Below are 54,824 nucleotides of genomic sequence, written 5' to 3' on the forward strand. Positions count from 1 at the left end.
CTGTTCACACCCGGGCCGGGCCGCGACCGGGTGTCCGGGAACTCGGTGCCGAACGACGAGGTGTCGTACCGGCGCTCGACGCGTGGGGTCGTGGTCGATCTGGCGACGGGGGTCGCGACCGGGCAGGGCCGGGACCGCATCACGAACGTGGACTGGGTGACAGGCAGCCGCTATCCGGACGTGCTGCGCGGTGACGGCGCCTCCAACGGGCTCAGCGGCCTCCGGGGCGAGGACATCCTGACCGGTCGTGGTGCCCAGGACTTCCTCATCGGCGGTCCCGGCGCCGACACGATGAACGGGGGATCAGGACAGGACTACTGCGACGGTGGCGTGTCCGACCGCCGCATAAGCTGCGAGCACCACTCCTGAGTCCGGCGGCGCAGGACTCAGGCACTGTGCACTCAGACACTGTGCAGCTTGAGCACGATCTTGTCGGCGTGGCAGTTGTGGTTCTTCCCGGCCGTCGTCGGCGCGAAGAGCAGCACCAGCTTGCCGCCGAACGCGGTGGCGGCGTTGTTGGCGTCGGTCTTGGTCACGTTGATGGTCGTCTTCTCGGTGATCGTGTAGGCCTTCTCCACGATCCCGCCGCTGTAGAGGAAGCAGGCCGACTTGTAGACCTGCGTTCCCGCGTACTGCGAGCCGTCCGGGTGCAGCACCGTCGTGACCGTCTTGGGGTGGCCGGTGTTGCGGGGCCGGACCAGGGTCGTGGCGCACGCCTCGGGTGCGTCGCACTGCGCGGTGAACGACCAACGCTTCTTGGCCACGGACCCGACGTTGCTCGGGCTGTTCTTGTCGTAGGTGATCTTGGTCTTCACGACCCAGTGCCCGTTGAGCCGCGGCGAGCTCCCGGCACTGGCCGGGGCAGCGGGAGCGACGAGGGCGAGGACGGCGACCGCAGCGGCGGCACGAAGGAGAACGGTCATGGCCGAAACGTAGGCAGGATTCGTCACCGTCCGACCGGTGAGCGGACGATTTCCCCGATCTGGGGGCCGTCAGGCGAGCGGGTGCTCCTCGAGCAGGCGGAGCACCAGGGCGAGGGGTGGCCAGCCACCGCGGCCGGCCCGGGTCACGGCGTACGCGCGCAGCGTGACGTCGGGGTCGCGCAGGGCGAGCAGGCGTACGCCGGGGAGCACCGGCTGGCCCGCCGGGAGCAGCCCGACCCCGAGGCCGGCGACGATCATGTCCTGCACGAGCTCCAGGCTGTCGGCGCGATGGACGACGCGGGGTGAGAAGCCGGCCAGGGAGGCGAGCGTGCGCACCACCTCCTCGTCGGCGGTGTTGCGGGAGTTGACGATCCAGTCCCGCTCGCGGACCGACGCCAGGACGTCGAGGGAGATCCCCGACGCGCGGTGGGCGGCCGGGACGCCGAGGTCCCAGCCCGCCGATCCCAGCGGCTGCGCCACGAGCGAGCGGTCGAACGACGCGGGGGCGAGGTTGTAGTCGTAGGTCAGGGCCAGGTCGACGTCGTCCGCGGTGAGCAGGTCGAACGCCTCGGCCGGCTCGTGCTCGTGGATGCGCAGCGAGACGTCGGGGTGCTCGGCGGTGAGCGCCCGCACCACCGGCAGCAGGCACTGGCGGACGCTGGTCGCGAAGGCCGCGACCCGCAGGGTCCCGGCCGGGTGGGCGTCGGGGTCCAGGTCGGCCCGGGCCGCCTCCAGGGCGGCCAGCACGGTGACGGCGTGGTCGGCGAGCCGACGGCCTGCCGGCGTCAGCCGCACCCGGCGGCCCTCGTGCTCCAGCAGCGGGGTGCCGGCCTCCCGGGCGAGGGCGGCGATCTGCTGGGAGACCGTCGAGGTGGTCACCCCGAGGGTGTCGGCCACCTCGCGCATCGACCCGAGGCGGGACAGGTGGAGCAGGAGCTCGAGGCGGCGCGGGTCCATGGCGACATCGTTCACGATAGATGAACGATCTGTCCATCGATCTCACGTGGACGCGAACGATCAGTGACGGCTCTACTGGACCCATGACCACCGCCATCACCCACACCTCCGGACGTCCCGCCCCCACCGGCGCCCTGCTGGCGCTGGCGTCGATGACCTGCGTGCAGCTCGGGCTCGCGGCCTCGGTCGGCCTGCTCGACCGGGTCGGCGCCGAGGGCGCGGCCTGGCTGCGCCTGTCGTGGGCCGGCGTGATCGTGCTGCTCGTGCTGCGGCCCCGCCCGTGGACCATGTCGCGGCGTGCCCTCCGCGGCGCGGTGCTGCTCGGCGTCGTGACCGGCGGGCTGACGATCCTCTTCATGGCTGCGGTCGCCCGGATCCCGCTCGGCACGGCGAGCGCCCTCGAGTTCCTCGGCCCGTTGGGCGTCGCGGTCGCGCGCGGCCGCGGTGGCCGGGCCCTCGCGTGGCCGGCGCTGGCGGCGATCGGCGTACTGCTCCTGACCCAGCCGTGGCACGGCGGGACCGACCCGGTCGGCATCGCCTTCGCGCTGGCCGCGGCGGCCTGCTGGGCGGCGTACATCCTGCTGACCCAGGCGGTGGGCGACGAGCTCGAGGGCCTGCAGGGGCTCGCGATCTCGCTGCCAGTGGCCGGACTCGTCTCGACGGTGGTCGCCGGGCCGCGGGTCGTGGAGTCGATCGAGCCCAGCATCCTGCTCGTGGGCCTCGGCCTGGCGCTGCTCCTGCCGGTGGTGCCCTTCAGCCTGGAGATGCTGGCGCTGCGTCGGCTCGACACGGCGGCGTTCGGGACCCTGATGAGCCTCGAGCCCGCGATCGCCCTGGTGGTCGGGCTCGTGCTGCTCGGCCAGCGGCCGGACATGCTGGCGCTCGTCGGGATGGCCTTCGTCGTCACTGCCGGGGTCGGCGCCGAGCGGATCGGCGCGCGCGCCTCACGGCCCGTCGAGACCGGTGCCGTGCCAGCGCTCGCGGGTCTGGATCGCCCAGAACCACGCGAAGAGGCCGATGAGCAGGATCTCCAGCACCAGCAGCGCATGATCCACGCCGGCTAGGGCCAGCACCGCCCAGACCAGCAGGCTCGCGAGCATCAGCCCGGCGATGGCGCCGTACCAGGTCCGGGCGGCCTCCTGCATCGACGGCGACCCCGCGCTGCGGCGCGCGTTGCCCCAGACCACTCCGATGATGCAGGCGAACATCACGATCGCCGCCGCGTAGTGGCCGAAGCGGAGGATGCCGGACCGCCAGGCCCAGAAGGCGACGGCGCCGCCGGCGTACAGCACCGTCGCGACCGCGAGGCCGAGGACGTGCTGGCGGTTGTCGTCGCCCCGCGCCCGGTCCCGCCGGAGCACCAGCGCGGTCACGGCGAGGCCGACGGCCCCGACCAGGATCAGCGACCAGCCGTTGTTCTCCACCGAGGCCCGGCGCTGGGCGTCGTCGACCACGACCGAGGCGCAGCGGCCGGGGTGCGGGGTGGGCACCAGCGCCACGACCGGGGCCATCATCCCCGCGATGTTGAGCAGCACGTCCTCCAGGTCGCTGTCGCCCTTGAGCACGACCATCCCGACCCCGATCGCGACGAGCGAACCGACCAGGACGCCCTGCGCGGGCGTGTAGTAGTAGGCACTCACGGAGGTCTGGAGGCAGGCGAAGTCGACCTTCGCCCACGCGACCAGCACCGCCGCGGCGAGGAACAGGATCATCAGCACCATGCCCAGCCGCAGGTAGCGGTAGGTCTTCACGACGTCGTCCCGAGACTCCATGGACTCCAGATTCCTCCGATCCGGCCGCGACGAATAGAGTTCTCCCCGTTGGTTGTCGACCGCAACCAAATCACCTAGGAGCCCTCCCCCGTGACTTCCTCGCTTCGCGGGCGCCAGAGCATCACCTTCGCGGTGCTCGCGGTGTCCGTCTCGTCGTTCTCGCTGCTGCAGTCGCTGATCGTCCCCGTGCTGGCGCGCATCCAGATCGAGTTCCACACCGACCAGACCACGGTGACGTGGGTGCTGACCGCCTACCTGCTGTCGGCATCGATCTGCACCCCGCTCCTGGGCCGGGTCGGCGACGTGGTCGGCAAGAAGCGGATGCTCGTGGTCACCCTCACCGCGCTGGCCGTCGGGTCGCTGGCCGCGGCGCTCGCGCCGACGATCGGCTGGCTGATCGCCGCCCGCGTCATCCAGGGCGCCGGCGGCGGCGTCCTCCCGCTCGCGTTCGGCATCATCCGCGACGAGTTCGACCCGAAGCGGGTCACCACCGCGCTCAGCGTGATCGCCTCGCTCACCGCCGTCGGGTTCGGCGCAGGCATCGTCATCGCCGGCCCGATCGTCGACGGGCTCGGCTACCACTGGCTGTTCTGGCTGCCGATGATCGCCACCGCCGTGGCCGCCGCGGCCGCCCTCCTCTTCATCCCCGAGTCCCCCGTCCGTACGGCGAGCCGCCTGCCGGTCGTGCCGGCGGTGCTGCTGGCCGTCTGGCTGGTCGCACTGCTGCTCGGCCTGAGCGAGGGCAACTCGTGGGGCTGGTCCTCGGGCCGGATCCTCGGCCTGTTCGCCGTCGCCGTGGTCGTGATGGTCGCGTGGGTGCGCGTCGAGATGCGCGTGCCGGTGCCGATGATCGACATGCAGATGATGCGCCGCCGCGGCGTGTGGACGACCAACGTCGTGGCTGCCTTCGTCGGCTTCGGCATGTTCGCGGCGTTCGGCTTCCTGCCGCAGTTCCTGCAGACGCCCTCGGCCGCGGGCTACGGCTTCGACGCCACCATCTCCGAGTCCGGCCGGCTGCTGCTCCCCTCGGCCGTGGCCAGCTTCGCGGTCGGCTTCTTCACCGCCCGCCTCATCCACGTCTTCGGCGCCCGCCTGGTCATCGTCACCGGCGCCTTCCTCAGCGGCCTCGCCTTCCTGTCCATGGGGCTCTTCCACGACGCCACCTGGCAGCTCTACGCCGCCACGACCCTGCAGGGCATCGGCTCGGGCCTGGTGTTCTCCAGTCTCGCCGGCGTCGTGATCGCCTCCGTGCCGCGCGAGCAGACCGGTGTCGCCTCGGGCATGAACGCCAACATCCGCACCATCGGCGGCTCCATCGGGTCCGCGGTGATGGCCGGCATCGTGACCGCCCACCTCGAGCCGAGCGGCATCCCGGTCGAGCGCGGCTACACCGTCGGTTTCGCGATGCTCGGTGTCGCCATGGTCTTCGCGGCGGTCGCAGCGGCGATGATCCCCGACACCCACGAGCAGCCGACGAGCGGACCGCTCGAGGACGCGGAGAACGCGGAGCTGGGCTTCGTGGCCACCGGTCGCACCGGATCCCCCGTACCGGACTGAGCCGGAGAGGGCGCCGGTCGCCCCATTCGCGCAGGTCAGGGCCGCTTTCTATGGATTTCCTCAAGAGCGCTTGAAGGTTGCATCAGGTCCGGCCCGCAGCGCGGTCCCTCGTGACACAGTTCCGCCTGGTCCTCCCTGCACGCGCAAAGATTGGGGCACGCCCGTGCGCACACGTCTCTCCTCCCTGCTCGCCGTCCTCGCGGTCGTGCTGGTCGCCGTCCTCTCGCCGTCCACGGCGTGGGCGGGCACCGGCAACGGCAACAACGGCACCGTCAAGATCGACGGCGCCGACGTCGAGGCCAGCAAGGACAACGACCCGCACGTCGGCTGCGCCTTCAACGTCGAGTGGTACAACTTCGACAAGGGCTCCGACATCGTCTCGACGGTGACGTTCGAGATGCAGTCGCCCACGGGTGACGTCGCCCTGTCGGTCGACGGCGACAGCCGGAAGTTCGTCGGCGCCGACGCCGCGGGCGGCGGCCAGGACCTCGACGGCGTGGAGAAGTACACGCTCAGCTTCTACGGCGCCCCCCACCCGCAGCAGGGCTACCACGTCAAGATGACGACCAGCACGCCCGGCTCCAACGGCACCGACACCAAGTCGAAGGTCTTCTGGGTCACCGGCTGCGCCCAGGCCGCGCCGGCGATGACGCTGACGAAGACGGTCGCCGACTCCGACGACGCGGACAGCATCGGCTCGCTCGGCGAGACCCTCACCTACGCCTTCTCGGTCACCAACACCGGCAACGTGCCGCTCACCAACGTCAAGGTCCTCGACGCCCAGATCCCCTCGCTGCGCACCGCCACGACCTGCGCCACCACCCTCGCCGTCGGCGCCACGGCGAGCTGCAACTTCCCCGACGCCACCCACGTCGTGACCGACAACGACATCGCGCGCGGCTCCGTGGTCAACACGGCGACGGGGTCCGCCAACCCGCCGCTGGGCTCCCCGCTCTCGACGACGGCGAGCGCCACGATCTCCACGCCCGCGACGCCGGCCCTCAAGCTGACCAAGACGGTGCGTGACTCCGACGACGCCGACACCATCGGCTCCCTCGGCGAGACCCTCACCTACACCTTCTCGGTCACCAACACCGGCAACGTGCCGCTCACCAACGTCGTCGTCACGGACAAGAAGATCCCGGCACTGGCCAACGGGGCCACCTGCCTGGGCAGCCTCGCCGTGGGCGCGACCTCGACCTGTACGTCGCTCCCGGCCGCCACCCACGTCGTCACGGCTGACGACGTCGCCAACGGGTCCGTCCCCAACACGGCCTCGGCGACCGCGACGCCGGGCAACGGCGCCGCCCCGAGCACCACTGCCAGTGCGACGATCGCCAGCCCGGCCGCCCCGGCCATCACGATGACCAAGTCGGTCCGCGACTCCGACGACGCCGACACCGTCGCGTCCGAGGGCGAGACCCTCACCTACTCCTTCACGGTCAAGAACACCGGCAACGTGCCGCTGACCAACGTGACCGTCAAGGACGCGATGATCCCCGCCCTGGCGAGCGGCGCGCTGTGCGTGTCCAGCCTTGCGGTCGGCGAGACCACCACGTGCCCCTCGCTGCCCGCTGCCACCCACGTCACCACCGGACCCGAGGCGGCCAGCGGCATCCTCGTCAACACCGCGACGAGCTCAGCCACCCCGCCCAGCGGGTCACCGGTCACCGCCGCCGCGCAGGCCAGCATCGGCACCCGCCCCTCGGCCCCGTCGATCTCGCTGACCAAGTCGGTCCGTGACTCCGACGACGCCGACGCGATCGGCTCCCTGAACGAGGTGCTGACCTACTCCTTCACGGTGAGGAACACCGGCAACGTGCCGCTGACCAACGTGAAGATCACGGACCCGATGATCCCCGCACTCAAGAACGGCGGCCTCTGCGCCGCCAACCTGGCCGTGGGCGCCACCACGTCGTGCCCGCAGCTCGCCGTGGCGACCCACACGGTCACCGCCGACGACATCGCGGCGGGCTCCGTGGACAACACCGCCACCGGCAGCGCGGCTCCGCCGAGCGGCGCCGCGGTCACCTCGACCGCCACCGCCACCATCTCGACCCCGGCCCTGCCCGCCCTGCGGATGACCAAGACGGTCAAGGACTCCAACGACGTGGACTCCATCGGGTCGCTGGGCGAGGTGCTGACCTACACCTTCCGCATCACCAACACCGGCAACGCCCCCCTCAGCAACGTCACGCTCACCGACCCCATGATCCCCGCCCTCAAGGACGGCGTGGTGTGCGCGACGACGCTGGCCGTCAACGCCTCCACGACCTGCTCCGGAGTCGCGGCCCAGCACACCGTGAACGCCGACGACATCGCTCGAGGCTCGGTCGACAACACCGCGACCGGCAGCGGCACCGGCCCCCGCGGCCAGGCCGTCTCGACCACGGCGACCGCGACCATCGCCACGCCGGCCAACCCGGCGATCTCGATGACCAAGGTCGTGGCCGACTCCGACGACGCCGACTCCCTGGCATCCGAGGACGAGGTCCTGACCTACACGTTCACGGTCACCAACACCGGCAACGTCCCCCTCACCGACGTGGTCGTCACCGACCCGATGATCCCCGCACTGGCCGGCGGTGGCGCCTGTGTCGCGACCCTGGCCGTCGGGGCGACGACCAGCTGCCCGGCCCTCCCGACCGCGACCCACCGGGTCACCGCCGAGGAGGTCACCCACCGCACGCTGACCAACACCGCGACCACCACGGCGACCCCGCCCACCGGCGACAAGGTCACGTCGAGCGCCACCGCCACCATCGGCACCATGAAGACCCCGGTCACCCACCCGTCGATCAGGCTGGACAAGGACGTCGCGGACTCCCCCGACGCCGACAGCCTGGCCTCCGAGGGCGAGACGCTGACCTACTCCTTCACCGTCACCAACACCGGCGACGTCCCGCTCACCGACGTGCGGATCACCGACAACCTGATCCCGGCCCTGGCCGGCGGCGCCGCGTGCGTCGCCAGCCTGGCGGCGGGCGAGACGACCACGTGCCCGGCGCTGCCGGCGACGACGTACGTCACCTCCGCCTCCGACGTGGCCAACGGTGCCGTGGTCAACACCGCCACCGTGACGGGCAACCCGGCCAAGGGCTCCCCGGTCACCTCGACGGACTCGGTCACCATCCCGACGAAGTCGAGCACGCCGCCGCCCCCGGGCACCGCGGCGATGAAGATGACCAAGTCCGTGGCCGACTCCGACGACGCCGACAACCTGGCGGCGGCGGGCGAGCAGCTGACCTACTCGTTCACCGTCACCAACACCGGCGACGTCGCCCTGAGCAACGTCCGGGTCACCGACGCGATGATCCCCGCACTCAAGAACGGCGCCCTCTGCGTCGCCTCGCTGCCCGCCGGTGAGACGACCCGCTGCCCCGAGCTGCCGGTCGCGACGTACCTCACGACCGCCGGCGACGTGGGCTCCGGCTCGGTGGTCAACCACGCGACGAGCACGGCCACGCCGGCCACGGGCTCTCCGGTGACTGCTGCAGCGCAGGCCTCGATCGGCACGTTCTCGCCCGACTCCGGCGACCCGACCCACTTCAACTGGGACTGGCGCTACGACGACCCGAGCTGCACCGCGCTCACCGTGACCTACCCGTCCGACCTGCCGGACAACCAGGCCAACGACGTGAACGTCCGGATCGTCACCGACACCGGCGAGTTCACGCTGAACTTCCACGACAACGAAGGCTTCTTCAACGACAACGGCAACACCCACTCGTTCGACTACCTCTCCCACCCGGGGTGGCCGGCCGGCACGACGTCGTACCGCGTCGTGTGGACCCAGGTCGCGGGCACGAACTACCACTGGACGGGCTCGGTGCCCTGCCGCATCAACAGCGACGGCGACCCGACCACCGACGACCAGGTCCAGGCGGTCACCCAGATCACCGGGTGGCGCACCAGCACGGTGACGATCGGGCGGGGCAGCGCCCCGTCCGCGGACACCGTGGACCTCGCCCAGGCCGATGGCGCCCCCGTCGTGCTCCAGCGCCTCGTGAGCGGCCGCTGGACCAGCGTCACGACGGTCACCACCGACGCCACCGACGCGCGCGTGACGTTCCCGAAGCTGACCCGGGCGGGCACCTACAAGTTCCGCCTGGCGGTGCCCGAGACGCAGGACATCACCGGCGCCACGACCGGCGCGTTCACGGTGCGGGTGCGCTGAGCGGAGCGCGGCGCCGCCGCGACGACGACACGTGAGGAACCGGCCCCTCGGGGCCGGTTCCTTGCGTTTCGGACCCGGAACCGAAGGTTTCCTCAAGAGCTGTTGAAGGTTGGATCTGGAACCGTCTTGAGGCGGATCTCCGGTGTCAGAGTCCCCTCATGCGCACTCGACTCGCCTCCCTCGCCGCCCTGGCCGGCCTGGCCACCGCCGGCCTGCTGGCCCCGACCGCCGCCTTCGCGGGCAACCCCGCGGGCAACAACGGCACCGTCAAGATCGACGGCACCGACGCGGACGCCAACGAGAACAACCCGCACGTCGGCTGCACCTTCATCGTCGAGTGGTACGGCTTCGACAAGGGCTCGGACATCATCTCCGACGTCACGTTCGAGAGCTGGGCCCCGACCGCCGACGCCAAGCTGACCGTCGACGGCCAGACCAAGGTCTTCGTCGGCGCCGACGACGCCTCCGGTGGCGGCAGCCTGGCCGGCCTGGACGGCCGCGAGACCTACACGCTGCACTTCGTCGGCACCCCGCAGGCGCAGCAGGGCTTCCACGTGAAGATGACCGTGAACACCCCCGGCTCCAACGGCGCGGACAAGAAGTCGAAGGTCTTCTGGGTCCAGGGCTGCGACGACACCACGACCGACCCGACCGATCCTGGCGACACCACGGACCCGACGGACCCGGGCGACACCACCGACCCGACGGACCCGGGCGACACCACCGACCCGACGGACCCGGGCGACACCACCGACCCGACCGACCCGGGCGACACCACCGACCCGGGCCAGCCGACCAAGCCGTTCGACTGGGACTGGACCTACGCCGACCCCGGCTGCGCGGCGCTGGGCGTGGACTACCCGGCCGACATCCCCGACGGCCAGGCCAACGACGTCAACGTCCGCCTGGAGACCAACGTTGGCCAGGTCAACCTGAACTTCCACAACAACACCGGCTTCTGGGGCGGCACCACCGACTTCGGCTACCTGACCCACCCGAGCTGGCCCGCCGGCGTCACGTCGTACCGCGTGGTGTGGACCCAGGTCGGCGGCACCAACTACCACTGGCAGGGCTCGGTCGAGTGCACGATCGTCGACGGCAAGCCGGTCGGCCGCACGGTGATCTCGGACTTCCGCACCGCGACCGTCTCGGTCCCCCGCGGCTCCTCGGCCCCGACCGACAACGTGGTCCTCGAGCAGGCCGACGACGCCCCGGTGATCCTCCAGACGCTGGTCGCCGGCCGCTGGGTCGACGTCAAGACCGTCGTCACCGACGCGGTCGACGCCCGGGTCACCTTCCCGAAGCAGACCCGGAAGGGCACCTTCCAGTACCGCCTGGCGGTCCCGTCCAACTCCGGGATCACCGGCACCACGACGAAGGCGTTCACCGTCAAGGTGTTCTGACCTCCACGAACGAACGAAGGCCGGCCCGGGGGGAGCCGGCCTTCGTTCATTTCGCCGTCGGCGCGGGTCGCTCAGCCGCGGATGGTGACCCGGCTCAGCAGGTCGCGACGGATCTCGGCCGGCGTGAACGCGAAGTGCACCCACTGCTTGCGCGAGAACATCCGCGTCTGGTCGCTCGACCACGGGTTGGTCGGGTCCTCGGACTGGCCGTAGGTCAGGATCGTCCGGGCGTCGACCCGGCCGCCCGACAGGAACGCGACGGCCTGGATGTGCGAGGAGCCGTAGGTGATGGGCCGGTAGTGGTCCTTGTTCTGCAGCGCCCAACGGGAGGCCAGCGCGTTGGCGTTGCCCGCCGCGTCGCCGGTGCCGCCGCCGAGCGGGATGGCCGGGGCGCCCCGGTCCCCTGCCACCTGGAGCGAGCCCCACGTGGCGTCGAACGCGATGCCCTTGTCGCGCAGCGCCGCGATCGCGTCGCTCATCGCCTGGACGAGCTGCGGGTTGGCGACGTTGAGGTCGCGCGGGGTGTTCAACGGGTCGCTCGCGTCGAAGGGCGTCAGCCAGACCCCCTGGGCGGGGAGCCGCGCGATGAACTCCTCGAAGATCGCGTAGCCCCGGGAGTCGATGTTCGAGTGCCCGTCCCAGTCGTGCAGGGCCTGGCAGGCCTCGGTCTCCCCCGTCGCCGAGCAGAGCGTGTCGAGGTCGCCGTTGGCCCGCATCACCTCGCCAGCCATCACCCGGTTCTCGTGCTCGTGACCACGCAGGCTGCGCGGGGACTCCTTCTTGCCCGCCGCGAGACGGTCCAGGACGTAGTGGGAGACCATCCGGGTGCGCATCGTCCGCTCGCAGCGCTCACAGCCGATGATCCCGGCGTACCCCTCGATCGGCTGGGCCGGGTTGGGCAACCAGTAGGAGTCGTTGGCGTTCATGACCCAGTCGCGCCGGACCTCCATCGGGAGGTTCTTCGGCCCGAAGATCCCCGGGCGCTCGGCGTCGACGTCGGTGCCCCATGCGCAGTCGGAGTCGGCACGGGTGCCGTCGAGCCCGGGCAGGCCGGCCAGCTGGTCGAGGATGCGTCCGGTCGGCGTCATGCAGGCATCGGCGACGGCGTCCGGCACGTTCGGCACGACCGAGTGGTCGGCGTACAGGGCATCGCCGAAGCGGTCGGCGGCGGTCGTGTTGACCCACGGCATGCCGCCGCCGGCGTCCTGGCGCCTGATCAGGTCACGCACGTTGCGGGCCTTGCCCATGTCCAGGAACGTGTCGATCGTGCGCAGCTGCTCGCCGTTGGCGTCGCGGATCGCCCACACGCTCGTGGCCGACCACGGCATCAGCAACGCCGGAGCGTCGATGACGAAGCCCTCGGGGGTCCGGTAGACGTCCTCCTTGACCTTGCCGAGCGTGCCGTCGGACTTGCGGACGGTGACGGTGACGTCGTCGTGCATGAGGTCCTGCGGCCCGGCGTCCGTGACGTACGACGTGGGGCCGGCCGAGCGGTACTCGTAGGGGGTGAACCGGTAGGCCGTGGAGACCGTGTGGCTCCAGGCGACGTTCTTGTTCCACCCGATGTTGACGACCGGCGAGCCGATCAGCGAGGCGCCGGCCACGTCGTAGTGGCCGGGGATCGTCAGCTGCTGCTCGGTGAAGTGGTAACGGCCGCGCCACGGGAAGTGCGGGTTGCCCAGCAGCATCCCCTTGCCGGTCGTGGTCGCGTCGCCGCCGATGGCGGTCGCGTTGGAGCCGAACGGGCTCTCGGGATCCTTGCCGAGCCCCGCGAGCAGCCGGTCGCGGTCGACGGCGGCCGCGGTCGGGTTGGGGATGCCCGGGTCGTCCGGTGCCGGCGGGTCGGCGTCGACGATCTCCTTGACGAACACGCCGCTCGAGGCCAGCAGGTTGGCCAGGTAGACGCCGTACCAGAGGTCGATCGGGCGGGCCCGCTGCTCGAGGTACTTCTTGCCGTGACAGGCCGGGTCGGTCACGCCGCTCGGGCCGACCTTCGCGAGGTACTTGTTGACGCCCGCGGTGTAGCCCCGGACCATCGCCCGGGCCTGCTGCCCCGGCCCCCGGACCTTGTCCGCGAGCAGCTTCTCGACGACGTGGCGCTGGTGCAGGTCCGCGACGAACGCGTCGACCTGGAGGTTGGAGGCGTCGAGGGTGACCTGGTCGTTGTAGGTGCCGTCGGGGCCGAACCACTTCGACCGCTGGCCGCGTGCGGTGATCAGGGTGTCGGCGAGGGTGCACACCGAGGCGCTGGCCGCGGCGTACCCGCTGCCGAAGCCGAGCGAGCCGAAGTTGTCGGCGGTGATGTGCGGGATGCCGTGCCTGGTGGTCCGGATGGTCGCCTCGTACGGCGCGTGGCCGGCGCGGGCTCCGGAGGCGGCGGCGGGCTCGGCGGAGGCCATCGGGCTGGCGGTGGCCCCGAGCGGGGCCAGGGACGCGACCACTGCCAGCACGGGCAGGGCGGTCAGGCGGGAGAGGAACATGTTCTACCCAACGGGCACCGCCGGGTGAGGTTATGGCTCGTTAACCGAGCGTCAGAGGTAGAGGCCCGTCGACTCGTCGGCGAGCCGGTCGGCGGCGACGGCGTGCACGTCGCGCTCGCGCATGACGACGTACAGCTCACCGTTGACCTCGACCTCGGCCTTGTCCTCGGCGTCGAACAGCACCCGGTCACCGACCTCGACGGCCCGCGCGTGCGGGCCGACGGCGATGACCTTCGACCACGACAGGCGGCGAGCGCCCATGGCGGCGGTGGCCGGGATGACGATGCCGCCCGACGACCGGCGCTCCCCCGCATCCTTGTCGAGCTCGACCAGGACGCGGTCGTGGAGCATCTTGATGGGGGTCTTGTCGGTCATGAGGCGGGGCGCGCGGGGGTTCAGCGGGCGATCTTGCGGATGACCGCGAACAGCACGACGACGCCGACGACACCGCCGACGGTCTTGAGGATGTTGTCGGTGCGCGGCTGACCGGTCTGCTGGTCGACGTAGTGGGCCTTGATCGCACCCACCTCGCGGCTCACGATCGTCTTCGGGTGCGAGCGGTAGAGCAACTGGTCGATCGTGGTCGCCAGTCGCTCGCGGGTCTCTTCGATCTCGCGCTCGAGGTCCGACATCTCCTTGGTCACCCGCGCAGGCTATCAATGCGCGGTCGTGTCCTAGGGTGCCGGTCATGGATCGTCTCTCTGCCGGTGACATCGCCCCCGACTTCACCCTCCCCGACGACCAGGGCAACGAGGTCTCGCTGTCCGGTCTGCGCGGTCGCAAGGTGATCGTCTACTTCTACCCCGCCGCCATGACCCCGGGCTGCACCAAGCAGGCCTGCGACTTCACCGAGTCGCTGGAGTCGCTGCGTGGCGCCGGCTACGAGGTGCTCGGCATCTCCCCCGACAAGCCGGAGAAGCTCGCGAAGTTCCGCGACCGCGACGGCCTGTCCATCACCCTGCTCGCCGACACCGACAAGTCGGTGATGACGTCGTACGCCGCCTTCGGCGAGAAGAAGCTCTACGGCAAGGTCGTCGAGGGCGTCATCCGGTCCACCTTCGTCGTCGACGAGGAGGGCAAGGTCGAGCTCGCGCAGTACAACGTCAAGGCCACCGGCCACGTCGCCAAGCTGCGGCGCGACCTGGGGCTCGACGCCTGATCGGTGCGCCGGGGCTGGCGACGCCGCTTCACCATGTGAAGGTGTCGAACCGTCACTTCTCATGGTGAGTTCACCGTGTGAAGTGTCGCTCCACCCACTTCTCATGGTGAAGCGTCGTGGCCGCCCGGCCGACCCTCCTAGACTGACCCCTTCGCGCTCGTAGCCCAATTGGCAGAGGCACCAGGTTTAGGTCCTGGCCAGTGAGAGTTCGAGTCTCTCCGAGCGCACCCTGACAGAATCCCGCACATGCGCACCAGCCGCCTCGAGGCGTTCAGCGACGGCGTCCTCGCCATCATCATCACGATCATGGTCCTCGAGCTGCACCGCCCCGAGGGCGCGACGCTGGAGGACCTCGGCGGCTCGGCGACGAGCTTCCTGACCTACCTGCTGAGCTTCGTCTACATCGGCATCTACTGGAGCAACCACCACCACATGTTCCAGCTCGTACGCCGCGTCGACGGCGCCGTGCTGTGGGCCAACCTCCACCTGCTCTTCTGGCTGTCGCTCTACCCGTTCACCACCGCATGGATGGACGAGACCGACCTGGCCCGGACGCCGCTGGTCGTCTACGGGGTCAACCTGCTGGCGGCGGCGCTGGCCTACTACGTCCTCGTGCTGGCCATCAAGCGTGCCGAGGGACCGGACGGGCCGTTCGCCGAGGCGATCGGGCGCGACGTGAAGGGCAAGGTCTCCCCCTTGCTCTACCTCGCCGGGATCGGCTCGGCCTTCCTGGCCGGCTGGCTGGCGCTGGTCTTCTACGCGGCCGTCGCCGCGATGTGGCTGGTGCCGGACCGACGGATGGAGGCCTACGTCGCCGAGCACGGGCTGGCCGACTGAGTCGGCCGGGGGGTCAGGCCGGGCCCTCCTCGCGCAGCCGCGGCGGGGTGAACAGCTCGGGCCGGATGCCGCGCTTGTCGGCGTAGAAGGCCCGCACCCGGTCCATGTCGGCGACCACGTCGCCGGAGGGAGTGAACGTCGGGCCGAACCCGACGGTCCGAGAGGGCGCGTCGAGGAAGGCCATGGTCACCGGCAGGCCCGTCTGCTGGGAGATCCGCAGGAAGCCGCCCTTCCAGTAGTCGCCCTTGCTGCGCGTGCCCTCGGCGGCGATGCCGAGCAGGAAGGCCTCGTGCTCGTCGGCCTCGGCGAGCAGCTCCCGGATCGTGGCGCCCGGGCTCTGCCGGTCCAGCGGCACGCCACCGGTCGCCCGCAGCAGCGGCCCGAGCGGCCCGCGGAAGAACTCCTTCTTGACCAGCAGCCGGATCTGCACGTCGTTGACCCACGCCAGCAGCATGGTCAGGACCCAGTCCCAGTTGGAGGTGTGCGGCGCCCCGACCAGCACGCCCTTGACCGGAGGCCGGCCGACGGCCTGCCAGCGGGCGAGCCGCAGGAGCAGCCGGGCGAGGTTGCGGCGGACGAAGAAGTGGCGCCTCACGAGGCACCGCCCAGGACCGCGGCGACGCGCGGGGCGATCTCGCGCAGGGCCCGGCCGCGGTGCGAGATCCGGTCCTTCTCCTCCGGCGAGAGCTGCGCGGAGGTCAGTCCCGAGTCGGCGTGCTCGGTGGCCACGAACAGCACGTCGTAGCCGAAGCCACCGTCGCCGCGCAGCTCGCGGATCACGTGGCCGTCCATCCGGCCGTGCACCGCCTCCAGGCCGCCCGCGTGGCAGAGCACCACGGAGCAGGCGAAGTGCGCACCCCGGCGCTCGTCGGGTACGTCGTGGAGCTGGGCCAGCAGCAGCTCGTTGTTGCGGGCGTCCGACTTGGGCGGGCCGGCCCACCGCGCCGACAGCACCCCCGGCATCCCGTTGAGCGCGTCCACGCAGAGGCCCGAGTCGTCGGCGAGCGACGGCAGCCCGGTGACCTCGAAGCCGCGTCGCGCCTTGAGCAGCGCGTTGCCCTCGAAGGTCGGCTGGTCCTCGATCGGCTCGGCGTAGGCCGCGACGTCCTCGAGGCCCAGGACGACGACGCCCGGGACGAACTGCCGCAGCAGCCGCTCCATCTCCTCGATCTTCTTGCGGTTCCTCGAGGCGAGGAAGACCTCGGACATCAGTGCGAGAGCGCGTCGGACTGGATGCTGGTGAGGTCGGCGCAGCCCTTCTCCGCCAGCGCGAGCAGCGCGTCGAGCTCGGCCCGGTCGAAGGCCGCGCCCTCGGCGGTGCCCTGCACCTCGATGAACTTGCCGTCGCCGGTCATCACGACGTTCATGTCGGTCTCGGCGCGCACGTCCTCCTCGTAGGGCAGGTCGAGGCGCGGGACGCCGTCGATGATCCCGACGCTGACGGCGGCGACCGAACCGGTCAGCGGCTCACCCTTGAGCGCGCCCGTGGAGCGCAGGTGGGTCACGGCGTCCGCGAGGGCGACGTACGCGCCGGTGATCGCGGCCGTGCGGGTGCCGCCGTCGGCCTGGAGCACGTCGCAGTCGAGGACGATGGTGTTCTCGCCGAGCGCCTGGTAGTCGATGACGGCGCGCAGCGAGCGCCCGATCAGGCGGCTGATCTCGTGGGTGCGGCCGCCGATCCGGCCCTTGACCGACTCGCGGTCCGAGCGGGTGTTGGTGGAGGCGGGGAGCATGGCGTACTCCGCGGTCACCCAGCCCAGGCCCGAGCCCTTGCGCCAGCGCGGGACACCTTCGGAGGCCGACGCGGCGCACAGCACGCGGGTCTTGCCGAACTCGACCAGCACCGAGCCCGCCGCGTGGTCCAGCCAGTTGCGGGTGATGGTGATCGGGCGGAGCTCGTCGTCGGCGCGGCCGTCGGCGCGGGAGGCAGTCATGGGCCCGAGACTAGTGCTGCAGCGCGAGCCGCACGGCCCAGGGGCCGAGGTCCCGGGCCCGGCGCTGCATCCACGGCGCACCCTCGGTGACCAGCCACGCCAGGTCGCGCCGCCAGCTCGGGGCGATCCCGCCCTCGGCGAGCAGGCTGGGCAGCTCGAAGTCCAGGCCCTCGCGCCGGAGCAGGCCGCCGTAGAGGTGGGCCATCGCCCGGTGCCCGAGCTCGGAGGGGTGCAGGCGGTCCACCGACCAGAACGCCCGGGTGGTGACCTCCGGCCGGCTCGCCAGGTCGATCCGGATGCCGCCGTAGGTCGCGTGCACCTCGTCGTAGACCGCGTTGACCACCTCGATCCGCGCCCACAGGGGCCGGCGCAGCACGCCGGGCAGCCCGAAGACCGCGCCGTGGTCGTGGAAGCGCGCCGTCACCAGCAGCGCCCCCGCGTCGTGCAGCGCCTCCGCGCACTCCATCAGCTCGGCCCGCAGGCGGGCGGGGTCCCACGTCGAGCGCATCGTGTCGTTGACGCCGACGATCAGCGAGGCGATGTCGGGGGCGTGGTCGACGGCGTCGGCGAGCTGCTCGCGGTGCACGTCGAGGACCGTCGCCCCGGAGACGGCCAGGTTGCAGAAGGACACGTCGTACGACGTCCCGAGGGCCTCGGCCAGCAGCCGGGCCCAGCCCCGCCACCCGCCGGGGACCGGGTCCCCGATGCCGAACGTCGTGCTGTCCCCGAGGGCGGCCAGTCGCAGGTAGCCCGAGCCGTGCGTCTGCATGCCTCCAGCGTGTCCGGCGCGGGTACGCCGCCCCGCCGTGCGGGTGACGTGTCCCGCAACGGTCGGTGAAGGGCTACTTCACCTCGGCGCGCAGGATCCGCCAGATCCCGATCGCGAGGGGCAGCGCCAGCCAGATGAAGCCGCTGACGAACAGGTGGGCGTAGTCGTCGCCCTTGAGGGACATGTCGAACAGCGGCTGCTGGGCGGCCTGGAAGTCGATCCACGGCGCGACGTCGGAGAACCACGCCATCAGCGCACTGCCGAGGGCGAACAGCCCGGGCAGCACCCACTTGTAGACGAAGAACAGCACGATCGCGCCGGGGGTGTTGAGCAGCAGCGTGGCCAGGGCGAAGCCGCCGAGCATCGCGAGGGTCTGGGTGATGACGAAGCCGAAGAAGCCCGACCAGCCGAACGTCCAGTCCGACCCGTTGCCCTGGATCAGGCCGTAGAGGACGTTGCACACCAGCCCGACCACGAGCGCGAACACCACGACGAAGCCGGTCAGCATCAGCCCGGCGATCAGCTTGGCGGCGACCACGTGGGCGCGCCGCGGCTCGAGGGTGAAGGTGACCATGGCGGTGCGCTGGGACCACTCGCTGGTCACCAGCATGATGCCCAGCACCGGCAGCAGGATCGAGGAGACGAACGCCGCCCCGCCCACGAAGTCGCCGTAGGTGGACTCGATGTCCTGCACCGTCACGACGATCAGCGCGATCGTGTCGGCCACGAGCGCCAGGATCATCGTGATCCCGATCAGCCACCAGCCGGCGCGCGTGTCGTAGGTCTTGCGCAGCTCGACCGCGACGAGGCGGGTGAAGGGCACCGGGGCGGTGCCGCTGATGTCGAAGGTGGCCGGGGTCGCGTGGGCCGTGGGGGTCGTCATGCCGGCTGTCCTTCCGGGAGCTGGTCGCGCTGGGTGTCGGAGGTGAGCTCGAGGAAGAGGTCCTCCAGGCCGCCCTCCCCCGAGCGCAGGTCGGTGAGCACGATGCCGTGGTCGAGCGCGGCGCGGCCCACGTCGGCGGGCTGGGTCTCGACCTTGAGGCCGTCGCCGGCGTGGGCGACCGCGTGGCCGGCGGCGCGCAGGGCCTGGGCCAGCCTGTCGTTGTCGAGCGAGGTGACCAGCGTCGAGACGTTGCCGGCGCCGGCGAGCAGCGACTTCTTGTCGCCCTGCGCCACGATCCGGCCGTGGCCGATCAGGATCATCTCGTCGGCGATGATCTCGACCTCGTGCAGCAGGTGGCTGGAGAGCAGCACTGTGCCGCCGCGCTCGGCGTACCCCTTGAGCAGGCCGCGCATCCAGCGGATGCCGGCCGGGTCCAGCCCGTTGGCCGGCTCGTCGAGGATCAGCACCTGCGGGTCGCCGAGCAGCGCGTGCGCGATGCCGAGCCGCTGCCGCATGCCGAGGGAGTAGTTGCGGACCCGCCGCTTGGCCTCCTTCTCGTCGAGGGAGACCAGCGCCAGCATCTCGTCGACGCGCGCGTCGTCGAGGCCCATGGTGCGGGCGCCGAGGGTGAGCACCTCGCGGCCGGTGCGGCCCGCGTGCTGGGCCGAGGCGTCGAGCAGCACGCCGACGTGGCGGCCGGGGTTGGGGATGTCGTGGTAGTCGTGGCCACCGATCGTGACGCGGCCACGGGTGGCCGGGGTCAGGCCGACCATGACCCGCATGGTCGTGGTCTTGCCGGCGCCGTTGGGCCCGAGGAAGCCGGTGACGCGGCCGGGCTGGCACTCGAAGCTGATGTCGTCGACGGCGACGAAGTCGCCGTACTTCCGGGTGAGGCCCTCGACCGTGATCATGGGCCCCAGCCTGCCCCATCCGGGCAAGGCTGCGCACACGACTTGCGTGAACGTCCGGGACTGTCTCCTCAGACCTCGCGGACCATGCCCGGGTGGGCCAGCGTGGTCGGGCCGTCGTACAGCTCGGTGGCCTCGCGGAGCGCAACCTCCCGGTCGTGCCAGGGCGGCACGTGGGTGACGACCAGCGACCGCGCGCCGGCGCGGGTCGCCACGGCGCCGCAGTCGGCGCCGGTGAGGTGCAGGCCGTCGGGGTTGTCGCCGCCGACCACGAAGGACGCCTCGGCCAGGAGCAGGTCGGCGTCGCGGGCGACGCGGTCCAGGCCGAGGCAGGGCGCGGTGTCGCCGCTGTAGGCGAGGGTGCGCCCGGCGGCGGTGATCCGCAGGCCGTACGCCGGCACGGGGTGCTCCACCGGCACCGGCTCGACCGCGAAGGGGCCGAGCTGGAAGGTGCCGTCGTAGGCGCGGAAGTCGAACTCCTCGGTCATGCCGGGGTCGACGGGCAGGTCGTAGGCCCGCGCCAGCCGCTCGGCGGTGCCGTCGGGGCCCCACACCGGGATCCGCGGCTGCGGGCCGGAGGGGTGGTACTTGCGCAGGACGTAGTAGCCGCACAGGTCGAGGCAGTGGTCGGCGTGCAGGTGGCTGAGCAGCACCGCGTCGATGGCGAGCGGATCGGCGTGGCGCTGCAGCGCGCCGAGCGCGCCGTTGCCCAGCTCGACGAGCACCCGCCAGGTGCGGCCGTGGTGGTCGGCCTCGAGCAGGTAGCAGCTCGCGGGCGAGTCGGGTCCGGGGTAGGACCCGGAGCAGCCGACGACGGTGAGCCTCATCGGGAGTTCATCCCAGGCCGCCGGCGAACTGGGAGGCCGCGACCATCTCGGGGCCCAGGAACCGGCGCCCGATGGTCTCGAACTCCTCGGGCAGCCCCGTGGTCCAGAAGGTGTACGACGGCTCGCCGCTCTCCCGCATCAGGTCGCTGCGCACGAGCATCTTGTAGACGTCCTTGGCGCACTCCTCCGCGGAGCTGACCAGGGTGACGTTGTCGCCCATGACGTAGGAGATGACGCCGGTCAGCAGCGGGTAGTGCGTGCAGCCGAGGATGAGCGTGTCGATCCCCTCGGAGACGAGCGGGTCGAGGTACTCGTGGGCGACGGCGATCAGCTCGTCACCACCGGTGACGCCGGCCTCGACGAAGTCGACGAAGCGGGGGCAGGGCTGCGTCACGAGCCGCACGTGCGGGGCGGCGGCGAACGCGTCGTCGTAGGCCATCGACTCGGCCGTGGCGCGGGTGCAGATGACGCCGATCCGGCCGGTGCGGCTGGCCGCGACCGCGCGCCGGGTCGCGGGGTAGATCACCTCGACCACGGGCACGTCGTACCGCTCGCGGGCGTCGCGGAGCATGGCCGCGCTGGCGGAGTTGCAGGCGATGACCAGGGCCTTGACGCCCTGCTCGACGAGGTGGTCGAGGCACTCGAGGGCGTACTCGCGGACCTCGCCGATCGGCTTGGGGCCGTAGGGCTGCCGCGCGGTGTCGCCGACGTAGAGCACCGACTCGTGGGGCAGCTGGTCGATCACCGACCGGGCGACCGTCAGGCCGCCGAAGCCGGAGTCGAAGATGCCGATGGGGGCCTCGACGGAGTTGCCTGCGCGCACAAGAGGACAGGCTAGATGTTCCGGCACGAGTTTCGCCCGTTGGGCAGACAGGGCACACCGGTGGGGGGCAGTCTGGGGGCATGGGCACATCCCCTGAGTCCCTGCTGCTGTCGCTTGCCCGCATCTGCGCGTCCGCCACGTCCGGGACGCGGCTGCTCGCGGAGGCCGCCGACCCGTTGACCCAGCTCGCCGGCGTGCCCGCCAACGAGCTGCTGGCGGGCACCGCCGAGATCGAGGACGAGACCGTCGAGATCGCCCTCAGCCTCGTCGACCAGGCGCTCGCCCGGCTCGACGCCGAGTCGGCGCTGCGCGACCTCCACGCGCGCATCGACAACGCCCAGCAGCTGGCCAACATGGGCGACTACGACTGGCACATCGCCACCGACACCAACCGCTGGTCGGACCAGCTGTTCCGGATCTACGGCCACGAGCCGCAGGCCTTCGAGCCCAACTACGAGAAGTTCCTCTCCTTCATCCACCCCCACGACCGCGACCGGATCACCGCCATCCACCAGCACGCCTACAGCACCGGCGAGCCCTACGAGATGATCGAGCGGATCGTGCGGCCCGACGGCGAGGTGCGCTACCTCTCCTCCAACGGCCAGGTCATCACCGATGACAACGGCAAGCCGGTGCGGATGCGCGGCACCTGCATCGACATCACCGACCGGGTGCTGGCCGAGCAGGAGCGCGAGGCGCAGGCGTCCCGCGCGCAGGAGGAGCAGGTACGCCGCCGGGCGGCGCTGGAGATCAACGACAACGTCGTGCAGGGGCTGACCGCAGCGCTCTACGCCCTGGAGATGGACGATGCCGAGTCGTCGGGGACGTTCCTGCGGCGCACGCTGAACTCCGCCCGGCAGATGATCACCGACCTGGTCGCGCCGCTGGACGGCGACGAGCTCAACCCGGGCGACCTGGTGCGGACCCGGCCGTCGTCGCTGGGCGACGAGGGCTGAGGGCACTCAGGCCCAGAGCTGGCCTTCCAGGCGGTCCTCGGCCTCGTCGACGGTGCCCTCGTAGGCGCCGGTGGAGAGGTACTTCCAGCCGCCGTCGCACACCACGAACGCGATGTCGGCGGGCTCACCGGCCTTGACGGCCTTGGCGGCCTGGCCGAGCGCGGCGTGCAGGATCGCGCCGGTGGAGACGCCCGCGAAGATGCCCTCGAGCTCGAGCAGCTCCCGCACGCGGCGTACGGCGTCGCGGGGGCCGACCGAGAAGCGGGAGTCGATCAGGTCCGCGTCGTACAGCTCGGGGACGAAGCCCTCGTCGAGGTTGCGCAGGCCGTAGACGAGCTCGCCGTAGCGCGGCTCGGCGGCGACGATCCTGACGTCGGGCTTGGCCCGGCGGAAGAAGCGGCTGACGCCCATGAGGGTGCCGGTGGTGCCGAGGCCGGCGACGAAGTGGGTGATCGAGGGCAGGTCGGCGAGCAGCTCGGGACCCGTGCCCTCCTCGTGGGAGAGCGCGTTGGCGGCGTTGCCGTACTGGTAGAGCATCACCCAGTCGGGGTGCTCGGCGGCGACCTTCTTGGCGACCCGGACGGCCTCGTTGGAGCCGCCGGCGGCCGGCGAGGAGACGATCTCGGCACCCCACATGCGCAGGAGCTGGCGGCGCTCCTCGGAGGTGTTCTCCGGCATCACGCAGACGATCCGGTAGCCCTTGAGCTTGGCGGCCATCGCCAGCGAGATGCCGGTGTTGCCCGAGGTCGGCTCGAGGATCGTGCAGCCGGGGCGGAGGGTGCCGTCCTTCTCCGCCTCCTCGATCATCTTCAGGGCCGGGCGGTCCTTGATCGAGCCGGTGGGGTTGCGGTCCTCGAGCTTGGCCCAGAGACGGACCTCAGGCGTGGGCGACAGCCTCGGCAGCCCCACGAGCGGCGTGTTGCCGACCGAGGCCAGGAGGGTGTCGTAGCGGGTCATGCCGCTCAGCCGCCAGCGACGGCGGGGAGCACGACGACCTGGTCGCCGTCGGAGAGCTCGGCCTCGAGGCCGCCGATGAAGCGGACGTCCTCGTCGTTGATGTAGACGTTGACGAAGCGGCGCAGGTCGCCCGCGTCGAGCAGGCGGTCCTTGATGCCGGGGTGGCGCGCCTCGAGGTCGTCGATCAGCGCGCTCAGGCTGGCACCCTCGCCGCTGACGGCCTTCTCGCCGTCGGTGTAGGTGCGCAGGATGGTCGGGATCCGGACCTCGATGGCCATGGGAGCTCCTCTGTCGTGGCGGTCGATGCTGTCGGGGCTGTCGATTGGGGGGGCGTCAGTTGCTGCCGAGCTGGGGGACGACGGTGACCTCTTCCTCGGTCACGTCGCCGTCGATGATCCTGTAGGACCTGAACTCCACGGGCCCGTCGTTATTCCCGTGCTCGCGTGTGCTCACCAGCACATAGTGTGCCCCCGGCTCGCTCGCCAGGCCGATGTCGGTGCGGCTCGGGTAGGCCTCGGTGGCGGTGTGCGAGTGGTAGACGACGACGGGCTCCTCGTCCTTGGCCCACATCTCCTTGTAGAGCTCGAGCAGCTCGGTGGAGTCGAACTCGTAGAACGTCGGGCTGCCCGCGGCGTTGACCATCTCCACGAGCCGCTCGGGGCGGTCGCTGCCCTCGGGGCCGGCGACGATGCCGCACGCCTCGTCGGGGTGGTCACGCTTGGCGTGGGCGACGATGGCGTCGTACGTCGCCTGGTCGATGGTCAGCACCGGTCCAGCGTATTTGGGTGCTCCCGGGGACCTGGCACGGCCCACCATGCAAGACGCCGGCGGGTCAGCCCACGAAGCGTGCCGCGACCTCGTCGGCGAGCGCCGCCTCGATCCGCTCCAGCAGGAAGGGCGCCATGTCGGGCAGGTCGTCGGAGGGGAACCACCCGACCTCGGTCGACTCGTCGTCGGCCACCCGCGCCTCGCCGTCGACCCAGGTGCAGGAGAACGTGAGGTCGAGGTAGACACCGAGGTCGCCGTTGCCGTGCGTGACCTGCGGGCTCACTCCGACCGAGGCGAGCCGGTCGACGGTGACGACCACCCCGGTCTCCTCCAGTGCCTCGCGGGCGGCGGCCACCGCCGGGTGCTCCCCCGGGTCGACGATGCCGGTCACCGGCGCCCACTCGCCGTTGTCGGCGCGACGGGCGAGCAGCAGCTCCTCGCCGGCGGTCCCCCGACGGCGTACGACGGCGGTGACGGCCGGCAGCCACAGCTCGCGGGTGCCCACGAGGGCGCGGAGCTCGGCGACGAACGGCGGGATCGGCATGGGGTCTCCTTCACGCGTCGGTGAGCGCCTCGATCAGGGTCTCCTGGAGGTAGCCCACCCACTCGTAGATGTCGTGCGCCTGGGCGCGCGGGTCGTCGTCGGGCAGCGAGTGCCAGTAGTGCTCGTCGTCCTCCTCGACGCCGAGCCGGGTGGCGAGCGCGAGCCGCAGGTCGGTGAAGGAGCGCATCCAGACCTCGGCGGTGGGCGGGTCGAGCTCGACGTCGATCATCAGGCCGTCCTCGGTCAGCTCGGGCGGCAGCCCGGCCTCCTCGAGGCCGTCGATGATCGTGCAGGCGGCGCGGGCCTTGCCGTCGCGCAGCGTGCCCTCGGTGAAGCGACGGAACTCGCCGGCCGCCTCCTCGTCCTGGGGGTAGGCGGTCGGGAACAGCCGCGCCAGGACCGGGTCCTCGGGCTCGGAGGTCGGCCCGGAGAAGTCCATCATCGCCTCGAACGGGTCCATGTCCTCGCGGGGCACGGCCGCCTCGTTGCGCAGCAGCTCGACCAGCTGGGAGGCCAGGGAGCGCAGCAGGTCGGCCTCGAAGCCGGTGAAGTTGGCGATGATCCGCTTGCTGCGGCGGTGCCACGCGAAGCCGCTCACGATCATTCCGACTTCTCCATCGTGGCCCACAGGCCGTACTCGTGCATCGCCTGCACGTCGCGCTCCATCTCCTCGCGCGAGCCGGTGCTCACCACCGACTTGCCGTCCTCGTGGACCTCCAGCATCAGCTTCTCGGCCTGCTTCTTGGAGTAGCCGAAGTACTTCTGGAAGACGAAGGTGACGTAGGACATGAGGTTGACCGGGTCGTTCCAGACGATGGTCACCCAGGGCTGCGCCGGGACGGTGATCTCGTCGGGAGTGAGGGTCGGCTCGACCTCGACCGGACTGGCGGCGGACACAGCGCCCATGTTGGCACACTGGCACCCGTGAGCCCGACGACAGCCTTGCTGACCGACCACTACGAGCTGACGATGCTGCAGGCCGCCCTGAAGTCCGGGACCGCCCACCGGCGCTCAGTCTTCGAGCTGTTCCCGCGGCGGCTCCCCGAGGGGCGTCGGTACGGCGTGGTCGCCGGCGTCGGGCGGGCGCTGGACGCCCTCGAGCGCTTCCACTTCGACGCGGCCGACCTCGCGGTGCTGGCCGACGTGGTGGACGAGCCGACCCTGGCCTGGCTGGCCGACTTCCGCTTCACCGGCGACGTCTGGGGCTACGCCGAGGGCGAGGCCTACTTCCCCTACTCCCCCCTGCTGGTCGTCGAGGCGAGCTTCGCCGAGGCGGTCCTGCTGGAGACGCTGTTCCTCTCGATCTACAACCACGACTCGGCGATCGCGTCCGCGGCCTCGCGGATGACGCTGGTCGCGGGCGACCGGCCCTGCATCGAGATGGGCTCGCGGCGCACGCACGAGGAGGCCGCGGTCGCGTGTGCCCGGGCGGCGTACATCGCGGGCTTCGCGACCAGCTCCAACCTGGCGGCCCGGAGCCGCTACGGCGTACCGACCGCGGGCACCAGCGCCCACAGCTTCACGCTGCTCCACGACTCGGAGGAGGAGGCGTTCCGCGCCCAGGTCGCCTCGCTCGGGACCGGCACGACGCTGCTGGTCGACACCTACGACGTCGCGGAGGCCGTGCGGGTGGGCGTGGAGGTGGCCGGGACCGGACTGGGGGCGGTCCGCCTCGACTCCGGCGACCTCGGGGTGCTCGCCCACGAGGTGCGCGCCGAGCTCGACGCCCTCGGCGCCACGGGCACCCGGATCCTGGTGACCAGCGACCTCGACGAGTTCGCCATCGCCGGGCTCGCGGCCGCGCCGGTCGACGGGTACGGCGTCGGCACCCAGCTCGTGACCGGCAGCGGCCACCCCACCTGCGGGTTCGTCTACAAGCTGGTCGCGCGCGAGGACGATGCCGGGGCGATGGTCGCGGTGGCCAAGCGCAGCAAGGACAAGATCTCGATCGGCGGCCGCAAGTACGCCCTCCGCCGGCGGAACGCCTCCGGCACCGCCGAGGCCGAGGTCATCGGCATCGGGGAGGCGCCCGTCGACGACGGGGACGACCGCGCGCTGCTGGTGCCCCTGGTCGAGGGCGGCCGGGTCGTGGGCCGCGAGCCGTTGGACGCCGCCCGGGCGCGGCACTCCGCGGCGCTGGCCGAGCTGCCGGTCGCCGTGCAGCAGATGTCGCGCGGCGAGGCCGTCATCCCGACGCTGCACGTGGGCGGCTGAGATGGCCGCGGTCACCTGCGACTTCTTCTCCGAGGTGCTCGAGGTCGGCACGTCGGTCTCGGTGGTCCTGCCGCAGGCCACCCAGGCGCAGATCGGCGTCTCCGCGGTCCCTCGCGCCGGCGGCGACCTGCCCGTGCTCTACCTGCTGCATGGGCTCTCCGACGACCACACCGCCTGGACGCGCTACACCTCCATCGAGCGGTACGCCGCGGCCGCCGGGCTGGCCGTCGTGATGCCGGCCGTCGGGCGCAGCTTCTACGCCGACGAGCGGCACGGCCACCGCTACTGGGAGTTCGTCTCCGAGGAGCTCCCGCAGGTGATGGGCTCGTTCTTCCGGATCTCCTCGCAGCCGGCCGAGACCTTCGTGGCCGGCCTCTCCATGGGCGGCTACGGCGCCCTCAAGCTGGCCCTCACCCACCCCGGTCGCTTCGGCGCGGCCGCGTCCCTGTCCGGCGGCCTCGACGCGGCCGCGATCGCCGACTTCCCGCACCGGCGCGAGCTCTTCGAGCGGGTCTTCGGCGGCGCGGTCGGGCCGGCCGACGACCTGTTCGCGCTGCTCGCCGCGGCACCGGCGAGCGACGTACCTCCCCTCTATGTGTCGTGCGGCACCGAGGACGAGCTGCTGCCGTTCAGCCACCGATTCGTCGACCAGGCCCGTGCCCGCGGCATCGAGGTGACCGCCGACTTCCGGCCCGGCGACCACGAGTGGGGGCTGTGGGACGCCGTCATCCGCGACGTCATCGCGTGGCTGCCCCGCGCCCCTGCCGCCCGCTAGCGTGTGACCATGAAGCGCGCGCTGATCGTGGTGGACGTGCAGAACGACTTCTGCGAGGGCGGCTCGCTGCCCGTGCCGGGTGGCGCCCAGGTGGCGCACGACATCGCCGAGGTCCTGCACCACTGGGTGATCCAGGACCCGAAGGCCCCCGACTACGCCCACGTGGTCGCCACCAAGGACCACCACGTCGACCCCGGCGGCCACTGGTCGCGGGACCCCGACTACGCCGAGTCGTGGCCGGTGCACTGCAAGGTCGGCACCGACGGCGAGGCGTTCCACCCCAACCTCGACCCGCAGCCCTTCGACGCGATCTTCCTCAAGGGCGAGCGCGAGGCGGCCTACTCCGGCTTCGAGGGTCGCACCCCCGACGGCATCAGCCTGGCCGAGTGGCTGCGGGCCCGCGGGGTCACCGACGTCGACGTGTGCGGCCTGGCCACCGACTACTGCGTGCGCCTCACCGCCCTGGACGCCGCCCGCGAGGGCTTCGCGACCCGGGCGCTGTCACGGCTGTGCGCCGGGATCGCCCCCGACACCGTCGAGGCCGCGTGGGCCGAGATGCGGGCCGCGGGTGTGACCGTTGCCTGACCTCGAGACCCGCGTCGAGGACGGCGCGCTGTGGCTGACCATGAACCGCCCGGAGGTATTCAACGCGCTCAGCGGCGAGATGGCCGTGGAGATCGCCGCCACCATCGAGGCCGCCACCTCGCGCGACGACGTCCGGGTGGTGGTGCTGACCGGCACCGGCCCGGCCTTCAGCACCGGCGCGGACATCGGGGGCGAGGACGCCCACGAGCGGTTCGACGTACGCGCCCTCGACGTGGCCAACCGGATCATCCGGGCCATCGTGGGCTGCGACAAGCCCGTCGTGGCCGCGGTCAACGGGATCGCGGCCGGGGTCGGCGCGTCCGCCGCCCTGGCCGCGGACATCATCGTGGCCCGCGAGTCGGCCTCGTTCCTGCTCGCCTTCGCCCGCATCGGCCTGATGCCCGACGGCGGCACCACCGCCACCGTCGCCGCCTCCCTCGGCCGGGCCCGTGCGATGCGGATGGCGCTGCTCGCCGAGCCGCTCAGCGGGCAGGAGGCCTACGACGCCGGCCTGGTCACCCACGTCGTGCCCGACGCCGACTTCGACGCGCTCGTCGCCAAGCTCGTACGCCGGCTCGCCGCCGGCCCACCCCTCGCCTTCGCCGCCACGAAGAAGGCGATCAACGCCGCCACCCTCACCGAGCTCGAGGGTGCCCTCGAGCGCGAGCGCTCCGGCCAGACCGTCCTCCTCCGCACCTCCGACGTCGCCGAGGGGATGCGCGCGTTCTCGGACCGGCGGCGGCCGGTGTTCCGCGGCGAGTAGGGGCGGCTCAGCGGATCAGCCCCACTTGTCCGCGAGAGTTCTGATGACGGTCAGGTTGCGGTTGGTGGCCACGCCCAGGTGCTTCTCGACGGCGGCGTTCGTCAGCTTCGCCTCGTGGTAGTTCTCGCCCAGCAGCAGGTGGACCGCGCGGCCGGCGACCTTCGCGACCTCGCCGTCGCTCGCGGCCGCCTGCAGGGCCTTGACCGCGGCCGCGGTCGGGGTCTCCTTGAGCAGCGAGACGTAGTGCCGGCCGGAGTGACCGAACGACTCCGCCTTCTCGGCGATCGCGACCAGCTCCCGTTGGGTGAAGACGATCGTGGGCACCTCGAAGCCGCGGTCGGCCTCGAAGGCCTCCTCGAGCGCGGCCTCGATCTTCGCCCGTGACCTCAGCGTCGTGTCGAAGCGGACGTTGCCGGTGTTGATGTGCGTCGCCACGTCGGTGAAGCCGGCCTTCTCGACGGCCGCGACGATCGCGTCCTTGGGGAACTTCCGGGTCGCACCGAGGTTGATCGCCCGCAGGAACGCGATGTGGGTCGCCATGGCGGGATCATGCCAGCCACCCGCCGCCCTGAGACTCGGACCACACGAGGTTCACATACATAGGTTTCCTATGTAATCTCGAGGAGTGCCCACCACCCTCGAGCTGAGCAGCGACCTCGCGACGTACGCCGCCCGCCTGGTGCGCGCGCTCCGCCGCAACAACGACCTCCCCGCCGGCGCCCGGATCGTGTCGCTGCTCGACGAGCACGGCCCGCTGGGCGTCTCGGCGCTGGCCGCGGCCGACCGCTGCTCGCAGCCCACCATGTCCGCGGCCGTCGCCGGCCTGGTCGAGAAGGGCTGGGTCGACAAGCTCCCCCACCCCGACGACGCCCGGAGCAGCGTCGTCACGCTCACCGACGCCGGCCGGGCCGCCCTGGCCCACTTCCGGCGCGTCAACGGCACGACCGTGGCCGCCCGCTTCAAGGCGCACCCGACCCACACCCCCGAGGACCTCGCCACGGCCGTCGCCGTGCTCCGCGACCTCCTCGACCCGACCTACGACCCCGAGAGAGGCACGCTGTGACAGCGACCAGCACGACACCGAGCACGACCGGCACCACCGGCTCCGGGGGCTTCTTCGACCAGCCCCGGGCCGTCTGGGCGGTGGCGTTCGCGTGCGTGATCTCGTTCATGGGCATCGGCCTCGTGGACCCGATCCTCAAGTCGATCGCCGACCAGCTCGACGCCACCCCGAGCCAGGTCTCGCTGCTGTTCACCAGCTACATGGCCGTCATGGGCGTCGCGATGCTCGTCACCGGCGTCGTCTCCAGCCGGATCGGCGCCAAGAAGACGCTGCTGTCCGGCCTCGCCCTGATCATCGTGTTCTCCGCCCTGGCCGGACTGTCCGACTCGATCAGCGCCATCGTCGCCTTCCGCGCCGGCTGGGGGCTGGGCAACGCGCTCTTCATCGCCACGGCGCTCTCCACGATCGTGACCGCGGCCCGCGGCTCGACGGCGCAGGCGATCATCCTGTTCGAGGCCGCCCTCGGCCTCGGCATCGCCACCGGCCCACTCCTCGGCGGGGCGCTGGGCTCGATCTCCTGGCGGGCGCCGTTCCTCGGCGTCGCGACGCTGATGACGATCGCCCTGGTGGCCACGACGTTCCTGCTGCCGGCCACCCCGCCCGCGGGACGGCGTACGTCGCTGGCAGACCCCTTCCGCGCGCTGAAGCACCCCGGCCTGCTGACCATCGCGCTGACCGCGCTGTTCTACAACATGGGCTTCTTCACCCTGCTGGCCTTCACGCCGTTCCCGCTGGACATGAACGCCCACCAGGTCGGACTGATCTTCTTCGGCTGGGGCCTGCTGCTGGCGATCACCTCGGTCTGGGTGGCCCCGATCCTCCAGCGCGCCATCGGCTCGGTGCCGACGGTCCTGGTCGCACTCTCGCTGTTCGCGCTGGACCTCGCCGCCATGGCGATCTGGACCGAGGACAAGACCGTCCTGGTCGTCGGCGTGATCGTCGCCGGCGCGTTCCTCGGCATCAACAACACGGTGATCACCGAGGCCGTCATGGGCGCCGCCCCGGTCGAGCGGCCGGTCGCGTCCGCCGCCTACAGCTTCGTGCGGTTCTCCGGCGGCGCCGTCGCGCCGTACGCCGCCGGCAAGCTCGGCGAGAACGTCAGCATGCACGCGCCCTTCTGGATGGGCGCCGCGGCGGTGGCGGTCGCGATCGTGGTCCTGGCCCTCGGCTCGCGGTTCCTCCGGGAGCAGGAGCCGCCGCCGGCCCACAGCGAGCGCGAGGCGGAGGCCGAGCTGATCGGCGACCTGACCTGACGGGTCAGGCCCGGGCGTCGAGGTCGTGCAGCACCCGCGCCAGATCGGTGTCGCGGGACAGGTCCGCACCGAAGGACGCGTGGGGACGCTCGAGGTAGTGGTGGTGGGCCTTCTGGAGGAGGCCGACCACGAGCACGACGAGGCCGAGGGTCAGGTTGGCGACAAGGATGGTGGTCATGGCAGTAAGTCTCCAACCGCAAGGATCACGCCACCAGTGGCGGTATTGACACGGTTCGCATACTTCCTGCCATCATGGGTGCCATGACCCTCCGCACCGTGGCCATGGTGGTCCCCCACCGTCCCGGACTCTTCGAGCTCGGCGTCGTGCAGGAGGTCTTCGGCATCGACCGGACCGACGACGGCGTCCCGCCGATCGACTTCCTGGCCTGCACCGAGCACCCGGGCACCCCGGTGGAGCTCGCCAACGGGATGAGCATGTCGTTCCCCCACGGGCTCGACGCGGCCGACGCCGCCGACCTCGTCGTCGCACCGGCCTACGACTACGACCGGCCCCCGTCGGCCGCCCTCGTCGACGTCGTACGCCGCGCGCACGCCCGTGGCGCGTGGGTGCTGTCGGTCTGCTCCGGCGCGTTCCTCCTCGGCGAGGCCGGCCTCCTCGACGACCGCCACTGCACCACCCACTGGCGCCACACCGACGAGCTGCGCCGACGGCACCCCCGGGCCAAGGTCGACCCCGACGTGCTCTTCGTCGAGGACGACCGGGTGATCACCAGCGCCGGCACGGCGGCCGGCATCGACGCGTGCCTGCACCACGTGCGCTGCGAGCTCGGCGCGGCCGCGGCCAACCGGATCGCCCGCCGGATGGTGGTGCCGCCGCAGCGCGACGGCGGCCAGCGCCAGTTCATCGACCTCCCGGTGCCGGTGTGCGAGGCGGACAGCCTCGGTCCCCTCCTGGAGTGGATGAAGGCCAACCTCGCCGACCAGCTGTCGGTGCGCACCCTCGCGCGGCGGGCCGCGATGTCGGAGCGCACGTTCGCGCGGCGCTTCGCCGCCGAGACCGGCACGACGCCGGGCCAGTGGCTCCTGGCCCAGCGCCTGCACCACGCGCGCGAGCTGCTCGAGTCCAGCGACCTGGCAGTGGAGAACGTCGCCGGGCGCGCCGGCTTCGGCTCGGCCGCGCTGCTGCGCCACCACTTCGGCAACCACGTGGGGGTCTCCCCCGCGGAGTACCGCCGGACGTTCCGGCGGCCCGACGCCCGCTCAGCCTGACGCGGCGCCGGACCGGCCGGACCGACGACTCAGAGGTTGCCGCGGGCGTCCTGCTCGCGCTCGATCGCCTCGAAGAGCGCCTTGAAGTTGCCCTTGCCGAAGCCCAGCGAGCCATGCCGCTCGATGAACTCGTAGAAGACCGTCGGGCGGTCGCCCATCGGCTTGGTGAAGATCTGGAGCAGGTAGCCGTCCTCGTCGCGGTCGACGAGGATCTTGCGCTTCTTCAGCTCCTCGATCGGCACCCGCACCTCGCCGATCCGGGCGCGCAGCTCGGGGTCGTCGTAGTAGGAGTCGGGGGTGTCGAGGAACTCGATGCCGTTGTCGCGCAGCAGGTCGACCGAGCGCAGGATGTCGTTGGTCGCGAGCGCGATGTGCTGGCAGCCGGCGCCGTCGTAGAACTCGAGGTACTCGTCGATCTGCGACTTCTTCTTGGCGATGGCGGGCTCGTTGAGCGGGAACTTCACCCGGTGGTTGCCGCTCGCGACGACCTTGGACATCAGCGCGGAGTAGTCGGTGGCGATGTCGTCGCCGATGAACTCGGCCATGTTGGTGAAGCCCATGACCTTGTTGTAGAACTCGACCCACTCGTCCATGTGGCCCAGCTCGACGTTGCCGACGCAGTGGTCCACGGCCTGGAACAGGCGCTTGGGGTGCCCCTCGCGGCGGGCCACGGTGGTGCTGCGGGCGACGTAGCCGGGGAGGTACGGGCCGTCGTACCGCGAGCGGTCGACCAGCGTGTGGCGGGTCTCGCCGTAGGTCGCGATGGCGGCCATCCGGACCGTCCCGTGCTCGTCGGAGACGTCGTGCGGCTCCACGAGGACGGTCGCGCCGACTGAGCGGGCGTGGTCGATGCACTTGTCGACGTCGGGGACCTCGAGGGCGAGGTCGACCACGCCGTCACCGTGCTTGCGGTGGTGGTCCAGCACCGGGCTGTCGGGGGTGACGCCACCGGTGAAGACGAAGCGGGCGCTGCCCGAGCGGAGCACGTAGGACTTGGAGTCGCGGGTGCCGGTCTCGGGGCCGCGGTAGGCCTCGAGCTCCATGCCGAGGGCGAGCTGGTAGAAGTTCGCGGTCTGCGTGGCGTTGCCGACCACGAAGCCGATCGCGTCCATCGAGGTCACGGGGAAGGGGTCGCTGGAGGCGTCGTACTCGACCAGGCCGACCAGCTGCTTGAGCTGCTCGAGGGTCAGGTCGGCCTTGAGCTCGTCCGCGGTGAGGGCACCGCCGGTCGTGGGGGTCTCGTGGGTCGTCGTCATGGGCGAAGCCTGTCGTGGGCGCACATCCTGTGCAACAGTACGTCGATAGCCTGTGCAGATTGTCCAGCAATGGAGGCCCGATGGACGTTCTCGACGGCAGATTGATCGACCTCTTCGCACAGGACCCCCGGATGGGCGTGCTCGAGGCGTCACGTCGGCTGGGCGTGGCCCGCGGCACCGTGCAGGCACGGCTCGACAAGCTGGTCGCCTCCGGGGTGATCACCGGGTGGGGCCCGGAGCTGTCCGCCGAGGCGCTGGGCTACCCCGTCACGGCGTTCCTCACCCTGGAGATCCGGCAGGACACCGAGGAGTTCCGGGGCCAGCGCGGCGGCCACGACACGGTCGGGCGGCACCTCGCGGCGATCCCGGAGGTGCTCGAGGCGCACACGATCACCGGCGCCGGCGACATGTGGGCGCGGGTGGTCGCCCGCTCCAACACCGACCTCCAGCGGGTCATCGACCTGGTCCTCAAGGAGCCGGCCATCGTCCGGTCCTCCACGGTGATCGCCCTCGCCACCCAGGTCCCCTACCGGGTCATCCCGCTGGCCCGCGAGGCCGTGCGTGCCTGAGTCGGGCCTGAGTCAGGACAGGCGGGAGGAGAACTCCGCGGCCGCGGCCGCCACGATCGGTCCGATGGTGGCCGCGTCGAGGTCACCGAGCGTCACGATGCCGATGCTGGACTCCAGTCCCTCGACGTTGCGCACGGGCGAGGCCAGCCCGCGGGCGCCCGCCTGCAGCTCGCCCGAGGTGACGGCGTACGGCGGGGCGTCGGGGCGGCGGCCCATCAGGATCGCCTTGCCGGCCGCGCCGTGGGTCAGGGGGTGCCGCGAGCCGACCCGGTAGCTGACGTGGAAGTCGGTCCAGGAGGGCTCGACGACGGCCAGCGCCAGTCCCTCCTCGCCGTCGGCGACGGTGAGGTGCGCGGTGCAGCCGACCTGCTCGGCCAGGGCCCGCAGCACCGGCACGGCGAGGTCGCGCAGCACCGGCTGGACGGCCGAGGCGAGGTGCAGCACCCCGAGGCCGACGTGCAGGCGGCCGCGGCTGTCCTTGCGCACCAGCGCGTGCTGCTCGAGCGTGCTGACGAGCCGGTAGACGACGGTCCGGTTGACCTGGAGCCGGCCGGCGAGCTCGGTGACGGTCAGGCCGCCGGGGGACGCCGCGAGGACGTCGAGCACCCGAAGGCCCCGGTCCAGCGTCTGTGACGTCTCAGCCGGCATGCTCTCGAGTGTAGGGGCCGGGACCGTGCCGGGTCGTAGCCAGAATCTAGGACGACTTGCGCGAGGCCCAGTCGCGGATCTGGTTGATCCGGGCATGCAGCTGGTCGGCCGTGGCGACCGCGGCCGCGGGTCCGCCGCACTCCTTGCGGAGCGCCGCGTGGGTGATCCCGTGGCCCTGGCCGGTGCGGTGGTACCACGCCGCGACGAGACCGTTGAGCTCGCGGCGGAGGACGGCGAGCTGCTCGTGGGTGGAGACCTCGGCGACCGTGTCCGGCTCGCTGGAGGCGGCCGACCGCGCCTTCTGCTTCTTGGCCCGGTCGCTCTGCCGCTGGTGCAGGAGCTCGCGCATCTGGGCGGGCTCGAGCAGCCCGGGGATGCCGAGGAAGTCCATCTCCTCCTCCGAGCCGACGTGCACCTCCCCCGCGTGCCCGAACTCGCCGCCGTCGAAGAGCACCCGGTCGAAGCGGGCCTCGGAGCCGAGCGCCTCGAAGGACATCTCGAGCTCCGCCGAAGCCGCCTCGCTGGCGTTGGCCTGGGCGAGCAGGTCGTCCTCGGCGGCGAAGATGTCGCCGTCGTCGTTGATCTTGCGACCCAGCACGTGGTCGCGCTGGACCTCCATCTCGGAGGCGAAGCCGAGCAGCGTGGGCACCGACGGGAGGAACACCGACGCGGTCTCGCCCCGGGTCCGGGCGCGCACGAAGCGCCCGACGGCCTGGGCGAAGAACAGCGGGGTCGACGTGGTGGTGGCGTAGACGCCGACGGCCAGGCGCGGGACGTCCACGCCCTCGGACACCATCCGCACCGCGACCATCCAGCGCCGGTCGCTCTCGGTGAACTCGGTGATCTTCTTCGACGCCGCCTTCTCGTCGGAGAGCACGACCGTGGCGGCCTCGCCGGTGATCTGGCGCAGGATCTTGGCGTAGGCGCGGGCCGAGTCCTGGTCGGTGGCGATGACCAGGCCGCCGGCGTCGGGCACGTGCCGGCGTACCTCCGTGAGGCGGCTGTCGGCCGCGGCCAGCACCGAGGGGATCCAGGAGCCCTTGGGGTCCAGGGCCGTGCGCAGCGCCTGGTTGGTCAGGTCCTTGGTCAGCGGCTCGCCCAGGCGCGCCGCGATCTCGTCGCCGGCACGGGTGCGCCAGGTCATCTCGCCGGAGTAGGCCATGAAGAGCACCGGCCGGACGACGTGGTCGGCGAGTGCGTGGGCGTAGCCGTAGGTGTAGTCGGCCAGCGACCGCGGGATGCCGTCGTTGCCAGGCGCGTACTGGACGAACGGGATCGGGTTGATGTCGGAGCGGAACGGCGTGCCGGTCAGGGCGAGGCGGCGCTGCGCGGGCTCGAACGCCTCGCGCACGCCCTCACCCCACGACAGGGCGTCGCCGGCGTGGTGCACCTCGTCGAGGATGACCAGGGTCTTGAAGCGCTCGGTGCGGATCCGCATGGCGAGCGGGTTGACCGCGACGCCGGCGTAGGTGACCGCGATGCCGACGAAGTCCTGCGAGGTCTTGCCCTTGCCCGCGGAGTACGTCGGGTCGATCGGGATGCCGGCGCGCGCCGCCGCCTCGGCCCACTGGAGCTTGAGATGCTCGGTCGGCGCGACGATGGTGATCCGGTCGACCAGGCGGCGGCCGAGCAGCTCGGCCGCGACACTCAGCGCGAACGTCGTCTTGCCGGCGCCCGGCGTCGCGACGGCCAGGAAGTCGCGCGGGAGCTCGGAGAAGTACTGCTGCATCGCCGCGGACTGCCAGGCGCGCAGCGACGGGGCCGTGCCCCAGGCCGCGCGGGCCGGGTAGGCGGGCGGGAGGGCGGGGCTGAGCTGGTCGAGCGCGGGGTCGTGGTGGGGCTGGTCCGGGTCGGGCCGTCCCGTCACTCGTCGCCCTCGTCGTCCCGCATGTTCTCCCACGCTTCCTTGCACTCGGGGCACACCGGGAACTTCTCCGGGGCCCGGCTGGGCACCCAGACCTTGCCGCACAGGGCGATGACGGGGGTGCCCATCACCATCGCCTCGGTGAGCTTGTCCTTCTCCACGTAGTGGGAGAAGCGCTCGTGGTCACCCTCGTCCGTCGGGACCGTACGGCGGTCCTCGCGGACGTCCGTGTCTGTCGAGAATCCGATGGTGGTCACGAGGAGCAACTGTAGTTCAGAAACGCCGTCAGTTCAGATCCGGATCGACGGGTCGGGTGGAGTTCCACGCCAGCTCGCCGGGCTGGCGGCGCAGCACGTCGCGCCACAGGTCGGTGGGGTCGCAGCGGAACACGTCGGGGGCCAGCGCGGGCACGACGTACCAGCTGCCCTCCTCGATCTCGCCCTCCAGCTGCTCGGCTCCCCACCCGGCGTACCCGGCGAAGATCCGCAGCCCGTCGAGGCTCCCGTCGACCAGCTCGACCGGGGTGTCGAGGTCGACCAGGCCCAGCCGCCCCTCGGCCCCGTCGACCGCCCGGAAGCCGACGGGCACGTCGTCGTCGGCGCGCAGCAGCGCCACCGCGAGGGCGCCCTCGGTGCTGACGGGACCGCCGTGGAAGAGCACCTCGGGCTCGGCGACCACGTCGCCCCAGTCGGCGAGCACCTCGGCCACCGGGACCCCCGAGGGCCGGTTGAGGACGACGCCGAGGGCGCCGTTCTCGTCGACGTCGAGCAGGAGCACGACGGTGTCGGCGAAGTTGGGGTCGAGGAGCGCAGGCGTGGCCACCAGGAGCATCCCTGCGCGTGCCTCGCTCATGGCTCCATCATCCCGCACCAGCACGGCGCCTGCCGCCCGGATCCCCCAATCAGGGGGCCGGATCGGGAAGGACGACAGCCCCGGAGGCCGACGCGAGGGAGGGAGTTCGCGGCGGGAGGACCGCGAGTGCGTCGGCAACCGGGGCTGCCTGGTCGGGGGGTGTCAGGCTGCGAGCGCCGCCCGGATCCGGTCGAGGATGCCGGGCTCGGGGGCGTGCTGGGTGAACTGGCGGAACGGGCGGTACTTCGCGCGGGCCGAGGCCTCGATCCGGGCGCCCTCACGAGCGGCGGAGACCTCGTCGTGGGCGCCGGCGCGGCCGGCCATCACGGCGAGGAGGACGTGCTCCTTGGCCGCGGCCTTGGCCATCGCCACGGCCATCCCCTCGTCGAGGGGCTGGTCGCGGTAGTGATCGACGATCGAACGGACGCCGGGGAGCTCCTCGGCGGTCTGCTGCCACGCGGTGACCACGGCCTGCTCGAGGTCCATCGGCTGGTTCATCAGCTCGCGCTCGATGCGGCCCGACAGGCGGGTGTGCCAGCGCAGCTGGAGGGCGCCGAGCAGGCTCAGCGCGTCGGGGAACGTCTCGGCCACGCCGTCGACGTCAAGAGGGAGGGTGCCGTCGCGTCGGGTGTCCGCTGCGGCGATCACGGTGCGGAGAACCTCTCCGCGTCGGTGGAAGGACTTCCAGGTCATGGTCGGCTCCTTGGGGCTTTCACCTACATACCGTTGGTACGTACTCAGAGTACGGATCCATACCAAGAGTATGCAATTCCGACGCGCGTGATCCCGGCCACCCGTACCGTCAGTCGGTCCTAGACTGCCGGGATGACCAAGTCCTCGGTGTCCAAGCTGGTCCCCAAGGTCCCCCACGTCGGGGCCAGCCGGCGGCAGCAGTACTCCGCCTCGACCAAGCGGGCGCTGGTCGACGTCGCCGAGGAGCTGTTCACCGAGCTGGGCTACGCCAACGCCTCGCTCGACGCGATCGTCGCCGGCGCGCGGGTCACCAAGGGCGCGCTCTACCACCACTTCAGCGGCAAGCAGGCGCTCTTCGAGGCCGTCTTCGAGCGCGTCGAGACCGACGCCGCCCGGGCGATCCAGAGGTCCCTCAAAGGGCACAAGGACCCGTGGGAGAAGGCCATCGCCGGCCTGCGCGCGTTCCTCGAGGTCGTCCAGGAGCCCCGCTACCGGCGGATCGTGATCCAGGAGGGCCCGGCCGTGCTGGGCTACGAGCGCTACCGCGAGCAGGAGGAGCGCTCGACCTTCGCCAACGTCCTCGACATCGTCCAGGCCGTGTTGAGCGCCGGCAAATGGAAGCTCGACGAGGCCATGCAGCAGACGTTCGCGCGGATCTTCTTCGGCGCGATGTCCTCGGCCGGCGAGTCCGTCGCGGGGGCCGAGGACCCGATCGCGGCGGCCGGCCGGGTCGAGACGGCCATCGGCTTCATCCTGGCCGGCTTCCAGGCGCTGGCCGCGTCCGGCGTGGAACTGCCGAACGGCGAGGTCATCGAGTCGAAGTGACTCGACGGCCCCGCCGTCCGGTGTGGTCTCGCGGCGTACGGCCGCGCGGTCGGGCTACTTCGTGAACGTCACGTCGCCGGTCTTGGCCGGCACCAGCTCGATCCAGGTGTGGCCCGCGGGCACGGTCAGCTTGCCGGCCCGGGTGGACAGCTCGAGCGGCGAGCCGAGGTCCTTCTTGGTCCACGTGCCGCGCACGAGGTGGCCGCCGTGGAAGATCATCGCGTCGCCCTTGCCGGTGAACTTCGTCTCCGGGACCGGATTGCCGGCCGGGTCGAGGTAGCCGGCGTCGCCGACCTCCACGCGGAGCACCAGCACGGTGTCGGCCGGGAACTCGTCACCCTTGGCGGCGTAGGTGTTCTGGTTGACGTAGCCGCCGCCCTGGTAGACCCAGTTGGTCGTGTGACCACCGGAGAACGTCGCCGCGATCGACGTGGCGGGCTGCCCCTTCGGGAAGTCCTTCTCGTCGCCCCACGGGAGGTAGTCGTCGGGGCGGGCGTCGTCCTGCTTGATCGTCGAGGCGACGTCGGTCAGGTTGGCGAACAGGTTGTACGGCGCGTGCCGCGAGTTGTCGCGCGCGAAGCCGTGCGAGCCCTCGCCGAAGAACGTGATGCCGGCGCCCTTGATGCGGGCGATCGTGCGGGCCGCCGCACCGCTGGTCACCACGTCGGCCTTGACCGGGGACACGATGCCGATGTCGCTGGCGCGCATCGAGCGGACCGGGCCGACGACACCGGGGATGTCGGAGTAGTAGAACGCCGCGAGGCGGGTCAGGCCGCCCTCGACGAGCTCCTCGACGACCATGTCCGCGTGGCTCAGGCCGAGCTGCGGGGCGCTGGAGTAGGTGTTGTCCATCTTCGCGACGAGCACCGGGTGGCTGGTCGAGGCGCTCGCGTCGCCGCTGACCTCCAGGCCGGTGAGCGGCCAGGTGGAGTCGAGCGTGGAGCCGCCGGCGATCTGCTGGGAGGCCGGGGTGTCATCGCCCGAGGAGGAGGAGTCTCCCCCGCCGCAGCCGGCAAGCAGGAGGCTCGCGGCGAGCAGGACCGAGGCGGACAGGTGGGCACGGCGCACGGGGGAGCTCCGTTCGTCTAGTGATCTGGTCGACTTCAAGTGTGCAACGCGCCCCGTCGACCATGGGGAGGCGCGCCCGGGAGGACCCGGTCGGCGAACGTACCAGAGCACCGACGGGTCCTCCTCGCGCTTGTGTCAGAGGCCACGCAGGGTGCCGGCGAACCACCGCGTGGTCCACGGGTGCTCGCGGCGCACGCGCTCGCCCTCCTGGGGCGAGTGCAGCATCAGGGCGCGGCCGTCGACCCAGCGCAGGAAGATGCCGACGTGGTAGACCCCGCCGCCGTCGGTGAAGAACATGAAGTCACCGCGACGCATGTCCCGCTTCCTGATGTGGCGCATGTGGGCGGCCTGCGCGTCCGAGGTGCGCGGCACGTGGCGGAAGCCCGCCTTGCGGAAGCTGTAGTAGATGAGCCCCGAGCAGTCGAAGCGACCCGGCCCGGCAGCGCCGTAGGCGTAGGGGTCGCCGATCTGGTTCAGCGCGATGTGGCGGCCCTTCTGGATGTGCCAGTAGCGCCAGGTGTGATGACGGTGGTGCGCGCCACCCGCGTCGGCGGCCGGGGCGATCGACATCGTGCCGGCCAGCAGGCCGGCCGTGACGATCGGGACCGCGACGAGGGAGCGCATGCGTGTGGAGGTAGGCATCCGGGCACGTTAGACAGCCCCGCGGGCCGGAAATCAAACCCGGAGGCGGTCTCCACGCGGGGCGGCGTGACCAGCCCCACGTGGAACCCGGGCGTCAGCCGAGCTTGGCGCCGCCGTCGACGTACAGCGTCTGGCCGGTGATGTACGACGCCTCGTCGCTGCACAGGAAGGCGGCTGCGGCTGCGATGTCCTCGGGGAAGCCGACGCGGCGGACCGGGTTGGCCTCGGCGTTGAGCCGGCGGAACTCCTCGACGTCCATCTTGAGCCGGGCGGCGGTGGCGTCGGTCATCTCGGTGGCGATGAAGCCGGGGGCGATCGCGTTGGCGTTGATGCCGAAGGGGCCGAGCTCGATGCCGAGCGTGCGGGTGAAGCCCTGGATGCCCATCTTCGCGGCGGAGTAGTTGGCCTGGCCGCGGTTGCCCAGCGCGGAGACGCTGGAGAGGTTGAGGATCTTGCCGTACTTCTGCTCGACGAAGTGCTTCTGGGCGGCCTTGGTCATCAGGAACGCACCCTTGAGGTGGACGTTCATGACCATGTCCCAGTCGTCCTCGGTCAGCTTGAACAGCAGGTTGTCGCGGGTGATGCCGGCGTTGTTGACGAGGATGTGGATGCCGCCGAGCTCCTCGACGACGCGGGCGATCGCGGCGTCGACGGAGGCCGCGTCGGCCACGTCGCAGCCGATGCCGATGGCCTTCGTGGCACCCAGCTTCGCGGCCGCCTCGGCCGCGGTGGTCTCGTCCAGGTCGATGATCGCGACTGCCGCGCCCTCCTCGGCAAACCGCTTGGCGGTGCCGAACCCGATGCCGCGTGCGGCTCCGGTGACGACTGCGACGCGCCCGTCGAAACGACCCATGGTGAGACTCCTCAGTGTTGCTCGGTGGTGAAGTGCGGTGGACCGGTCGTCACTCTAGGGCGGCCCGCAGCAGGCCCGCGTAGTGGTCTCGGTCCGAGGGATCGGCGTACTTCGTCCGCGGCCAGAAGAAGCCGCGGAGGCCGTCGCCCTTGGTCCGGGGCACCACGTGGAGGTGCAGGTGCGGCACGGACTGGCTGACGGTGTTGTTGACCGCGACGAACGACCCCTGGGCGCCCAGGCCAGAGACGACGGCCGCGGCGATCCGCTGGGCGGCCGCCAGGAACCCGTCGCGCAGCTCGGCGGGCAGGTCCGGCAGCGTGACCACGTGCTGGCGCGGCACCAGGAGGACGTGGCCCTTGAACACGGGGCGCTGGTCGAGGAACGCCACGAAGTCGTCGGTCGCCAGCACCACCTCGGCCTCGTGCTCGCCGGCCACGATGCCGCAGAAGACGCAGTCCTCCATCAGCCGGAGACCCGCAGCGCCAGGATCGCCATGTCGTCGCTGGGCGGGACGTCGGCGAACTCGACCACGAGGCGGCGTACGCGCTCGGCCACCGTCTGCGCGGGGAGGTCACCGGCCCGCCGGAGCTCGGCCACGACGCCCTCGTCATCGATCATGCGCCTACCGTCGCGGCGCTCCAGCACCCCGTCGGTCAGGGCGACCAGCAGCTCGCCCCGCTCGAGCACGTGCTCCTCGGCGAGGTAGTCGACCCGGTCGAGCACGCCGAGCAGCGGCTGGGGCGCACCGATCCGCCGAACGTTGCCGTCGGCGGCGGTGACGAACGGCGCGGGGTGACCGGCGTTGACCAGGCTGAGGTGCAGCCGGCCCCCCGAGATGCGGAAGATCCCGCAGACCAGGGTGAGGAAGCGGGACCGCTCCCCCTCGTCGAGGATCGCCGCGTTGAGCCGCTCGAGCATCGGGGCGACCGGGAAGCCGGCACGGGTCAGCGCGCGGATCGTGTGCCGTGCCAGCCCGGTCACCGCCGCCGCCTCGGCACCGGTGCCGCAGACGTCGCCGACCACGAAGCACCACGTGCCCGCGTCGAGGGGGAACAGGTCGTAGAAGTCGCCGCCGGCGGCCGTGCCCTCGCCCGCCGCGGCGTAGACGACGCCGACGTCGAGGCCGGTCACGTCGGGGAGCGACGGCGGGAGCAGGCTGTTCTGCAGGGCCTGGCCGGTGCTCATCAGCGCGCCGTGGGCGCGGGCGTTGTCGATGGCCAGGGCCGCCCGTCGCGCGATCGAGTCGGTCACGAGCTTGACGTCGTCGCGCAGCGGGTTGCCGGCGGGCCGGCCCAGGGTGAGGTGCCCAAAGCCACGTCCGCGCGCGACCAGGCGCAGCGTGGTCAGCTCGCCCGCGAGCACGGCGTCCTCGGTGCCCTCGAGCTCGTCGGGGCGCGCCTTGGCCAGCGAGTTGCGCAGGTCCTCGACCAGCCGCTCGTCGGCGTGCCACACCTGCTGGAGCACCGGCTCACCGCGGTCGTCGTCGAGGTAGACCGCACACCAGGTGGCCAGCCGGGGCACGACGATGTGGCCGGTCATCGCCATCGTCATCTCCTGGTCGAGCGAGGCGGCCAGCAGGTCGCCCGCCTCCGCCACGAAGGTCAGCCACCCCCGCCGTTCGCGCTCGGAGGCCTGGAGGCGGGCCCGGTCGGCGGCCAGGGCGAGCGAGTCCGCGAGCTGCTGGAGCAGCACGCACTGGTCGTCGCTGAAGCCGTGCCGGGACTCCGAGGCGACACCCAACGACCCGATCACCCGACCCGCCGCGACCACGGGCACGGCCACGAGCGAGCGCGCCGAGGTGCCCTCCAGCAGCCGCACCGTCGTGCTGGCCGCGTCCTCCACGAGCACCGGCAGATGGGGGCTGCGCGGGTCCGGGATGCCGGGCTCCCCCGCCACCAGCCGGGTGCCGCGCAGGGTGTCGGGCAGCCCGCTCACCGCGACCACCTCGAAGGCGTCGTCGACCTCGTGCCCGATGAGGAGGTACGCCGCGTCCGCGTCGAGCGCGTCGCGCACCCGCTCGGTGGCGAGCGGGAGGTAGTCGTCGACCGCGAGCCTGAGCAGCGCGTCGTTGCGCAGCCGGAGCGGGTCGGCATCGCGCCTCGGAGCCGTCGACTGCGCGCGGGCCGGGTGCTCGATCAGGGCCCGGCGCTCCTCCGGCACGAGGAGCACCGACGAGCCGTCGCCGTGGCTGCTGGCCGCGTGCGAGGCGAAGACGGGGATGGGGGCGCCCTCCGGGGAGAGCAGGGCGTAGGCCCCCTGCCAGGTGTCGGTGGTGACCGGGCCCTCGGGCGGGCGCTCGCCCGCGACCGGGTCGACCAGCTGGTGGAAGGCCCGGCCGACGACCTGCTCGGGCTGCCAGCCGAAGAGTCCGGTGGCGTCGGCGTTCCACGCCACCACGGTGCCGTCGCCGGCCAGCTCGACCACGCCGACGGTGGTCCCGTGCACCGCGACGGACTGCCGGGCTCGCGCGGGCGGCCCCTGTCGGCCCGGCGAGCGCTCGCGGTCGCAGACGAGCCAGACGCGCTTGGAGACCGGGGTGTACTCGACGCCCCACGACGAGGCCAGGGACGAGGTGATCATCAGGCCGCGGCCGCCCTCGGCGTCCGCGGGCGGCGTGCTCGTCCCGGTGGGCAGGGTGCGGGTCGGGTGCTGGTCGGCGACCTCGACACGCAACGACGCCGCGTCGAGGCGGAGGTCGACGACGGCGGTCGTGCCGGTGTGCACCACGGCGTTGGTCACCAGCTCGCTGACCACGAGCGCGGCGTTGTCGATCAGCTCGGGCGCGCCCCACTCCTCCAGCAGCTCGCGCGCGAAACGCCGTGCCTGGCCGACGGAGCGTGGGTCAGCGACGAAGCTGCGCCGGGCGCGTTGGGGAAGAGCGGACATGTGGCCTCGAAGAGGTAGGCGTGCTTCGCACATGGTGACAGACTTGCCGTCTCAGGCGCACGGCCGAGACCGAGGAGGACCCCTCATGCCCAGCACCACGTCCGCCACGAGGGTCTCGGGGGGGCGGGCAACCCGTCGAGCCACGCCCACCGAGGACAACGGCGTCGACCCGGTCCAGCTGCGTCGTCTGCTCGAGGCGCTCAACGCCATGCGGGACGGCAACTTCCGCAAGCGGCTGCCGATCTCGGGCAGCGGCCTGGCCGCCGACCTGGCCATCGTCTACAACGAGATCGCCGAGCGGCAGCAGCACCTGACCAGCGAGCTCAACCGCGTGCAGCGGGTCGCCGGTCGCGAGGGGCGGCACTCCGAGCGGCTCCAGTCCGGCGTCGGCGAGGGCGCGTGGGGCAAGGCCATCGAGTCGGCCAACGCGCTGGTCTCCGACCTGGTGCGCCCGACCGGCGAGCTGGCTCGCGTCGTCGCGGCCGTCTCCGAGGGCGACCTGACCCAGCGCATGGACGTCGACCTCGACGGCCAGCCCCTGCGCGGCGAGCCGCTCCGGCTGGCGCGCAGCGTCAACGGGTTGGTGGACCAGCTCTCGGGGATCTCCACCGAGATCACCCGCGTGACCCGCGAGGTCGGCACCGAGGGCAAGCTCGGCGGCCAGGCCCGCGTCCGCAACGCCGACGGCAGCTGGCGCGACCTCATCGATGCGGTCAACGCGATGTCGTCGCGGCTGACCGCACAGGTCCGCGACATCGCCCTCGTCACGACCGCGGTCGCCAACGGCGACCTGTCCAAGACCGTCACCGTCGAGGTGTCCGGCGAGATGGCCGATCTCAAGCAGACCGTCGACCGGATGGTCGACCAGCTGTCGTCCTTCGCATCGGAGGTGACGCGCGTGGCCCGCGAGGTGGGCACCGAGGGGCGGCTGGGTGGCCAGGCCGACGTACGCGGCGTGTCGGGCACCTGGAAGGACCTCACCGACTCGGTGAACATCATGGCCTCCAACCTGACCAGCCAGGTCCGCGGCATCTCCTCGGTCGCCCAGGCGGTGGCGCGGGGCGACCTGAGCCAGCAGATCACCGTGACCGCGCGCGGCGAGGTGGCCGAGCTGGCGCAGACGCTGAACTCCATGACCGCGACCCTGCAGACCTTCGCGGACGAGGTCACGCGCGTGGCCCGCGAGGTGGGCACCGAGGGCATGCTCGGCGGCCAGGCCGACGTGCCCGGCGTGGCGGGTCGGTGGAAGGACCTCACCGAGTCGGTGAACTACATGGCCGACAACCTGACCGCGCAGGTGCGTGACATCGCGCAGGTGACCACGGCCGTGGCGCGCGGCGACCTGAGCCAGAAGATCACCGTCGACGTGAAGGGCGAGCTCGCCGAGCTCAAGAGCACCGTCAACACCATGGTCGACCAGCTGTCCTCCTTCGCCGACCAGGTCACGCGTGTGGCCCGCGAGGTCGGCAGCGACGGCATCCTCGGCGGCCAGGCCGACGTCCCCGGCGTCGCCGGCACGTGGAAGGACCTCACCGACTCGGTGAACTCCATGGCCTCCAACCTGACCAACCAGGTGCGCAACATCGCGCAGGTGACCACCGCGGTGGCGCGCGGCGACCTGAGCCAGAAGATCACCGTCGACGTGCGTGGCGAGCTCGCCGAGCTCAAGACCACCGTCAACACCATGGTCGACCAGCTGTCCTCCTTCGCCGACGAGGTCACGCGCGTGGCCCGCGAGGTCGGTGGCGAGGGGCGCCTCGGCGGCCAGGCGGCCGTGCCCGGTGTCTCCGGCACGTGGCGCGACCTGACGGACTCGGTGAACTTCATGGCCGGCACGCTGACGGCCCAGGTCCGCAACATCGCCGAGGTGACCACCGCCGTGGCGCGCGGCGACCTGACCCGCTCCATCACGGTCGAGGCGCGCGGCGAGATCCTCGAGCTCAAGAGCACCGTCAACACCATGGTCCAGCAGCTGTCGTCCTTCGCCGACGAGGTCACCCGCGTGGCGCGCGAGGTGGGCACCGAGGGCCAGCTCGGCGGCCAGGCCGACGTGCACGACGTGTCGGGCACGTGGAAGGACCTGACCGAGAACGTCAACATGATGGCGGCCAACCTCACCAGCCAGGTCCGCAACATCGCCGAGGTGACCACCGCGGTCGCGAGCGGCGACCTGACCCGCAAGATCACCGTCGACGCCCGCGGCGAGATCCTCGAGCTCAAGAGCACCGTCAACACCATGGTCGACCAGCTGTCGTCGTTCGCCGACGAGGTCACGCGTGTGGCCCGCGAGGTCGGCACCGAGGGCATCCTGGGCGGCCAAGCGCGCGTGCCCGGCGTCGCCGGCACCTGGCGCGACCTCACCGACTCGGTGAACTCCATGGCCTCCAACCTGACCAGCCAGGTGCGCAGCATCGCCGCCGTCTCCACCGCGGTCGCGCGCGGCGACCTGAGCCAGAAGATCGCCATCGAGGCCCGCGGCGAGGTGGCCGCGCTGGCCTCGACCATCAACGCGATGGTGGACACCCTGCGCGCGTTCGCCGACGAGGTCACCCGCGTGGCCCGCGAGGTCGGCACCGAGGGCATCCTCGGCGGCCAGGCCCACGTCCGCGGCGTCGCCGGCACGTGGAAGGACCTCACCGACTCGGTGAACTCCATGGCCGGCAACCTGACCAGCCAGGTGCGCAGCATCGCGCTGGTCACCACCGCCGTCGCGCACGGCGACCTGACCCAGAAGACGTACGTCGACGCCCGCGGCGAGATCCTCGAGCTCAAGACCACCGTCAACCGGATGGTCGACCAGCTGTCGTCGTTCGCCGACGAGGTCACGCGTGTGGCCCGCGAGGTCGGCACCGAGGGCAAGCTCGGCGGCCAGGCCGAGGTGGCCGACGTCTCCGGCACGTGGCGCAAGCTGACCGAGAACGTCAACCAGCTCGCCGGCACCCTCACCACCCAGCTCCGGGCGATCGCCGAGGTCTCCACCGCGGTGACCCAGGGCGACCTGAGCCAGCAGATCACCGTCGAGGCCGAGGGCGAGGTGGCCGAGCTCAAGGACAACCTCAACCAGATGATCGACAACCTGCGCGAGACGACGCGGGCCAACCAGGAGCAGGACTGGCTCAAGACCAACCTGGCACGCTTCACCGGCCACATGCAGGGTGGCCGCGACCTGCTCGACGTGACGCGGTTGATCGTCAGCGAGCTGACGCCGCTGGTCGGCGCCACGCAGGGCTCCTTCTTCCTCACCGAGTCCGGTCCCGAGGGCGACTCGCTGCGCCGGATCGCGTCCTACGGCTTCCGCCGCCGGGAGAGCGTGCCGGACGTCTTCGGCTTCGGCGAGGGCCTCGTCGGGCAGACCGCCGTCGCCCGGCACACCGTGCGGATCACCGACGTGCCCCGCGACTACCTCCGCATCTCCTCCGGGCTCGGGGAGGCACCGCCGCTGGAGATCGCGATCCTGCCGGTGGTCTTCGAGGAGCAGGTGCTCGGCGTGGTCGAGCTGGCGTCGTTCTCGCCGTTCACGACCGTGCACATGCAGTTCCTCGAGCAGCTGATGGAGATCATCGGCGTCTCGCTCAACGCGATCATCGCGAGCTCGCAGACGCAGCTGCTGCTGGTGGAGTCCCAGCGGCTCGCGGGCGAGCTGCAGAACAAGTCGGGCGAGCTGCAGACCCAGCAGCGCGAGCTCCAGCAGAGCAACGCGGAGCTGGAGGAGAAGGCGCGGCTGCTCGCGCGCCAGAACCGCGCCATCGAGATCAAGAACCTCGAGATCGAGGACGCCCGGCGGGCGCTGGAGGACCGCGCCGAGCAGTTGGCCCTCTCCTCGCGCTACAAGTCGGAGTTCCTGGCCAACATGTCCCACGAGCTGCGCACCCCGCTCAACTCGCTGCTGATCCTGGCCAAGCTGCTCACGGACAACCCCGACGGCAACCTCAACAGCCGCCAGGTGGAGTTCGCGCAGACCATCCACAGCGCCGGCACCGACCTGCTGCAGCTGATCAACGACATCCTCGACCTGTCCAAGGTCGAGGCCGGCAAGATGGACGTCCACCTCGCCGACATCGCCGTCGCCGGGATCGTGGAGTACGTCGAGGCGACCTTCCGCCCGCTCACCGCGGAGAAGGACCTCGACTTCACCGTCGAGATCGCGCCCGACGTGCCCCGCACGCTCTACTCCGACCAGCACCGGCTCCAGCAGGTGCTGCGCAACCTGCTCTCGAACGCGGTGAAGTTCACCTCCGCGGGCAACGTCACCCTGGCCATCCGGCACGCCGGCGAGGAGCGCTTCCAGATGGCGCCGCTCACCGCCGCCGAGCACGTGCTGGCCTTCGAGGTCTCCGACACCGGCATCGGCATCGCACCCGAGCAGCTGCGCACGATCTTCGAGGCGTTCCAGCAGGCCGACGGCACCATCAGCCGCAAGTTCGGCGGCACCGGCCTGGGCCTGTCGATCAGCCGCGAGATCGCCCGCCTGATCGGCGGCGAGATCCACGTCGAGAGCGACCCCGGACGCGGCAGCACGTTCACCCTCTACCTGCCCGTCCGGTACGACGGCAGCCGGGCGCCGCAGCCGGAGGCAGCCGGCCCGCGGCAAGAGGCGACGCCCGAGGCGGAGAAGCCCTCGGCCGCCGAGCTCATGCACGAGGTGATCGTCGACGACGAGCCCGCGATCCACGAGGGTGACCGCGTCCTGCTGGTCGCACTCTCGCAGGCCGACGTGGCCCGCGCGGCGGTCGACATCGGCCGGGGCCACGGCTACAAGGTGGTCGCGACGCTGCAGGCCGACGACGCCCTGGTCGTGGCCCACCAGCGCGTGCCGGCTGCGATGGTCGTCGGGGGCGACATGGTGACCCACGACGGCAGCTCGCTCCTGCACGGACTCAAGCGACACCCGACGACCCGGCTGATCCCGACCGTGGTCACCCACGCGCCGGGCGCCGTCGAGGACGCCCGTGACGGCCTCGTGGCCGGCGCGCTCGGGGTGCTCGAGGAGCCGATCACCCGGGCCCGGCTCGACGCCGCGCTCGAACGCGTCGACGTCTTCCTCAACACCGCGCACCGCCGATTGCTCGTCGTGACCGAGCAGGCCGCCGGCGACGCGTCGGCGGTGGCCGAGCGGGTCTCGACCCTCGAGGGGATCGACGTCGAGGTCGCTGGCAATGCCAGTGACGCGACCACGGCCCTGGACGGCGACGCCTACGACTGCGTCGTGGTCGACCTCGGCCTGAGCGGCGGAGGCGGCTTCGACGTGCTCAAGCGGATCCGCTCCCGGAAGGCCCTGCGCGCCACCCCGGTGGTGGCCACCGGCGTGGACGACCTGTCGGCCCGTGAGACCAACCGCCTGCAGCCCTACGCCGAGACGCTCACCCTGGCGCGGCCGGGCTCGGTCGACCAGGTCCTGGACGCGGTCTCGCTGTTCCTGCACCGTGCCGACGTACGCCCACCGGTGCCGGCCCTGGTGCCGACCGCCGAGCCGCGCGAGGGCGAGCAGGTCTTCGTGGGACGGCGGATCCTGATCGTCGACGACGACGTCCGCAACGTGTTCGCCCTGACCAGTGCCCTCGAGCAGCACGGCATCGACGTGCTCTACGCCGAAAACGGCGAGGCGGGTCTGGAGACGCTGCGCCGCGAGCCGGAGATCGACCTGGTGCTGATGGACGTCATGATGCCGGGCATGGACGGATACACCGCGATGCGCGAGATCCGGAAGATGCCGTCGTTCCGCGACCTTCCGGTGATCGCGCTGACCGCCAAGGCGATGCCCGGCGACCGCGACAACAGCCTCACCGCCGGCGCGTCGGACTACGTCACCAAGCCGGTCGACGTCGACCAGCTCCTCTCCGTCTTCCGGTCGTGGCTCTCATGAGCACCCCATCCGGATGCTCACTTCGTTCCGCTCCGGACAGGGACCCCGCATGACCGAACGCGCCAAGATCCTCCTCGTCGACGACCGGCCGGAGAACCTCCTCGCCCTCGAGGCGATCCTGAGCTCGCTCGACCAGACGCTCGTGCGCGCCGGGTCGGGCGAGGAGGCGCTGCGGGCCCTGCTCAAGGACGACTACGCGCTGATCCTGCTCGACGCCCAGATGCCGGGCATGGACGGCTTCGAGACGGCGGCCCGGATCAAGCGGCGCTCACGCACCAAGGACGTGCCGATCATCTTCCTGACCGCGGCCGACAACGAGCAGCGCAACTCCTACCGCGGCTACGCCGCGGGCGGGGCCGACTACATCGCCAAGCCCTTCGACCCGTGGATCCTGCGGGCGAAGGTGCAGGTCTTCGTCGACCTCTGGGCCGCGGGCCGGAGACTGGCCAGCCAGGCCTCCTTCCTGCGCCGCCAGATCGACGACCAGGAGGACAGCGCCGACGTCCTGGGCGTGCTGCGCGACCAGGTCGCCGAGGTGTCCTCGGCGACCGAGGGGCTCGAGCAGGCGCTGAACGAGAACGACCTCGCCGGGGTCCGTGAGGCGACCGAGCGGGTCCGCCAGCAGGTCGACGACCTCCACGACAGCATCGCGGCGCTCGAGTCCACGGCGACCACGGCCGGGCTGACCCGGCGCGAGTTCGGCTGACCCGGGCGCCGATCAGTCGGAGGTCCGGGCGATCGCGACCAGGTCGCGGACCGGGCCGGCCGGTGGGGTGCCCGAGCCGACCCACACCGCACGGAACGCCCGCTCGAGGGCGAGACCGGTGACCGGGACCTCGACGAGCTGACCGGCCGCGAGGTCGCGCTCGACGACCCGTCGGCTCAGGAAGGCCGGCGCGCTCCCGGCCCGGACCGCCTCGCGCACGGCCGTGGCCGTGGTCAGCTCGAGGGCGGGCGCGGCCCCGGTCAGCCGGTGCCGGGCCAGCGCCGCCTCGACCACCTCGCGGGTGCCCGACCCGGCCTCGCGGCCGGTGAGCGCGAGCTCGGCGACCTCGTCGGGCTCCAGCGGTGAGCGGCGCCGGGTCAGCGGCGTGCCGGGCGGCGCGACCAGCACGAGCCGGTCGTGGGCCACGGTCCGTGAGCGCAGCCCCGCCGGCACGTCCAGGCCCTCGACGAACCCGACGTGCGCGGCTCCCCGGCGTACGGCGTCGACGACCTGCCGGGAGTTCCCCGCCGTCAGGCTGACCGCTGTGGGCCGGTGCCCGTCGGCGACCTGGCGCTGCCGGAGCAGCACCAGCCACCGCGGCACCAGGCTCTCGGCGACGGTCATGCTGGCGTGCACGGCCAGGTCACGGCCGCGGGCGCTGCGCAGGCCGTCGATGGCGGTGTCCAGCTCGTCGGCCACGTCGAGCAGCCGGCCCGCCCACTCGACCAGCACGACTCCCGCGGAGGTGAGCTGCGAGCCGCGCGCACCCCGCTGCAGCAGGGTGAGCCCGACCTGTGCCTCGACCGCCCGGAGCCGCTCGGACGCGGCCTGCTGGGAGACGCCGGCCTCGCGGGCCGCTCCCCCGATGCTGCCGTGCCGGGCCACGCCGACCAGCAGCCGGAGGGCCGGCAGGTCCGGGACGTGGCTGGGGGGCTGGGTCACAGGACAGACCTTACGCCGGTCACAAGGATTGCCTGTGTATGCACAGGAACGCGACCGCTACTCGGGACGACGTGCGCCGCCCACGCTGGAGCCATGACCACCCTGCTGGCCGCCCGTCCGCTCGCTCCCGTGCGACCGAGCGTGCTCGAGTCCTTCGGGCCCAACTGGTTCGCCACCGTGATGGGCACGGGCATCGTCGCGACCGCCGGCGCGACGCTGCCGTTCGAGGTGCCGGGGCTCGCGGAGCTCACCGCAGTGGTCTGGGTGCTCGACGCCCTGGTGCTCCTGGCCGTCGGCGTTGCGACGGCACAGCACTGGCTCCGTCGGCCTGACGTCGCCCGCGCCCACGGGCACGACCCCGCCATGGCGCACTTCTACGGCGCCCCGGCGATGGCCCTGATGACGGTGGGCGCCGGCGCCGTCCTGGCCGGGGAGCCACTCCTCGGCGCGCACGCCGCGGTGGCGCTCGACGCACTGCTGTGGACGCTCGGCACCGCGCTCGGCCTCGCCACCACGGCGCTGGTGCCGTGGACCGCCCGCGCACGCGGCGACTACCGGATCGGGGCGGCCACAGCGACGTGGCTGATGCCGGTGGTGCCGCCGATGGTGAGCGCGGCGACGGGTCCCCTGCTGCTCGTCCACCTGCCCGACGGCCCGGCCCGGCGCGCGCTCGGGGCAGCCTGTGTCGCGATGTTCGCCCTGGCCCTGCTGGCCTCGCTGCCGGTCGTGGCCCTCCTGGCGACCCGGCTCGCCCGCCACGGGCGCGGCCCGACCGCGACGGTGCCGACGCTGTGGATCGTGCTGGGCCCGCTGGGCCAGTCGGTCACCGCGGCCCACGCCCTGTCCGTCAGCGGGGCGATGCCCCCGTCGTTCGGGCTGCGCTACGGGCTGCCGATCCTGCTCCTGGCCGGGGCCTGGGCTGCCTACGCCGCCGTCGCGACGATCGCGGCCGCGCGGGGCGGCCTGCCGTTCACGATGGCGTGGTGGTCGTTCACGTTCCCGGTCGGCACGGTCGTGACCGGCACGTCGGCGCTGGCCGCCGCGACCGGCGCGCCGATGCTGGCCGTCGTCACCGGCGTGCTCTACCTGGCGCTCCTCGCCGCCTGGGCGATCGTCGCGACCCGGACGCTGGGCTCCCTCCGGGCCTGAGGGGCGTCTCAGACCTGGAGGCGATCGACGTACGACGCGGGGTCGTCGAGGCCGACCACGACCTGGCGGTACTTCGCGCCGGTGAGGTTGAGCACGAGCGCGGGCTGGCCGCGGCGCACGGACACGAGGGACGAGCCGGCTCGCGAGCGCCACGTGCCGATCTTGCGGACGAACGGCAGGCCGAGCCCCGGGGCCCGGAGCCCGCGGACGGCGCGCAGGCCGTCGGGCTCGACGCGCGCCGCCACGATCGAGGAGACGGGGACGGCGAGGTCGCGGACCAGGCCGGCGAGCTTCTCGAACCTCGTGAACCGGACGGCGAGGATGCCGTCGTGCAGGGTGATCGTGGCCATGGACCCATCCGGTCCACACCGCATTCACCATTTACAACTTTTCTGTTGTAAAAGCAGTTGGTTGTGTCTAGGCTCCTGCCATGACGGTCATGGAGGACGAGCTGAGCCGGGTCTTCGCGGCCCTGGCCGACCCCACCCGCCGCGCGATCCTGGAGCGGCTGGCACAGGGCGAGGCCACGGTCAACGAGCTGGCCGAGCCGTTCGCGATCACCCAGCAGGCGGTGTCCCGGCACGTGAAGGTGCTCGAGCACGCCGGCCTGGTGTCGCGGTCGCGTTCGGCCCAGTCCCGCCCCTGCGCCCTCGAGGCGGCCCGCCTCGACGACGCCGTCGGCTGGATCGAGCGACACCGCGCGACCTGGACCGAACGCCACGACCGCCTCGCCCACTACCTCAAGGAGCAGCAATGACCGTCCAGACCGGAGAGCTCACGATCACCCGGGTGCACCGCGCCCCCGCCGAGCTCGTCTTCGACTGCATGACCACGCCCGAGCACCTCACCCACTTCTGGGGGCCGACCGGCACGACCACACCCCTGGCCAACATCACCGTGGACCTGCGTCCCGGTGGCGTCTTCGAGACGGTCATGGTCAACGACTCCGACGGCGCGACCTACACGATGCGGGCGGTCTTCGTCGACGTACGTCGCCCCGACCTGCTCTCGTGGGAGGAGCCCGACGTGGAGGGCGGGATGCGCACGACCGTCACGTTCGCCGACCTCGGCGACGGGACCACCGAGGTGGTCACGCACCAGACCAACGTGCCGGAGATGTACCTCTCCCCCGAGGCGCAGGCCGGGATGCAGACCAGCCTCGACCGCTTCGACGCCTACCTCGCGGAGCTCGCCGCGGGGTGAGGCTCACGCCTGCTGGTAAGCACGCTCGTGCTGCGCGTCGTAGTCGTAGCACGCGTCGCCGACCACGTCGCTGGGCGCCTCGTAGCGCTCGAGGACCTTGCAGTCCCACAGCTCCTGCGTGCCGGCGACCTCCTTCCAGCGGCCGTCGACGACGGCCCACAGGGCCAGGTAGCCGCCGCAGTCGTTGACGCCGCCGATCGCGAAGCCGTCGGTGCGCAGCGTCTGCACCGTCACGCCGACGTAGCCGTCGGTGCAGCTGGAGGCGTCGGCGTTCTGCTGGGCGAGGTC

Annotated in this window: 58 protein-coding genes and 1 tRNA gene (2 of these 59 running past the window's edge); 23 read left to right on the top strand and 36 right to left on the bottom strand. The window is 71.7% G+C overall.

The window, feature by feature from the left end:
* Positions 1–369, top strand: the 3' end of a protein-coding gene (locus tag EJF31_RS14440; protein WP_125037862.1) for a calcium-binding protein. 420 nt of this gene lie to the left of the window's left edge; only the last 369 of its 789 coding nucleotides appear in the window; the start codon falls outside the window, past its left edge; its stop codon occupies positions 367–369.
* A gap of 32 nt (positions 370–401) precedes the next feature.
* On the opposite strand, the gene EJF31_RS14445 is transcribed toward EJF31_RS14440, so the two are convergent.
* Both EJF31_RS14445 and EJF31_RS14450 read right to left on the bottom strand, forming a co-directional pair.
* Positions 402–923, bottom strand: coding sequence for a hypothetical protein (locus EJF31_RS14445; RefSeq protein WP_125037863.1), 522 nt, complete (start codon positions 921–923; stop codon positions 402–404).
* A gap of 69 nt (positions 924–992) precedes the next feature.
* Positions 993–1,880 carry a LysR family transcriptional regulator gene (locus EJF31_RS14450; RefSeq protein WP_125037864.1) on the bottom strand — a complete coding sequence of 296 codons (888 nt, stop codon included), beginning with the start codon at positions 1,878–1,880 and terminating at the stop codon, positions 993–995.
* Between the two features lie 83 nt (positions 1,881–1,963).
* On the opposite strand from EJF31_RS14450, the gene EJF31_RS14455 reads away from it, so the two are divergent.
* The gene (locus EJF31_RS14455; RefSeq protein WP_125037865.1) at positions 1,964–2,944 is read left to right on the top strand and encodes a DMT family transporter; all 981 of its coding nucleotides are present in this window, start codon (positions 1,964–1,966) and stop codon (positions 2,942–2,944) included.
* Here EJF31_RS14455 and EJF31_RS14460 read toward each other — a convergent pair.
* Entirely contained in the window at positions 2,825–3,652 is an 828-nt protein-coding gene (locus EJF31_RS14460; protein WP_125037866.1) for a hypothetical protein, read from the bottom strand. The genes EJF31_RS14455 and EJF31_RS14460 overlap by 120 nt on opposite strands.
* A gap of 90 nt (positions 3,653–3,742) precedes the next feature.
* On the opposite strand from EJF31_RS14460, the gene EJF31_RS14465 reads away from it, so the two are divergent.
* The 3 genes from EJF31_RS14465 (at position 3,743) to EJF31_RS14475 (ending at position 10,789) form a co-directional block, all read left to right on the top strand.
* Positions 3,743–5,209, top strand: a complete 1,467-nt coding sequence (locus EJF31_RS14465) for an MFS transporter (protein ID WP_221767589.1) — start codon at positions 3,743–3,745, stop codon at positions 5,207–5,209.
* 163 nt (positions 5,210–5,372) lie between these two features.
* Complete coding sequence (locus tag EJF31_RS14470; RefSeq protein WP_125037867.1) at positions 5,373–9,386, top strand: DUF11 domain-containing protein; 4,014 nt, start codon at positions 5,373–5,375, stop codon at positions 9,384–9,386.
* A gap of 158 nt (positions 9,387–9,544) precedes the next feature.
* A complete protein-coding gene (locus tag EJF31_RS14475) occupies positions 9,545–10,789 on the top strand; it encodes a hypothetical protein (protein WP_125037868.1) in 1,245 nt (414 codons plus the stop codon).
* 71 nt (positions 10,790–10,860) lie between these two features.
* On the opposite strand, the gene EJF31_RS14480 is transcribed toward EJF31_RS14475, so the two are convergent.
* Genes EJF31_RS14480 through EJF31_RS14490 form a run of 3 tightly spaced genes read right to left on the bottom strand, consistent with a single transcriptional unit; the run spans position 10,861 to position 13,913 of the window.
* The gene (locus EJF31_RS14480; RefSeq protein ID WP_260430877.1) at positions 10,861–13,269 is read right to left on the bottom strand and encodes a penicillin acylase family protein; all 2,409 of its coding nucleotides are present in this window, start codon (positions 13,267–13,269) and stop codon (positions 10,861–10,863) included.
* A 51-nt stretch (positions 13,270–13,320) separates the two neighbouring features.
* Positions 13,321–13,644, bottom strand: coding sequence for a co-chaperone GroES (locus tag EJF31_RS14485; protein ID WP_125037869.1), 324 nt, complete (start codon positions 13,642–13,644; stop codon positions 13,321–13,323).
* 20 nt (positions 13,645–13,664) lie between these two features.
* Positions 13,665–13,913, bottom strand: coding sequence for a DUF3618 domain-containing protein (locus EJF31_RS14490; protein ID WP_260430878.1), 249 nt, complete (start codon positions 13,911–13,913; stop codon positions 13,665–13,667).
* A gap of 44 nt (positions 13,914–13,957) precedes the next feature.
* Here EJF31_RS14490 and bcp point away from each other — a divergent pair, with 44 nt between their 5' ends.
* The 3 genes from bcp (at position 13,958) to EJF31_RS14505 (ending at position 15,265) form a co-directional block, all read left to right on the top strand.
* Positions 13,958–14,428 carry a thioredoxin-dependent thiol peroxidase gene (bcp, locus tag EJF31_RS14495; protein WP_125037870.1) on the top strand — a complete coding sequence of 157 codons (471 nt, stop codon included), beginning with the start codon at positions 13,958–13,960 and terminating at the stop codon, positions 14,426–14,428.
* A 153-nt stretch (positions 14,429–14,581) separates the two neighbouring features.
* Positions 14,582–14,655: transfer RNA gene (locus EJF31_RS14500), tRNA-Leu, on the top strand.
* A gap of 19 nt (positions 14,656–14,674) precedes the next feature.
* Positions 14,675–15,265 (top strand): TMEM175 family protein, encoded by a 591-nt coding sequence (locus tag EJF31_RS14505; protein ID WP_125037871.1) that lies wholly within the window; start codon positions 14,675–14,677, stop codon positions 15,263–15,265.
* Between the two features lie 13 nt (positions 15,266–15,278).
* Here EJF31_RS14505 and EJF31_RS14510 read toward each other — a convergent pair whose 3' ends face one another.
* The 8 genes from EJF31_RS14510 to murI all read right to left on the bottom strand — a co-directional run bounded on the left by EJF31_RS14510 (position 15,279) and on the right by murI (position 21,409).
* Complete coding sequence (locus EJF31_RS14510) at positions 15,279–15,860, bottom strand: 1-acyl-sn-glycerol-3-phosphate acyltransferase (protein WP_125037872.1); 582 nt, start codon at positions 15,858–15,860, stop codon at positions 15,279–15,281.
* A complete protein-coding gene (rdgB, locus tag EJF31_RS14515) occupies positions 15,857–16,474 on the bottom strand; it encodes an RdgB/HAM1 family non-canonical purine NTP pyrophosphatase (protein WP_125037873.1) in 618 nt (205 codons plus the stop codon). Before rdgB ends, EJF31_RS14510 begins: the two co-directional genes overlap by 4 nt.
* Positions 16,474–17,199 (bottom strand): ribonuclease PH, encoded by a 726-nt coding sequence (gene rph / locus EJF31_RS14520; RefSeq protein ID WP_125037874.1) that lies wholly within the window; start codon positions 17,197–17,199, stop codon positions 16,474–16,476. Before rph ends, rdgB begins: the two co-directional genes overlap by 1 nt.
* A 10-nt stretch (positions 17,200–17,209) precedes the next feature.
* Complete coding sequence (locus EJF31_RS14525; RefSeq protein ID WP_125037875.1) at positions 17,210–17,968, bottom strand: SGNH/GDSL hydrolase family protein; 759 nt, start codon at positions 17,966–17,968, stop codon at positions 17,210–17,212.
* Between the two features lie 73 nt (positions 17,969–18,041).
* Positions 18,042–18,851, bottom strand: a complete 810-nt coding sequence (locus tag EJF31_RS14530) for an ABC transporter permease (RefSeq protein ID WP_125037876.1) — start codon at positions 18,849–18,851, stop codon at positions 18,042–18,044.
* Positions 18,848–19,762 carry an ABC transporter ATP-binding protein gene (locus EJF31_RS14535; RefSeq protein ID WP_185736286.1) on the bottom strand — a complete coding sequence of 305 codons (915 nt, stop codon included), beginning with the start codon at positions 19,760–19,762 and terminating at the stop codon, positions 18,848–18,850. Before EJF31_RS14535 ends, EJF31_RS14530 begins: the two co-directional genes overlap by 4 nt.
* 68 nt (positions 19,763–19,830) lie before the next feature.
* Positions 19,831–20,586 carry an MBL fold metallo-hydrolase gene (locus tag EJF31_RS14540; RefSeq protein WP_125037877.1) on the bottom strand — a complete coding sequence of 252 codons (756 nt, stop codon included), beginning with the start codon at positions 20,584–20,586 and terminating at the stop codon, positions 19,831–19,833.
* A 7-nt stretch (positions 20,587–20,593) separates the two neighbouring features.
* Entirely contained in the window at positions 20,594–21,409 is an 816-nt protein-coding gene (gene murI, locus EJF31_RS14545; RefSeq protein WP_125037878.1) for a glutamate racemase, read from the bottom strand.
* A gap of 80 nt (positions 21,410–21,489) precedes the next feature.
* Here murI and EJF31_RS14550 point away from each other — a divergent pair, with 80 nt between their 5' ends.
* Positions 21,490–22,365: a PAS domain-containing protein gene (locus tag EJF31_RS14550; RefSeq protein WP_125037879.1), complete on the top strand. Its 876-nt coding sequence runs from the start codon at positions 21,490–21,492 to the stop codon at positions 22,363–22,365.
* A 6-nt stretch (positions 22,366–22,371) separates the two neighbouring features.
* On the opposite strand, the gene EJF31_RS14555 is transcribed toward EJF31_RS14550, so the two are convergent.
* From EJF31_RS14555 to clpS, 6 genes are all read right to left on the bottom strand, one after another.
* Positions 22,372–23,322 carry a PLP-dependent cysteine synthase family protein gene (locus tag EJF31_RS14555; RefSeq protein WP_125037880.1) on the bottom strand — a complete coding sequence of 317 codons (951 nt, stop codon included), beginning with the start codon at positions 23,320–23,322 and terminating at the stop codon, positions 22,372–22,374.
* Positions 23,323–23,327: 5 nt separating this feature from the next.
* Entirely contained in the window at positions 23,328–23,600 is a 273-nt protein-coding gene (locus EJF31_RS14560; protein ID WP_125037881.1) for a MoaD/ThiS family protein, read from the bottom strand.
* 55 nt (positions 23,601–23,655) lie between these two features.
* Positions 23,656–24,090: a Mov34/MPN/PAD-1 family protein gene (locus EJF31_RS14565; protein WP_125037882.1), complete on the bottom strand. Its 435-nt coding sequence runs from the start codon at positions 24,088–24,090 to the stop codon at positions 23,656–23,658.
* Positions 24,091–24,154: 64 nt separating this feature from the next.
* Positions 24,155–24,634, bottom strand: a complete 480-nt coding sequence (locus EJF31_RS14570; RefSeq protein ID WP_125037883.1) for an NUDIX domain-containing protein — start codon at positions 24,632–24,634, stop codon at positions 24,155–24,157.
* Positions 24,635–24,644: 10 nt separating this feature from the next.
* Complete coding sequence (locus tag EJF31_RS14575; protein WP_373994724.1) at positions 24,645–25,238, bottom strand: DUF2017 domain-containing protein; 594 nt, start codon at positions 25,236–25,238, stop codon at positions 24,645–24,647.
* The gene (gene clpS / locus EJF31_RS14580) at positions 25,235–25,531 is read right to left on the bottom strand and encodes an ATP-dependent Clp protease adapter ClpS (RefSeq protein ID WP_373994726.1); all 297 of its coding nucleotides are present in this window, start codon (positions 25,529–25,531) and stop codon (positions 25,235–25,237) included. Before clpS ends, EJF31_RS14575 begins: the two co-directional genes overlap by 4 nt.
* Before the next feature lie 72 nt (positions 25,532–25,603).
* Here clpS and EJF31_RS14585 point away from each other — a divergent pair, with 72 nt between their 5' ends.
* From EJF31_RS14585 to EJF31_RS14600, 4 genes are read left to right on the top strand one after another with little or no spacing between them, the layout of a single operon-like run.
* Positions 25,604–26,848, top strand: a complete 1,245-nt coding sequence (locus EJF31_RS14585; protein ID WP_373994727.1) for a nicotinate phosphoribosyltransferase — start codon at positions 25,604–25,606, stop codon at positions 26,846–26,848.
* Between the two features lies 1 nt (position 26,849).
* Complete coding sequence (locus EJF31_RS14590; RefSeq protein WP_125037887.1) at positions 26,850–27,623, top strand: alpha/beta hydrolase family protein; 774 nt, start codon at positions 26,850–26,852, stop codon at positions 27,621–27,623.
* A 9-nt stretch (positions 27,624–27,632) separates the two neighbouring features.
* On the top strand, positions 27,633–28,208 hold the full coding sequence (locus tag EJF31_RS14595; RefSeq protein WP_125037888.1) for an isochorismatase family protein: 576 nt from the start codon (positions 27,633–27,635) through the stop codon (positions 28,206–28,208).
* On the top strand, positions 28,201–28,971 hold the full coding sequence (locus EJF31_RS14600; RefSeq protein ID WP_125037889.1) for an enoyl-CoA hydratase: 771 nt from the start codon (positions 28,201–28,203) through the stop codon (positions 28,969–28,971). Before EJF31_RS14595 ends, EJF31_RS14600 begins: the two co-directional genes overlap by 8 nt.
* Before the next feature lie 15 nt (positions 28,972–28,986).
* Here the strand turns inward: EJF31_RS14600 and EJF31_RS14605 are convergent, their stop codons facing one another.
* Complete coding sequence (locus EJF31_RS14605) at positions 28,987–29,511, bottom strand: DUF1697 domain-containing protein (protein WP_125037890.1); 525 nt, start codon at positions 29,509–29,511, stop codon at positions 28,987–28,989.
* Positions 29,512–29,596: 85 nt separating this feature from the next.
* On the opposite strand from EJF31_RS14605, the gene EJF31_RS14610 reads away from it, so the two are divergent.
* Together EJF31_RS14610 and EJF31_RS14615 are read left to right on the top strand one after the other, a co-directional pair.
* Positions 29,597–30,034 (top strand): MarR family winged helix-turn-helix transcriptional regulator, encoded by a 438-nt coding sequence (locus tag EJF31_RS14610; protein ID WP_125037891.1) that lies wholly within the window; start codon positions 29,597–29,599, stop codon positions 30,032–30,034.
* Positions 30,031–31,287 (top strand): MFS transporter, encoded by a 1,257-nt coding sequence (locus tag EJF31_RS14615; RefSeq protein WP_125037892.1) that lies wholly within the window; start codon positions 30,031–30,033, stop codon positions 31,285–31,287. The genes EJF31_RS14610 and EJF31_RS14615 overlap by 4 nt, the downstream gene beginning before the upstream one ends.
* A gap of 4 nt (positions 31,288–31,291) precedes the next feature.
* On the opposite strand, the gene EJF31_RS21920 is transcribed toward EJF31_RS14615, so the two are convergent.
* Positions 31,292–31,465 (bottom strand): hypothetical protein, encoded by a 174-nt coding sequence (locus tag EJF31_RS21920; protein ID WP_182539872.1) that lies wholly within the window; start codon positions 31,463–31,465, stop codon positions 31,292–31,294.
* A gap of 83 nt (positions 31,466–31,548) precedes the next feature.
* Here EJF31_RS21920 and EJF31_RS14620 point away from each other — a divergent pair, with 83 nt between their 5' ends.
* Positions 31,549–32,517 (top strand): GlxA family transcriptional regulator, encoded by a 969-nt coding sequence (locus EJF31_RS14620; RefSeq protein WP_125037893.1) that lies wholly within the window; start codon positions 31,549–31,551, stop codon positions 32,515–32,517.
* 29 nt (positions 32,518–32,546) lie between these two features.
* Here EJF31_RS14620 and hppD read toward each other — a convergent pair whose 3' ends face one another.
* Positions 32,547–33,773: a 4-hydroxyphenylpyruvate dioxygenase gene (gene hppD / locus EJF31_RS14625; protein ID WP_125037894.1), complete on the bottom strand. Its 1,227-nt coding sequence runs from the start codon at positions 33,771–33,773 to the stop codon at positions 32,547–32,549.
* A gap of 80 nt (positions 33,774–33,853) precedes the next feature.
* Between hppD and EJF31_RS14630 the strand changes: the two genes are divergently transcribed.
* Entirely contained in the window at positions 33,854–34,342 is a 489-nt protein-coding gene (locus EJF31_RS14630) for an Lrp/AsnC family transcriptional regulator (RefSeq protein WP_125037895.1), read from the top strand.
* A 12-nt stretch (positions 34,343–34,354) separates the two neighbouring features.
* Here the strand turns inward: EJF31_RS14630 and EJF31_RS14635 are convergent, their stop codons facing one another.
* The 5 genes from EJF31_RS14635 to EJF31_RS14655 all read right to left on the bottom strand — a co-directional run bounded on the left by EJF31_RS14635 (position 34,355) and on the right by EJF31_RS14655 (position 38,399).
* On the bottom strand, positions 34,355–34,990 hold the full coding sequence (locus EJF31_RS14635) for an IclR family transcriptional regulator (protein WP_125037896.1): 636 nt from the start codon (positions 34,988–34,990) through the stop codon (positions 34,355–34,357).
* Positions 34,991–35,036: 46 nt separating this feature from the next.
* Positions 35,037–36,719, bottom strand: a complete 1,683-nt coding sequence (locus EJF31_RS14640) for a DEAD/DEAH box helicase (protein WP_373994728.1) — start codon at positions 36,717–36,719, stop codon at positions 35,037–35,039.
* A 134-nt stretch (positions 36,720–36,853) separates the two neighbouring features.
* Positions 36,854–37,102, bottom strand: coding sequence for a DUF3039 domain-containing protein (locus tag EJF31_RS14645; RefSeq protein WP_125038424.1), 249 nt, complete (start codon positions 37,100–37,102; stop codon positions 36,854–36,856).
* Positions 37,103–37,139: 37 nt separating this feature from the next.
* A complete protein-coding gene (locus EJF31_RS14650) occupies positions 37,140–37,706 on the bottom strand; it encodes a YqgE/AlgH family protein (RefSeq protein ID WP_125037898.1) in 567 nt (188 codons plus the stop codon).
* A 162-nt stretch (positions 37,707–37,868) separates the two neighbouring features.
* A complete protein-coding gene (locus EJF31_RS14655) occupies positions 37,869–38,399 on the bottom strand; it encodes a hypothetical protein (protein ID WP_125037899.1) in 531 nt (176 codons plus the stop codon).
* A gap of 132 nt (positions 38,400–38,531) precedes the next feature.
* Here EJF31_RS14655 and EJF31_RS14660 point away from each other — a divergent pair, with 132 nt between their 5' ends.
* On the top strand, positions 38,532–39,224 hold the full coding sequence (locus EJF31_RS14660; RefSeq protein WP_125037900.1) for a TetR/AcrR family transcriptional regulator: 693 nt from the start codon (positions 38,532–38,534) through the stop codon (positions 39,222–39,224).
* 54 nt (positions 39,225–39,278) lie between these two features.
* Here EJF31_RS14660 and EJF31_RS14665 read toward each other — a convergent pair whose 3' ends face one another.
* From EJF31_RS14665 to EJF31_RS14685, 5 genes are all read right to left on the bottom strand, one after another.
* Positions 39,279–40,292: a DUF3048 domain-containing protein gene (locus EJF31_RS14665; protein WP_185736289.1), complete on the bottom strand. Its 1,014-nt coding sequence runs from the start codon at positions 40,290–40,292 to the stop codon at positions 39,279–39,281.
* 135 nt (positions 40,293–40,427) lie between these two features.
* On the bottom strand, positions 40,428–40,934 hold the full coding sequence (locus EJF31_RS14670; RefSeq protein ID WP_125037902.1) for a C40 family peptidase: 507 nt from the start codon (positions 40,932–40,934) through the stop codon (positions 40,428–40,430).
* A 94-nt stretch (positions 40,935–41,028) separates the two neighbouring features.
* Positions 41,029–41,787, bottom strand: coding sequence for an SDR family NAD(P)-dependent oxidoreductase (locus EJF31_RS14675; protein ID WP_125037903.1), 759 nt, complete (start codon positions 41,785–41,787; stop codon positions 41,029–41,031).
* Between the two features lie 49 nt (positions 41,788–41,836).
* Complete coding sequence (locus EJF31_RS14680; RefSeq protein ID WP_125037904.1) at positions 41,837–42,250, bottom strand: HIT family protein; 414 nt, start codon at positions 42,248–42,250, stop codon at positions 41,837–41,839.
* Entirely contained in the window at positions 42,250–44,673 is a 2,424-nt protein-coding gene (locus EJF31_RS14685) for a SpoIIE family protein phosphatase (RefSeq protein WP_185736290.1), read from the bottom strand. Before EJF31_RS14685 ends, EJF31_RS14680 begins: the two co-directional genes overlap by 1 nt.
* A gap of 85 nt (positions 44,674–44,758) precedes the next feature.
* Here EJF31_RS14685 and EJF31_RS14690 point away from each other — a divergent pair, with 85 nt between their 5' ends.
* On the top strand, positions 44,759–50,536 hold the full coding sequence (locus EJF31_RS14690; RefSeq protein ID WP_125037906.1) for a HAMP domain-containing protein: 5,778 nt from the start codon (positions 44,759–44,761) through the stop codon (positions 50,534–50,536).
* Positions 50,537–50,585: 49 nt separating this feature from the next.
* Positions 50,586–51,242, top strand: coding sequence for a two-component system response regulator (locus tag EJF31_RS14695; RefSeq protein ID WP_125037907.1), 657 nt, complete (start codon positions 50,586–50,588; stop codon positions 51,240–51,242).
* 12 nt (positions 51,243–51,254) lie between these two features.
* On the opposite strand, the gene EJF31_RS14700 is transcribed toward EJF31_RS14695, so the two are convergent.
* The gene (locus tag EJF31_RS14700) at positions 51,255–52,184 is read right to left on the bottom strand and encodes a LysR family transcriptional regulator (RefSeq protein WP_125037908.1); all 930 of its coding nucleotides are present in this window, start codon (positions 52,182–52,184) and stop codon (positions 51,255–51,257) included.
* Between the two features lie 93 nt (positions 52,185–52,277).
* Between EJF31_RS14700 and EJF31_RS14705 the strand changes: the two genes are divergently transcribed.
* A complete protein-coding gene (locus EJF31_RS14705) occupies positions 52,278–53,333 on the top strand; it encodes a C4-dicarboxylate ABC transporter (RefSeq protein ID WP_125037909.1) in 1,056 nt (351 codons plus the stop codon).
* A gap of 8 nt (positions 53,334–53,341) precedes the next feature.
* On the opposite strand, the gene EJF31_RS14710 is transcribed toward EJF31_RS14705, so the two are convergent.
* Positions 53,342–53,683 (bottom strand): hypothetical protein, encoded by a 342-nt coding sequence (locus EJF31_RS14710; protein WP_125037910.1) that lies wholly within the window; start codon positions 53,681–53,683, stop codon positions 53,342–53,344.
* A gap of 80 nt (positions 53,684–53,763) precedes the next feature.
* On the opposite strand from EJF31_RS14710, the gene EJF31_RS14715 reads away from it, so the two are divergent.
* Positions 53,764–54,090 carry a helix-turn-helix transcriptional regulator gene (locus EJF31_RS14715; protein WP_221767592.1) on the top strand — a complete coding sequence of 109 codons (327 nt, stop codon included), beginning with the start codon at positions 53,764–53,766 and terminating at the stop codon, positions 54,088–54,090.
* On the top strand, positions 54,087–54,536 hold the full coding sequence (locus EJF31_RS14720) for an SRPBCC domain-containing protein (RefSeq protein ID WP_125037911.1): 450 nt from the start codon (positions 54,087–54,089) through the stop codon (positions 54,534–54,536). The genes EJF31_RS14715 and EJF31_RS14720 overlap by 4 nt, the downstream gene beginning before the upstream one ends.
* Positions 54,537–54,539: 3 nt before the next feature.
* Here the strand turns inward: EJF31_RS14720 and EJF31_RS14725 are convergent, their stop codons facing one another.
* On the bottom strand, positions 54,540–54,824 hold the end of the coding sequence (locus EJF31_RS14725; protein WP_125037912.1) for a hypothetical protein. Its footprint extends 285 nt past the window's final position; the window shows 285 of its 570 coding nt (coding positions 286–570); the start codon falls outside the window, past its right edge; it ends in the stop codon at positions 54,540–54,542.

The organism is Nocardioides sp. LS1 (assembly GCF_003865225.1).
In the GTDB taxonomy this organism is placed as follows: Bacteria; Actinomycetota; Actinomycetes; order Propionibacteriales; family Nocardioidaceae; genus Nocardioides; species Nocardioides ginsengisegetis.

Coding starts and splice junctions, on each gene's coding strand:
- EJF31_RS14650 (WP_125037898.1), bottom strand. CDS start 37,706: ATGAGCGAGGCACGCGCAGGGATGCTCCTGGTGGCCACGCCTGCGCTC.
- EJF31_RS14685 (WP_185736290.1), bottom strand. CDS start 44,673: ATGTCCGCTCTTCCCCAACGCGCCCGGCGCAGCTTCGTCGCTGACCCA.
- EJF31_RS14445 (WP_125037863.1), bottom strand. CDS start 923: ATGACCGTTCTCCTTCGTGCCGCCGCTGCGGTCGCCGTCCTCGCCCTC.
- rph (WP_125037874.1), bottom strand. CDS start 17,199: ATGACTGCCTCCCGCGCCGACGGCCGCGCCGACGACGAGCTCCGCCCG.
- EJF31_RS14680 (WP_125037904.1), bottom strand. CDS start 42,250: ATGGAGGACTGCGTCTTCTGCGGCATCGTGGCCGGCGAGCACGAGGCC.
- EJF31_RS14570 (WP_125037883.1), bottom strand. CDS start 24,634: ATGCCGATCCCGCCGTTCGTCGCCGAGCTCCGCGCCCTCGTGGGCACC.
- EJF31_RS14450 (WP_125037864.1), bottom strand. CDS start 1,880: ATGGACCCGCGCCGCCTCGAGCTCCTGCTCCACCTGTCCCGCCTCGGG.
- EJF31_RS14705 (WP_125037909.1), top strand. CDS start 52,278: ATGACCACCCTGCTGGCCGCCCGTCCGCTCGCTCCCGTGCGACCGAGC.
- EJF31_RS21920 (WP_182539872.1), bottom strand. CDS start 31,465: ATGACCACCATCCTTGTCGCCAACCTGACCCTCGGCCTCGTCGTGCTC.
- EJF31_RS14530 (WP_125037876.1), bottom strand. CDS start 18,851: ATGACGACCCCCACGGCCCACGCGACCCCGGCCACCTTCGACATCAGC.
- EJF31_RS14475 (WP_125037868.1), top strand. CDS start 9,545: ATGCGCACTCGACTCGCCTCCCTCGCCGCCCTGGCCGGCCTGGCCACC.
- EJF31_RS14675 (WP_125037903.1), bottom strand. CDS start 41,787: ATGGGTCGTTTCGACGGGCGCGTCGCAGTCGTCACCGGAGCCGCACGC.
- EJF31_RS14485 (WP_125037869.1), bottom strand. CDS start 13,644: ATGACCGACAAGACCCCCATCAAGATGCTCCACGACCGCGTCCTGGTC.
- EJF31_RS14605 (WP_125037890.1), bottom strand. CDS start 29,511: ATGGCGACCCACATCGCGTTCCTGCGGGCGATCAACCTCGGTGCGACC.
- EJF31_RS14715 (WP_221767592.1), top strand. CDS start 53,764: ATGACGGTCATGGAGGACGAGCTGAGCCGGGTCTTCGCGGCCCTGGCC.
- EJF31_RS14720 (WP_125037911.1), top strand. CDS start 54,087: ATGACCGTCCAGACCGGAGAGCTCACGATCACCCGGGTGCACCGCGCC.
- EJF31_RS14590 (WP_125037887.1), top strand. CDS start 26,850: ATGGCCGCGGTCACCTGCGACTTCTTCTCCGAGGTGCTCGAGGTCGGC.
- EJF31_RS14575 (WP_373994724.1), bottom strand. CDS start 25,238: ATGATCGTGAGCGGCTTCGCGTGGCACCGCCGCAGCAAGCGGATCATC.
- hppD (WP_125037894.1), bottom strand. CDS start 33,773: ATGACGACGACCCACGAGACCCCCACGACCGGCGGTGCCCTCACCGCG.
- EJF31_RS14620 (WP_125037893.1), top strand. CDS start 31,549: ATGACCCTCCGCACCGTGGCCATGGTGGTCCCCCACCGTCCCGGACTC.
- EJF31_RS14640 (WP_373994728.1), bottom strand. CDS start 36,719: ATGCAGCAGTACTTCTCCGAGCTCCCGCGCGACTTCCTGGCCGTCGCG.
- EJF31_RS14595 (WP_125037888.1), top strand. CDS start 27,633: ATGAAGCGCGCGCTGATCGTGGTGGACGTGCAGAACGACTTCTGCGAG.
- EJF31_RS14480 (WP_260430877.1), bottom strand. CDS start 13,269: ATGTTCCTCTCCCGCCTGACCGCCCTGCCCGTGCTGGCAGTGGTCGCG.
- EJF31_RS14710 (WP_125037910.1), bottom strand. CDS start 53,683: ATGGCCACGATCACCCTGCACGACGGCATCCTCGCCGTCCGGTTCACG.
- EJF31_RS14505 (WP_125037871.1), top strand. CDS start 14,675: ATGCGCACCAGCCGCCTCGAGGCGTTCAGCGACGGCGTCCTCGCCATC.
- EJF31_RS14525 (WP_125037875.1), bottom strand. CDS start 17,968: ATGCAGACGCACGGCTCGGGCTACCTGCGACTGGCCGCCCTCGGGGAC.
- EJF31_RS14660 (WP_125037900.1), top strand. CDS start 38,532: ATGACCAAGTCCTCGGTGTCCAAGCTGGTCCCCAAGGTCCCCCACGTC.
- EJF31_RS14540 (WP_125037877.1), bottom strand. CDS start 20,586: ATGAGGCTCACCGTCGTCGGCTGCTCCGGGTCCTACCCCGGACCCGAC.
- EJF31_RS14535 (WP_185736286.1), bottom strand. CDS start 19,762: ATGATCACGGTCGAGGGCCTCACCCGGAAGTACGGCGACTTCGTCGCC.
- EJF31_RS14560 (WP_125037881.1), bottom strand. CDS start 23,600: ATGGCCATCGAGGTCCGGATCCCGACCATCCTGCGCACCTACACCGAC.
- EJF31_RS14555 (WP_125037880.1), bottom strand. CDS start 23,322: ATGACCCGCTACGACACCCTCCTGGCCTCGGTCGGCAACACGCCGCTC.
- EJF31_RS14695 (WP_125037907.1), top strand. CDS start 50,586: ATGACCGAACGCGCCAAGATCCTCCTCGTCGACGACCGGCCGGAGAAC.
- EJF31_RS14670 (WP_125037902.1), bottom strand. CDS start 40,934: ATGCCTACCTCCACACGCATGCGCTCCCTCGTCGCGGTCCCGATCGTC.
- EJF31_RS14635 (WP_125037896.1), bottom strand. CDS start 34,990: ATGCCGGCTGAGACGTCACAGACGCTGGACCGGGGCCTTCGGGTGCTC.
- rdgB (WP_125037873.1), bottom strand. CDS start 16,474: ATGTCCGAGGTCTTCCTCGCCTCGAGGAACCGCAAGAAGATCGAGGAG.
- bcp (WP_125037870.1), top strand. CDS start 13,958: ATGGATCGTCTCTCTGCCGGTGACATCGCCCCCGACTTCACCCTCCCC.
- EJF31_RS14585 (WP_373994727.1), top strand. CDS start 25,604: ATGCTGCAGGCCGCCCTGAAGTCCGGGACCGCCCACCGGCGCTCAGTC.
- EJF31_RS14455 (WP_125037865.1), top strand. CDS start 1,964: ATGACCACCGCCATCACCCACACCTCCGGACGTCCCGCCCCCACCGGC.
- EJF31_RS14655 (WP_125037899.1), bottom strand. CDS start 38,399: ATGACCTGGAAGTCCTTCCACCGACGCGGAGAGGTTCTCCGCACCGTG.
- EJF31_RS14690 (WP_125037906.1), top strand. CDS start 44,759: ATGCCCAGCACCACGTCCGCCACGAGGGTCTCGGGGGGGCGGGCAACC.
- EJF31_RS14630 (WP_125037895.1), top strand. CDS start 33,854: ATGGACGTTCTCGACGGCAGATTGATCGACCTCTTCGCACAGGACCCC.
- EJF31_RS14550 (WP_125037879.1), top strand. CDS start 21,490: ATGGGCACATCCCCTGAGTCCCTGCTGCTGTCGCTTGCCCGCATCTGC.
- EJF31_RS14460 (WP_125037866.1), bottom strand. CDS start 3,652: ATGGAGTCTCGGGACGACGTCGTGAAGACCTACCGCTACCTGCGGCTG.